The 57,671-nt window shown below is 48.2% G+C and carries 48 protein-coding genes (2 of these 48 only partly in view); 28 read left to right on the top strand and 20 right to left on the bottom strand.

All coding sequences use genetic code 11. The features are described 5' to 3' along the window. A protein-coding gene (alaS, locus tag ACH3Y6_RS00975; RefSeq protein ID WP_490833693.1) for an alanine--tRNA ligase crosses the window boundary here: on the bottom strand, positions 1 to 931 show its beginning. The gene continues 1,688 nt to the left of window position 1, outside the view; the window shows 931 of its 2,619 coding nt (coding positions 1-931); its start codon is at positions 929 to 931; its stop codon lies beyond the left edge, outside the window. 182 nt (positions 932 to 1,113) lie between these two features. Here alaS and ACH3Y6_RS00970 point away from each other — a divergent pair, with 182 nt between their 5' ends. From ACH3Y6_RS00970 to ACH3Y6_RS00960, 3 genes are all read left to right on the top strand, one after another. Beyond that, positions 1,114 to 2,085 carry a M23 family metallopeptidase gene (locus ACH3Y6_RS00970; protein ID WP_490833692.1) on the top strand — a complete coding sequence of 324 codons (972 nt, stop codon included), beginning with the start codon at positions 1,114 to 1,116 and terminating at the stop codon, positions 2,083 to 2,085. Between the two features lie 187 nt (positions 2,086 to 2,272). Beyond that, on the top strand, positions 2,273 to 2,503 hold the full coding sequence (locus ACH3Y6_RS00965; protein WP_490833691.1) for a hypothetical protein: 231 nt from the start codon (positions 2,273 to 2,275) through the stop codon (positions 2,501 to 2,503). An 86-nt stretch (positions 2,504 to 2,589) separates the two neighbouring features. After that, complete coding sequence (locus tag ACH3Y6_RS00960; RefSeq protein WP_490833690.1) at positions 2,590 to 2,991, top strand: hypothetical protein; 402 nt, start codon at positions 2,590 to 2,592, stop codon at positions 2,989 to 2,991. Positions 2,992 to 3,007: 16 nt separating this feature from the next. Here the strand turns inward: ACH3Y6_RS00960 and ACH3Y6_RS00955 are convergent, their stop codons facing one another. Then, positions 3,008 to 3,457 (bottom strand): YybH family protein, encoded by a 450-nt coding sequence (locus tag ACH3Y6_RS00955; protein ID WP_490833689.1) that lies wholly within the window; start codon positions 3,455 to 3,457, stop codon positions 3,008 to 3,010. Between the two features lie 117 nt (positions 3,458 to 3,574). Beyond that, complete coding sequence (mnmC2, locus tag ACH3Y6_RS00950; protein WP_490833688.1) at positions 3,575 to 4,240, bottom strand: tRNA (5-methylaminomethyl-2-thiouridine)(34)-methyltransferase MnmC2; 666 nt, start codon at positions 4,238 to 4,240, stop codon at positions 3,575 to 3,577. Positions 4,241 to 4,268: 28 nt separating this feature from the next. On the opposite strand from mnmC2, the gene ACH3Y6_RS00945 reads away from it, so the two are divergent. Next, positions 4,269 to 4,880 (top strand): DNA-3-methyladenine glycosylase family protein, encoded by a 612-nt coding sequence (locus ACH3Y6_RS00945; RefSeq protein WP_490833687.1) that lies wholly within the window; start codon positions 4,269 to 4,271, stop codon positions 4,878 to 4,880. A 16-nt stretch (positions 4,881 to 4,896) separates the two neighbouring features. Here ACH3Y6_RS00945 and ACH3Y6_RS00940 read toward each other — a convergent pair whose 3' ends face one another. After that, positions 4,897 to 7,482: a phosphoenolpyruvate carboxylase gene (locus tag ACH3Y6_RS00940; protein WP_490833686.1), complete on the bottom strand. Its 2,586-nt coding sequence runs from the start codon at positions 7,480 to 7,482 to the stop codon at positions 4,897 to 4,899. A gap of 182 nt (positions 7,483 to 7,664) precedes the next feature. Here ACH3Y6_RS00940 and ACH3Y6_RS00935 point away from each other — a divergent pair, with 182 nt between their 5' ends. The 3 genes from ACH3Y6_RS00935 to ACH3Y6_RS00925 are packed head-to-tail and all read left to right on the top strand — an operon-like array spanning position 7,665 to position 9,396. After that, positions 7,665 to 8,210, top strand: coding sequence for an RNA polymerase sigma factor (locus ACH3Y6_RS00935; RefSeq protein ID WP_490833685.1), 546 nt, complete (start codon positions 7,665 to 7,667; stop codon positions 8,208 to 8,210). A gap of 35 nt (positions 8,211 to 8,245) precedes the next feature. After that, complete coding sequence (locus ACH3Y6_RS00930) at positions 8,246 to 8,989, top strand: hypothetical protein (protein WP_490833684.1); 744 nt, start codon at positions 8,246 to 8,248, stop codon at positions 8,987 to 8,989. Further along, positions 8,986 to 9,396, top strand: coding sequence for a hypothetical protein (locus tag ACH3Y6_RS00925; protein WP_490833683.1), 411 nt, complete (start codon positions 8,986 to 8,988; stop codon positions 9,394 to 9,396). The genes ACH3Y6_RS00930 and ACH3Y6_RS00925 overlap by 4 nt, the downstream gene beginning before the upstream one ends. Positions 9,397 to 9,412: 16 nt before the next feature. Here the strand turns inward: ACH3Y6_RS00925 and ACH3Y6_RS00920 are convergent, their stop codons facing one another. The 8 genes from ACH3Y6_RS00920 to ACH3Y6_RS00885 all read right to left on the bottom strand — a co-directional run bounded on the left by ACH3Y6_RS00920 (position 9,413) and on the right by ACH3Y6_RS00885 (position 19,577). Further along, a complete protein-coding gene (locus tag ACH3Y6_RS00920; protein WP_490833682.1) occupies positions 9,413 to 10,168 on the bottom strand; it encodes an MBL fold metallo-hydrolase in 756 nt (251 codons plus the stop codon). A 95-nt stretch (positions 10,169 to 10,263) separates the two neighbouring features. Then, a complete protein-coding gene (gene rodA / locus ACH3Y6_RS00915; protein WP_490833681.1) occupies positions 10,264 to 11,604 on the bottom strand; it encodes a rod shape-determining protein RodA in 1,341 nt (446 codons plus the stop codon). Then, positions 11,604 to 13,733, bottom strand: a complete 2,130-nt coding sequence (gene mrdA, locus ACH3Y6_RS00910) for a penicillin-binding protein 2 (protein WP_490833680.1) — start codon at positions 13,731 to 13,733, stop codon at positions 11,604 to 11,606. The genes rodA and mrdA overlap by 1 nt, the downstream gene beginning before the upstream one ends. 138 nt (positions 13,734 to 13,871) lie before the next feature. After that, positions 13,872 to 14,402 (bottom strand): rod shape-determining protein MreD, encoded by a 531-nt coding sequence (locus ACH3Y6_RS00905; protein ID WP_490833679.1) that lies wholly within the window; start codon positions 14,400 to 14,402, stop codon positions 13,872 to 13,874. Beyond that, positions 14,399 to 15,250, bottom strand: a complete 852-nt coding sequence (gene mreC / locus ACH3Y6_RS00900; protein ID WP_490833678.1) for a rod shape-determining protein MreC — start codon at positions 15,248 to 15,250, stop codon at positions 14,399 to 14,401. Before mreC ends, ACH3Y6_RS00905 begins: the two co-directional genes overlap by 4 nt. Positions 15,251 to 15,421: 171 nt before the next feature. Continuing rightward, positions 15,422 to 16,447, bottom strand: a complete 1,026-nt coding sequence (locus ACH3Y6_RS00895; RefSeq protein WP_161816967.1) for a rod shape-determining protein — start codon at positions 16,445 to 16,447, stop codon at positions 15,422 to 15,424. Positions 16,448 to 16,684: 237 nt separating this feature from the next. Continuing rightward, positions 16,685 to 17,965 (bottom strand): phosphoribosylamine--glycine ligase, encoded by a 1,281-nt coding sequence (gene purD, locus ACH3Y6_RS00890; protein ID WP_490833677.1) that lies wholly within the window; start codon positions 17,963 to 17,965, stop codon positions 16,685 to 16,687. 166 nt (positions 17,966 to 18,131) lie between these two features. Further along, entirely contained in the window at positions 18,132 to 19,577 is a 1,446-nt protein-coding gene (locus tag ACH3Y6_RS00885; RefSeq protein ID WP_490833676.1) for a POT-type proton-dependent oligopeptide transporter, read from the bottom strand. A gap of 256 nt (positions 19,578 to 19,833) precedes the next feature. Here ACH3Y6_RS00885 and ACH3Y6_RS00880 point away from each other — a divergent pair, with 256 nt between their 5' ends. The 3 genes from ACH3Y6_RS00880 to ACH3Y6_RS00870 all read left to right on the top strand — a co-directional run bounded on the left by ACH3Y6_RS00880 (position 19,834) and on the right by ACH3Y6_RS00870 (position 25,378). Beyond that, positions 19,834 to 21,885: an OPT family oligopeptide transporter gene (locus ACH3Y6_RS00880; RefSeq protein ID WP_490833675.1), complete on the top strand. Its 2,052-nt coding sequence runs from the start codon at positions 19,834 to 19,836 to the stop codon at positions 21,883 to 21,885. 178 nt (positions 21,886 to 22,063) lie between these two features. Continuing rightward, on the top strand, positions 22,064 to 24,052 hold the full coding sequence (locus ACH3Y6_RS00875) for a DUF1800 domain-containing protein (RefSeq protein ID WP_490833674.1): 1,989 nt from the start codon (positions 22,064 to 22,066) through the stop codon (positions 24,050 to 24,052). A 66-nt stretch (positions 24,053 to 24,118) separates the two neighbouring features. Next, positions 24,119 to 25,378 carry a DUF1501 domain-containing protein gene (locus ACH3Y6_RS00870; protein ID WP_490833673.1) on the top strand — a complete coding sequence of 420 codons (1,260 nt, stop codon included), beginning with the start codon at positions 24,119 to 24,121 and terminating at the stop codon, positions 25,376 to 25,378. A 41-nt stretch (positions 25,379 to 25,419) separates the two neighbouring features. On the opposite strand, the gene ACH3Y6_RS00865 is transcribed toward ACH3Y6_RS00870, so the two are convergent. Beyond that, the gene (locus ACH3Y6_RS00865) at positions 25,420 to 25,683 is read right to left on the bottom strand and encodes a hypothetical protein (RefSeq protein ID WP_490833672.1); all 264 of its coding nucleotides are present in this window, start codon (positions 25,681 to 25,683) and stop codon (positions 25,420 to 25,422) included. 205 nt (positions 25,684 to 25,888) lie between these two features. Between ACH3Y6_RS00865 and ACH3Y6_RS00860 the strand changes: the two genes are divergently transcribed. The 3 genes from ACH3Y6_RS00860 to ACH3Y6_RS00850 all read left to right on the top strand — a co-directional run bounded on the left by ACH3Y6_RS00860 (position 25,889) and on the right by ACH3Y6_RS00850 (position 30,716). Next, positions 25,889 to 28,090: a TonB-dependent receptor family protein gene (locus ACH3Y6_RS00860; RefSeq protein ID WP_490833671.1), complete on the top strand. Its 2,202-nt coding sequence runs from the start codon at positions 25,889 to 25,891 to the stop codon at positions 28,088 to 28,090. A 14-nt stretch (positions 28,091 to 28,104) separates the two neighbouring features. Next, positions 28,105 to 29,205 carry a cytochrome-c peroxidase gene (locus tag ACH3Y6_RS00855; protein ID WP_490833670.1) on the top strand — a complete coding sequence of 367 codons (1,101 nt, stop codon included), beginning with the start codon at positions 28,105 to 28,107 and terminating at the stop codon, positions 29,203 to 29,205. A gap of 479 nt (positions 29,206 to 29,684) precedes the next feature. Beyond that, on the top strand, positions 29,685 to 30,716 hold the full coding sequence (locus ACH3Y6_RS00850; protein ID WP_490833669.1) for an FUSC family protein: 1,032 nt from the start codon (positions 29,685 to 29,687) through the stop codon (positions 30,714 to 30,716). A 427-nt stretch (positions 30,717 to 31,143) separates the two neighbouring features. On the opposite strand, the gene acs is transcribed toward ACH3Y6_RS00850, so the two are convergent. Next, a complete protein-coding gene (acs, locus tag ACH3Y6_RS00845) occupies positions 31,144 to 33,081 on the bottom strand; it encodes an acetate--CoA ligase (protein WP_490833668.1) in 1,938 nt (645 codons plus the stop codon). A 178-nt stretch (positions 33,082 to 33,259) separates the two neighbouring features. On the opposite strand from acs, the gene ACH3Y6_RS00840 reads away from it, so the two are divergent. From ACH3Y6_RS00840 to nth, 9 genes are all read left to right on the top strand, one after another. Then, a complete protein-coding gene (locus ACH3Y6_RS00840) occupies positions 33,260 to 34,798 on the top strand; it encodes an MFS transporter (protein ID WP_490833667.1) in 1,539 nt (512 codons plus the stop codon). Positions 34,799 to 34,835: 37 nt separating this feature from the next. Beyond that, positions 34,836 to 35,081, top strand: a complete 246-nt coding sequence (locus ACH3Y6_RS00835; protein WP_490833666.1) for a DUF6814 family protein — start codon at positions 34,836 to 34,838, stop codon at positions 35,079 to 35,081. 214 nt (positions 35,082 to 35,295) lie between these two features. After that, a complete protein-coding gene (gene gldA, locus ACH3Y6_RS00830; protein WP_490833665.1) occupies positions 35,296 to 36,207 on the top strand; it encodes a gliding motility-associated ABC transporter ATP-binding subunit GldA in 912 nt (303 codons plus the stop codon). Positions 36,208 to 36,212: 5 nt separating this feature from the next. Beyond that, a complete protein-coding gene (locus tag ACH3Y6_RS00825) occupies positions 36,213 to 36,767 on the top strand; it encodes a GNAT family N-acetyltransferase (protein ID WP_490834582.1) in 555 nt (184 codons plus the stop codon). 18 nt (positions 36,768 to 36,785) lie between these two features. After that, positions 36,786 to 38,078, top strand: a complete 1,293-nt coding sequence (gene eno / locus ACH3Y6_RS00820; RefSeq protein WP_490833664.1) for a phosphopyruvate hydratase — start codon at positions 36,786 to 36,788, stop codon at positions 38,076 to 38,078. A gap of 164 nt (positions 38,079 to 38,242) precedes the next feature. Next, a complete protein-coding gene (locus tag ACH3Y6_RS00815) occupies positions 38,243 to 38,545 on the top strand; it encodes an FtsB family cell division protein (protein ID WP_490833663.1) in 303 nt (100 codons plus the stop codon). A 104-nt stretch (positions 38,546 to 38,649) separates the two neighbouring features. Then, positions 38,650 to 38,868, top strand: a complete 219-nt coding sequence (locus ACH3Y6_RS00810) for a hypothetical protein (RefSeq protein ID WP_490833662.1) — start codon at positions 38,650 to 38,652, stop codon at positions 38,866 to 38,868. Positions 38,869 to 38,993: 125 nt separating this feature from the next. After that, a complete protein-coding gene (locus ACH3Y6_RS00805) occupies positions 38,994 to 39,884 on the top strand; it encodes an alpha/beta hydrolase (protein ID WP_490833661.1) in 891 nt (296 codons plus the stop codon). Positions 39,885 to 39,965: 81 nt separating this feature from the next. Then, the gene (gene nth, locus ACH3Y6_RS00800) at positions 39,966 to 40,610 is read left to right on the top strand and encodes an endonuclease III (RefSeq protein WP_490833660.1); all 645 of its coding nucleotides are present in this window, start codon (positions 39,966 to 39,968) and stop codon (positions 40,608 to 40,610) included. Positions 40,611 to 40,773: 163 nt separating this feature from the next. On the opposite strand, the gene ACH3Y6_RS00795 is transcribed toward nth, so the two are convergent. Together ACH3Y6_RS00795 and ACH3Y6_RS00790 are read right to left on the bottom strand one after the other, a co-directional pair. Further along, positions 40,774 to 41,100: an MmcQ/YjbR family DNA-binding protein gene (locus ACH3Y6_RS00795; RefSeq protein ID WP_490833659.1), complete on the bottom strand. Its 327-nt coding sequence runs from the start codon at positions 41,098 to 41,100 to the stop codon at positions 40,774 to 40,776. 65 nt (positions 41,101 to 41,165) lie between these two features. Beyond that, entirely contained in the window at positions 41,166 to 43,013 is a 1,848-nt protein-coding gene (locus ACH3Y6_RS00790) for a 2-oxoacid:acceptor oxidoreductase subunit alpha (RefSeq protein WP_490833658.1), read from the bottom strand. Between the two features lie 143 nt (positions 43,014 to 43,156). On the opposite strand from ACH3Y6_RS00790, the gene ACH3Y6_RS00785 reads away from it, so the two are divergent. Then, positions 43,157 to 44,017: a polysaccharide deacetylase family protein gene (locus tag ACH3Y6_RS00785; RefSeq protein WP_490833657.1), complete on the top strand. Its 861-nt coding sequence runs from the start codon at positions 43,157 to 43,159 to the stop codon at positions 44,015 to 44,017. Between the two features lie 347 nt (positions 44,018 to 44,364). Further along, positions 44,365 to 45,132 (top strand): Bax inhibitor-1/YccA family protein, encoded by a 768-nt coding sequence (locus ACH3Y6_RS00780; protein ID WP_490833656.1) that lies wholly within the window; start codon positions 44,365 to 44,367, stop codon positions 45,130 to 45,132. Between the two features lie 750 nt (positions 45,133 to 45,882). On the opposite strand, the gene ACH3Y6_RS00775 is transcribed toward ACH3Y6_RS00780, so the two are convergent. After that, positions 45,883 to 47,100: an ATP-binding protein gene (locus ACH3Y6_RS00775; RefSeq protein ID WP_490833655.1), complete on the bottom strand. Its 1,218-nt coding sequence runs from the start codon at positions 47,098 to 47,100 to the stop codon at positions 45,883 to 45,885. A 666-nt stretch (positions 47,101 to 47,766) separates the two neighbouring features. Here ACH3Y6_RS00775 and ACH3Y6_RS00770 point away from each other — a divergent pair. After that, the gene (locus ACH3Y6_RS00770; RefSeq protein ID WP_490833654.1) at positions 47,767 to 49,794 is read left to right on the top strand and encodes an alpha-ketoacid dehydrogenase subunit alpha/beta; all 2,028 of its coding nucleotides are present in this window, start codon (positions 47,767 to 47,769) and stop codon (positions 49,792 to 49,794) included. Positions 49,795 to 49,917: 123 nt separating this feature from the next. On the opposite strand, the gene ACH3Y6_RS00765 is transcribed toward ACH3Y6_RS00770, so the two are convergent. After that, positions 49,918 to 53,190 carry a S41 family peptidase gene (locus tag ACH3Y6_RS00765; RefSeq protein ID WP_490833653.1) on the bottom strand — a complete coding sequence of 1,091 codons (3,273 nt, stop codon included), beginning with the start codon at positions 53,188 to 53,190 and terminating at the stop codon, positions 49,918 to 49,920. A gap of 329 nt (positions 53,191 to 53,519) precedes the next feature. Here ACH3Y6_RS00765 and ACH3Y6_RS00760 point away from each other — a divergent pair, with 329 nt between their 5' ends. The 3 genes from ACH3Y6_RS00760 (at position 53,520) to ACH3Y6_RS00750 (ending at position 56,468) form a co-directional block, all read left to right on the top strand. Continuing rightward, on the top strand, positions 53,520 to 55,091 hold the full coding sequence (locus ACH3Y6_RS00760) for a serine hydrolase domain-containing protein (protein WP_490833652.1): 1,572 nt from the start codon (positions 53,520 to 53,522) through the stop codon (positions 55,089 to 55,091). A gap of 9 nt (positions 55,092 to 55,100) precedes the next feature. Beyond that, entirely contained in the window at positions 55,101 to 55,658 is a 558-nt protein-coding gene (locus tag ACH3Y6_RS00755) for a helix-turn-helix domain-containing protein (RefSeq protein ID WP_490833651.1), read from the top strand. A gap of 81 nt (positions 55,659 to 55,739) precedes the next feature. Continuing rightward, positions 55,740 to 56,468, top strand: coding sequence for a heavy-metal-associated domain-containing protein (locus ACH3Y6_RS00750; protein ID WP_490833650.1), 729 nt, complete (start codon positions 55,740 to 55,742; stop codon positions 56,466 to 56,468). A gap of 26 nt (positions 56,469 to 56,494) precedes the next feature. Here ACH3Y6_RS00750 and ACH3Y6_RS00745 read toward each other — a convergent pair whose 3' ends face one another. Continuing rightward, positions 56,495 to 57,025 carry a hypothetical protein gene (locus ACH3Y6_RS00745; protein ID WP_490833649.1) on the bottom strand — a complete coding sequence of 177 codons (531 nt, stop codon included), beginning with the start codon at positions 57,023 to 57,025 and terminating at the stop codon, positions 56,495 to 56,497. 105 nt (positions 57,026 to 57,130) lie between these two features. Further along, positions 57,131 to 57,671, bottom strand: partial view of a penicillin acylase family protein gene (locus ACH3Y6_RS00740; protein WP_490833648.1) — the final stretch only. 1,634 nt of this gene lie beyond the right edge of the window; the window shows 541 of its 2,175 coding nt (coding positions 1,635-2,175); its start codon lies off the right edge, out of view — the gene reads right to left on this strand; its stop codon occupies positions 57,131 to 57,133.

Genomic DNA, 57,671 nt, shown 5'->3' with positions numbered 1-57,671 from the left:
CTGCGCCGTTATTGGAGGGCAATTGCCCGTCTGCAATGGCAAAGGCAATGGCACGGATATGATCGGCCAGTACCCGGAAGGCGATGGCTTCTTTGCTGTCGCCGTAATCGTATTTTTTCCCCGTGATCTTTTCTGTGGCTTCTATGGTACCGGTGAACACATCGGTATCGTAATTGCTTTGTTTGCCCTGGATCACGCGCACCAACCGTTCAAAACCCATACCGGTATCCACGTGTTGGGCGGGTAAGGGCTGCAGACTGCCGTCTTTCAGGCGGTTGAACTGCATAAATACGTTGTTCCAGATCTCGATCACCTGCGGATGATCATTGTTTACGAGTGTCTTGCCATCCACTTTTTTCCGTTCCTCATCACTGCGGCAATCCACGTGTATCTCGGTACAGGGACCGCAGGGGCCCGTATCGCCCATTTCCCAGAAATTGTCTTTTTTGTTACCCGGTAAGATCCGGTCTTCCGCGATCACTTTTTTCCATTCGGTAAAAGCCTCTTCATCTTTGGGCAGGTTCTCTTTTTCATCGCCCTGGAAAATGGTCACATATAAACGGTCTTTATCCAGTTTGTATACTTCGGTCAGCAGTTCCCAGCTCCAGGCTATGGCTTCGGCTTTGAAATAATCGCCAAAACTCCAGTTACCCAGCATTTCGAACATGGTATGGTGGTAGGTATCCACACCCACTTCTTCCAGGTCGTTGTGTTTTCCGCTTACGCGCAAACATTTCTGCGTGTCGGCGATACGGGGGCTGGAAGCTTTTTTGTTACCCAGGAAATAGTCTTTAAACTGGTTCATGCCTGCATTGGTGAAGAGCAGGGTAGGGTCATTTTTCACCACGATGGGTGCTGAGGGCACGATCTGGTGGCCTTTGGAGGCAAAAAAATCCAGGAATTTCTGACGTATTTCGGCACTGGTCATCATCTATCTGAAAATTTTAAACAAATTGTTAGGGCGTTAGAAACTATATTTGGAAGCTTTTTAAGGGCATCAAAGGTAAGGAATCGGGGCGTGAAACGGTGAATCGTGAGGCTTGAATCATAGGGCAGAACGGCATTTATCCGTGATCCACGACCCATCCATACATCCCCCAAGCAGGATCGCTAATGAAAAAGGTCAAATACTACTATAATACCCATACCCTCCGGTACGAGAAACTGGAAGTTCCCCTGCGGGTGCGGTTATTACAGTTGATCGGATTCATTGCCGCTTCCATTGTTACCGGTGCTATTATTTTTGCCATTGCTTTCCGCTATATCGACTCTCCAAAAGAAAAATACCTGCGCCAGCAGAATGAGGACCTGAGCAATAATTACAGCGTTTTCATGGAACGGCTGAAACAGCTGGAACTGAAAATGAATGAGATCGAGAACCGCGACAATGGGGTTTACCGGTCCATCTTCGGGGCCGAGCCAATTCCTGACAGTGCACGTATCAAGGATATTGAACTGAAAAAAGAGGTGAAACTGGTACAAAGCATGGGTGAGTCCGAACTGGTTGAAAGCATCGCAGCACAGCTGAATAACCTGTCTATGCGAACCGCCTACCAGGTGAAATCTTTCGATGAGATCGGTAACCTGGTGAAGAACAAAGAAAAACTACTGGCGGCCACGCCTTCCATACAGCCCATCAGTAACAAGAACCTGAACCGGATAGCTTCTGGCTTCGGATATCGTATTGACCCTGTATATAAAGACCGGCGGGCACACCTGGGATTGGATTTTAGTGCGCCGATGGGTACGCCTATTTATGCCACGGCCGATGGTCGTGTGAAAGATGCGGGCTATAATACGGGCGGTTATGGAAACCGGGTAGTGATCTCGCATGGTTTTGGATATGAGACCCTGTATGGGCACATGGTTCGGATCAAAGCAAGGGTGGGTGAAACTGTTAAACGTGGTGAAGTGATCGGTTATGTAGGCAATTCCGGAAAAAGTACGGCACCGCACTGTCATTATGAAGTGCACAGGGGTGGTATACCGGTTGATCCGATCTATTATTTCTATAATGATCTTACGCCTGCACAGTTCGACCGCATCCTGAAACTGGCAGCTGCCAGCAACCAGAGTTTTGACTAATCTTTCTATGCTTTGGGGGGGACGGGTATTGCAGCTTTTTGACTTTTAGGCTGGAAGCCCGGGGATAGGCGTCACTCGGCGGAGCCGAGCGACTGCTTCAAAAATTTAGATGCGTTTGCCCTGCCGGCAGACACTTCTTTGACAACAATAATCGGTCTGACTTGTAATTAATTGTCAACCTTATTTTATGGAACCAGGTATCAGGGAATATATGCTACGGATTGTGAATACGATGTCACTGGGATTGCTATGGATGGCCATCAATTCTACGGCAGGCATCATGTACGACCTGGCATTTGTACATGATCACCTGCGTTTGGGCAATATTATTTTCTATCTCTGGTTTATAGCCAGCCTTGCCGTTTATCTCTGGTGGGTGATCCGTTTATGGCGTAAACCGCTTCATTTTGAAGATTAGTCCCTTCGGGCCGCCTGTAAAATAATCTACAGCAGTAAATCAAGTGCGTAGGGTTTTCGTTACTTTCAGGTGAGAAACCATTTCGCATGTACCTGAAGCATATTTCCAGGCGGGTGGTGATCCTGGGTACTTTGCTTATCTGGACCATCAAATTCATCATCAGGCCGCTGGTACCTATTCCTCCTGCGCTGAAACCATTGGTGGGATTTGCGCCTAACCTGATAGGATCCTTCCTGTTACCTTTCGGGGCTTGTTGGTTTTTTCAGCGTTATTTTCGCTTGCAGACGACCCGCGATCTGAGCTTTACCTGTTCATTCGGTCTTTTGCTGGTCATCATCAATGAATACCTGCAACTGATCCCGGTATTTGGAAGGACGTTTGATTACCTAGATATCTTTTCATCCGTAGTAGGTGTGTTCTGCGGACACTTTGTTTTTGCCGGGCTGATGGGATCGCAAATGGCGAGAGCGGAACAGTTACCTGTCTGAATATTCCCCTGCTTTGCTAACTGCTGTGGTCGGATACGATCACCCACTCACCACGGATCTTGCGGAAGATCAGTGTATAATGACCACCCACATCACCAATGGACCTGGTCAGTTGCCATTTGCCTAATACAAAGTAGCAGTCGGGAGAAAGAGCTTCCACTTTCAGGACAGTAAATTGAAGCTTGCCCATTACCGTGGTATCCGGATAACTTTTTCGGTAATTTTCGAGTGTGGTCCGGTAACCATATTTGGGACCGCTCTTTCCCACAAACAAAAGACTGTCGCTGTTCCAATACCCTTTCATAAATCCTTCGATATTGCCTTTGTTCCATTCGGTGGTTTGCCTGTTGAGTATGGCGCGGATGGTCTGTTCGTTGGTATGCTGTGCAGAGGCGGTGGTGAAGGTTAGAAGGGTTAAAGTGGTTAAAAAGGTTAAAAGGGTTACACTGGTTAGATGGCGTTGCATGGTGTATGGCGATTATTTAGGTAAGCTACAAAATATAAAGATTGGCAGATAATGAATTAGCGATTTTTCGGATTGTTTCAACCCGTTAATCCATCATTCGCGAATTTGTTAATTGGTTCATTTCCTGCCTGCTCTTACCATTTCGCGTTTGCCCCAGGGACCGGGGATCTTTTCAACGGTGAGACCTGCTGCCATCATGGCTTTTCGAACAACCGATTTGCTGCAATAGGTGACCAGTATACCTCCTGGCGAGAGCATTTGATACAGTTTTGAAAAAACAGCTTCTGTCCAGAGTTCCGGTTGGTGGGTGGGGGAGAAAGCATCAAAATAGATACAGTCAAACCGGTCTTTTTTTTCCAGTGTCAGCAGGGATGTTTTGAATTTGCGGATAGTGAAAAAAGGATGCAGCCTGATTGCTGTTTCCCATTCAGCTTTGTGGATGGATATAAAATCTTCCTGGCATTGCAGCAGCGTTCCGTAATTGATTTGCGAGATCTCATCTGTAGTCAATGGGTATAACTCCACAGTCGTGTACCGGATAGGGTATTGCTGCATGCGGGCTTCCTGCAAGGTAAGTAAGGCGTTCAAACCGGTTCCCATGCCCATTTCAAAAACATGCAGGGGTTGATGGGGTCTTGCTGCCAGCAATGGACGGAGACCCGCTTCTATGAATACATGCCTGCTTTCGCCAATAGCTCCGTGGTGACTATGATAGGTCACATCCATCCCGGGTATGGCAATGGTATGCGAGCCGTCTGCCGTTGGTCTAATTTCTCTTTGCATGGCTTTGCAAAATACTTAACTTACCCGCATGGAGTACCTGACACATCTGCAGAAAGATAAAAAGCTGGCGAAGATCCTTGGTGAGGAAGTACATGAGCTGAAGCTGCATCCCAATATTCCTGTCCGCATCATGGCCAGCATCATCAGCCAGCAGCTGAGTACCAAAGTGGCCAAAGTGATCTTTAAACGTTTCCTGGAACTGTATAAGGGCAAGGAACCCAAACCACAGCAGGTGCTGGATACTCCCGCCGAAACACTCCGCTCCATCGGATTGAGTAATGCCAAAGTGAGTTATGTGCATAATGTGGCCGCTTTCTGCATCGAACATAAGATCACCGATAAAAAACTACTGGCCATGAGCAACGAGGATATTATTGATCTCTTGGTTCAGATCAAAGGTATTGGTCAATGGTCGGTTGAAATGCTGCTGATGTTTACCCTGGGGCGTGAAGATGTATTTGCAGTGGATGACCTGGGCATACAACAGGCCATGTGCAAACTTTACCGCATCGACCCCTCCGATAAAAAGGAAATGAAAGCCAAAATGCTGAAACTGTCTGCCAAATGGAGCCCCTACAGAACCTATGCCTGCCTGCACTTATGGGGGTGGAAGGATAACAAACCGGATACCCAGTCATAAATCACCACAGCATTCCTTATGCCGAGTTCCGCGCAGCATTGATGATACCGAACATGCTGCGTGTGATCAGTTTCTCATAAATTTCCTTTGTGGTCGCATCTGCTTCTGTTTTGTGCAGTTGGTGTAATGCATATTGCTGGATGGTCAACAGCGGCAATACGATCTTATCGCGCATCTGAATGGAAGCCCGGCCGGTCTTATCGTCCTGCATCAGCTGTGTGCTGTCTGATAACTCCAGTACCAGTGTTGCTGTAAGATCGAACTCTTTTTTGATAAGCTTCCAGATCTCTCCGTATTCCGGATCCTCCTGTATGTACTGGGTCAGCGCAAAAGATGATTTGAGCATACTCATCATACTGTTATCGATCAGTGTCCGGAAAAACAATACGTTTCGGAACATGGCTTTTACATCCTCCCACAATCCTGTATCCTTCATGTGTTGCAGGGCGGTGCCTACACCAAAATAGCCGGGTACATTCTGTTTCAACTGGCTCCAGCTACCAACAAAAGGAACCGCGCGCAGGTCCTCAAAGCGGAGCCCGCCGCCACTGCCGCGTTTGGAAGGGCGACTGGCAATATTGCTTTTACTGTAATAATTCAGCGGACTGAACTGCTGCAGGTAAGCCAAAAAGAGCGGGTGTGTTTTGAAATCGCGGTAAGCTTCGTAACTCAGTTTGCCCAATTCATCCAGTAAGAACCGGTCGTGTTGCGATAACAGCATACGGTTGTCGGAGAACAGCTCGTTGCTGATCCCCGCACTGAGTAATTGTTCCAGGTTGTATTGTGATGACTGGATGGTTCCAAAATTGGATGTGATCGTTTGTCCCTGAACGGTCAGCTGTATCTCTTCGTTCTCGATATTGGTACCGAGTGAGGCATAGAATTTATTGGTTTTGCCTCCCCCGCGCGAAGGTGGTCCGCCACGGCCATCGAAAAACTTGGCTTTTATATTGTATTTACGGGAAATGGCTGTCAGGTTCTCTTTGGCGGTGTAGATGCTCCAGTTGGCCTGCAGGTAGCCGCCATCTTTGGTTCCGTCGCTGAAGCCCAGCATGATGGTCTGTTGCTGGTGACGCTGTTTCAGGTGTTGTTTGTAAACAGGATGGGTGTACAGGAACTCCATGATGCTTTCTGCTTCCTGCAGGTCATCGATGGTTTCGAACAGGGGGATGATGTCGATGCTGAGCTGCTCTGCTTTCCAGCCACAGAGACGGAACAGGGCAAACACTTCCATCACATTCACGGCACTCTGGCAGTTGCTGATGATGTATCGGTGGCAACCGGCTTCCCCGTTCATCTGCTGGATCGACTGTATGGCATACATACTTTCCAGCGTATCCCTTGTGATGCCTTTCGGGAAGAGCTGAACATCCAGTTTCATATCCAGTGAAGACAATACTTTGATCTTCTCTTCCTGCGAGAGGCCGGCATATTTGGCCGGCAGTATGCCGCGTTGTCCCTGGCTTTGCAGGGTGGTGTTGATATCCACCAGTACCTGGGTGTGTATGCGGCTGTCCTGCCTTACATCAAGCCCCGCAAAATGGGTTCCGAATATCTTTACTTTATGGATCAGGCTGTCTATCCGTTGCAGGAATAGACCATGGTGTTTCTCCTGCACCAGTTTGCGCATAGCCATAAGTTGCTGCAGCAATTCCTGTTTGCTGATATGATTGCTTTCGTTAGGGCGGAAGACATTCTCGTACAGCTGCTGTTCCAGGCTGTGGATCATCGTGTCTACACCGCTGAAAGTAAGCCGGCGCGCCAGTTTCCGGACGTCGCGGTAATAACACACGATAATGGCACTGCGTAATGCGGAAGCTACCCGTAAGGTGGTGGCTGCATTGACATAGGGGTTACCGTCGCGGTCGCCACCGGGCCAGAAGCCCAGTTCAATAAAAGGGTTGTCGCTGTCGTATTCACTCTCAAAGATCTCGCTGGCGATATGATTGTAAATATTCCCGATAGACTGATACAGTACATTCTCGAGATACCACATCAGGTTTACCGCCTCATCGTAAGGGGTAGGCTGTTTTTTATTAAAGAAGGGGGTGATACCCAGTTGCTGGATATATTGGTTAATGGTATGAAAATCGTTCTTGCCGATGGCTTCACTCATATCATGAATAATACCCAGTACGCTGCCCGGATAAAACTGGGTAGGGTGAGCGGTCAGTACTACACGAACCTTGAATTTGCGGAGTTTGTTTTTTAAAGCCTGTGTTTTACCCGCAAAAGCAGCTTCGTTGTACAGGGCTTTCAGACTTCCGGCACCATCCATATCGTTCACGGTAGTGAACGCAGCGTCTTCAATGGCATCAAACAATACCACCTGGCGCTCTATGTACTGTACGAATTTGAAGAGCCGGTCGATCTTTTCAGCATCTTTCTTAACGTGGGTATGCTTTTCAAAGAACTGGTCGATGATTTGCATCGGGCTCTTTCCCTCTGCATAACCTTCCATACAGGCTTGCAGTAAAATAGGCAGTAATGCACCAACGTTGGCGATACCGGAAAAGGGCAGGGCGGAAAACAGACTGTTGTAAATGGTATACTTGTCTGTTACATTCCTTTTGAAATTGTTGATATATAAAGAAGAGGGCATAATTTGCTTGCGAAGCCCAAGTTACTTCTTTTACAGAAAATGGTACTAACAAAAAAACGTCTTTAAGCCAATAGCAGCAATGTTTTCAGCTAATGATCGTTAGTTAACAGGCTCGTATCGATTAAACTTCACTTGTTTCTGGAAGTCCAACAGGCGTTTGTTATATTTATAAAAATACCTGCATGCACGCTGACGATAAGGAGCTATTGTTTCAGTTTCACCAGACGGCAACCAAGGAAAGGGCATTTACGGCGATCATTAAAAAGTACCAGGAGAAATTGTACTGGCATGTGCGCAGGCTGGTGGTGGATCATGATGATGCCAATGATGTTTTGCAGAATGTCTTTATTAAAGTCTGGAAGGGGCTGGAAAATTTTCGGGAAGACAGTCAACTGTACACCTGGTTATACCGTATTGCCACCAACGAAGGGTTGACATTCCTGGAGCAACAGAAAAAGAGGGGCACCATCAGTTTGGATACCGAAGAAGCGGGGTTAAGTAATAAAGTGCGGTCTGACAGTAATTTTGATGCCAATAAACTGGAGTGGCGTTTGCAGGTGGCGATACAGCAATTGCCTGAAAAACAAAGGGTGGTATTCAATCTCCGGTATTATGATGAAATGCCTTACCAGGAGATGAGCCGTATCTTGGATACCAGTGAAGGTGCTTTGAAGGCCAGCTACCATCACGCGGCCCGTAAAATAGAGGAGTTCATCAGGAATTATTAAACTTTGCAGATAAGAGGCTGTCAAAACAGCAATACATGGATAACAGAGCACATATCACAGAGGAATTAAGCCCTATTGCACCGCTGGTGGCGGGAATTGGCCTTAAGGAGCTGTATACCGTTCCCCAAGGGTATTTTGCTTCTTTTGCTGATGCAATGGCGGAAAGGATCCGTATAGAATCCTTGCTGAACCAGGCTTCCGTTCCTGTGTATGAAGTGCCGGATGGTTATTTTGAGCAGTTGCCAGGCAGTATTCTTACAACCATTCAAAGTGCTACCGAGATAAAGTCTGAACTGGAAGAGATAGCGCCTTTACTCAGCACCATCGGCAAAGAGAATGTGTACGGGATCCCGGCAGATTATTTTGTTCAGGCCGATCTGGCACGGCATGCACGTCGTGGGCAGCCTGCTGCCAAACGGGTCAGTTTACGCATTGCCCGCAGGTGGATGCAGTATGCAGCGGCAGCAGTGTTTGCCGGCGTATTGATCACCGGCGCCTTTCTGTTTACCGATAATCCAGCCAATATTGAAGAGGGCAAATACCAGTCTATTGACCTGTCATCCGAACTGGATAAAGTGAGTGAGGCCGACCTGCTGAAATACCTGGATAATCCAGAACATGTTGCCGCTGCGCCAGCTACCGTGCAACTGGCCAGCGAAGCAGATATGGCCGAAGTGAAAAATCATCTTCAGAACGTAAGTGATGAGGAACTGAAACAATATGTTACCGAAAATGCCGAAGTTTACGAAACTGTAACTTCAGAGAAAGAGGAAAGATGATGAAACAAATCTTTAACAGCCTGTTGTTGATCTGCTGCCTGGTATTCACCACGCAGGCGCAGCCGGCTGATGCTCCGTCTGCAACGGCCTCCCAGAATATCATCGGATTAAAAATGGCTTTTGTTACCAAACAACTGGCCCTGACCAATGAGGAGGCACAGAAGTTCTGGCCGGTATATTATGGCTATACAGCTGAACTGCGAAAACTGCGGCAGAACAAAAAAGAAGATGTACTGGCGATGGAAGAAGATATGCTGAACCTTCGTAAGAAATACCGGTCCGAATTCAAAAAGATACTCAATACGGATGAGCGGGTAAACAAGGCTCTTACGGTCGACAGGGATTTTATGATCGCCGTTCGGAAAGAATTACAGCAGCGCAGAAACAAAGTGCCACGCAAGCAATAACAGTTTACATTTATCTTTACCCTCTTTGTTCGGGCCAGACAGGACTTTTGATATCGTGGTAAAATAAGAAGGTCCAGTTTCCGGCCTGTCCTTCTTCCCACCATTGCCGGCGCAGTTCCATACTTTTTTTTCCGTCGAAATCGTATTTGGCCACAAAACGGCTCTTCATCTGTTGCAGCTGTGGTGCTACGTCGCCTCCAAAAAAAATCGTTTGTCCATTCTCTTCTATCCAGAATACCTGGTGGAACTTGCTGTGCGCTCCCGTGACCTGGTAACGGATATATCCATCGATCATGCCTTCATCTTCTCTGAGCCAGACCACTTTACTGAACTCGCCCAGTATGGAAAAGTCTTCGGTGAGGTACGATGCAGAACCTGCTTCCATGGCGTAGGCAAACTCTCTTTCCTGAACGTACCAGGTGGCATAAGGGAAACTCAGGAACCGGTCGTGACCGTTCTCCTGTTTGATGGTGACACCACCTGCATGATCCTTGTGTAAATGACTCATCAGCACTTTGGTTACCTGAGAGGGTTGTATACCTGCTTTTGACAGGTTCTGGTGTAATTGAAAAGTGCCGTTGCGGTCATTGTATCCCAATCCGGTATCCAGCAGGATCACATCTTTTTCGGTGATGACCAGAAAAGGCTGTATTTCCACGAGTAAACTGCCCACAGGGCGATTGTTGAGTTCTTCGGATGAAGTATCAAAAGGGACAAACACTTTGGTTTTGTCGATGGTGAAACTGCCTTCTGAAAGCGGAATGATTTTCATGAATTGCCCGATAGGGTAATTAGTACGGTTTGAAAAGAGATGCGAAGGTAATTACACAGCTACAATACAGTCGCGGAAGCTCATAAATTCTCTGCTTATCGTAATACCATCTGCCTGTCTGCATCCAGTCTTAACAAGACAAAAATCAGTATCGTGAACGTAAGCAGCGAGGAACCTCCATAACTGATCAGCGGCAAAGGAATACCCACGATGGGGAACAGGCCGATGGTCATACTTACATTCACGGCGATGTGGAAGAACAGGATACTTGCCACGCTGTAGGCATATACCCGGCTAAAAGTACTTCGTTGCCGTTCGGCGATCTTCACGATCCGGAACAGCAGGAACAGATAGATGCACAGGAACACAAAACATCCTACAAAACCAAAAGCTTCTCCCAGCGAGGTGAAAATAAAGTCGGTATGTTGCTCCGGCACATATTTACCTCGGGTTTGGGTACCTTTTAAGAATCCTCTTCCCGTTAAGCCGCCGGAGCCAATGGCTATTTTACTCTGGCGTACATTGTAATCATCCGGTTTGCGGGCTGCTTTTTCGCCGGCTTTCCTTTCTGATTTTTTGTTCTGGCTGCAATCGTATTCCTTACCGACCATGCTGTAGATACGGGTACTCTGATAACACTCCAGCACATTGTTGAAAATATAGGGAACCACAAATCTTTGTGTGCCCACGCACAATAACCAGATACCCAGCACCAGCACCGTCAGCCGTTTGCTTTTTTTGGCTTGTTTACGCAGCAACAGCAGAATCAGGGCGGCGATCACTGTGAGCGAGATAGCCAGTACATTCGGGTCAAGAATCAGCGTAGCAACAACCAATACAGCAAAGGAAGAACCTACAATCAGGATCTGTGCCGGCAGGCCTTCCCGGTACATTGCTACCAGAAATGCGGAGTAAACGAGGGCCAGGCCCAGTTCATGTTGCAAAATGGAAAGCAGGGCAGGCGCAGCTGCTATTAGTCCGGCGATCAGCTGCGACCGTAATTTGCTGAAATCGGTTTCCTGGCGTGAAATGAATTTGGCCAATGCCAGTGCCGTAAATATTTTACAAAGTTCCGCGGGTTGCAGGTTAAAACCTCCGCCGATCGGGATCCAGCTTTTTGAGCCATTGATATTTTTGCCCAATACAAAAGTGGCCAGCATCAGCAATATGCCCAATGCGTATAACAGGTTGGCAAAAGCAGTGAAGAGTTTACTGTCTGTCAGCAGTATAAATGTGGCCACTATGGCACAAACTCCCGCAAAGATCAGCTGCTTGCTGTAGTTGGTCTTGCCACCCAGGAAACTCTGTAACCAGTTTGAATCTATCCGGTACTCTACCATGAAAATGCAAAGGATGCCGATGCTTACCAGGATGGCGTATAGCCAAATGATGGTCCAGTCAACGCCCTGCGATATTGTATTGTTACGGTTATTCATTACCTGGCAGTTCTTTTATATTTTCTGTCATCATTTGTTAAAGCAGCCGGGGTTGTGTCCGGTTTCTTTTTGGGAAGGGGTTTGGGTTGCGGGTTTTTTTTCACCGGTGCTGCGGGGGTAGCGTTTTGTTCGGTGGGTTCTTCCCCGATACTCTCTTCATCTGTCCCTTCATCGCTTTCTTTTTTATTCAGTTTCTGTTCCAGCAATTGTTGGTTCTCCCTGAGTTTGCGCAATGAATCCTGTTTGGCAATGGCCATACGCATTACGGGTGGCAGGTATACCCTGTTGGTATATTCTTCCACCATGGCCTGGCGTTCTTTGCCTTTGATAGAGTCTCTCAGGTATTTTTCTACGATCAAACTGGCGATAGGGGCCGCTACACGTGCACCCTGGTCAGAGTTCTCGCATATCACCGCAATGGCGATCCGGGGATTGTCACGTGGTGCAAAAGCGCCAAAGAAAGAATGGTCAGGCTGTTTTTTCATGACGCCGTTCACTTTTGCGTAGTTTTCCACGGTACCGGTCTTTCCGCACATAATGATATCCGGTATTTTGGATCGTACGGCGGTACCATATTCTACCACGGCCTGCATGCCATCCTGTACGGAATTGAATACGGATTCAGGGATGCGGTTATCTGTATGTCGCTTTACTTTAAATTCATCCAGCAGGCCTTCGTCATCGCCTCCTTCTATGGAATCCACCAGGTGTGGCGTGTAGTACCAGCCCTTGTTGGCAATGATCGCCATCACGTTAGCCAGTTGTACCAGTGTGGTTTCTACCTTACCCTGCCCGATGGCGTTCGAGATCAGGTTGCAGGGAAATAATTTGCGTCCGAATTCTTTATAGTAATTGGAAGCGGTGGGGATCAGCCCGCTTTTTTCAAAAGGAAGATCCACGCCCAGTTTGTGGCCCAGGCCAAAAGAATTGGCGTACACATTAAATGCCGCAATGGCGCTATCGGTCGTTGGGAATTTGTTCTGCTCCAGGAACCGTTTGTATACGGTTGAGAAATAGCTGTTGTCACTATGCGCCACTGCACCGGTGAACTGGAATACCCCTTTGTCCAGGCACTTGGGTTTACCTGTTCCGCAGCCGGTAAAGTAACCGGGACAAACCACCGAAGTGTTCAGGTCAACCACACCTTCTGTCAGGCCGATAATGCCTACCACGGTCTTAAAGGTAGAGCCCGGCGCGTAGCGGGTGGTCAGTCCCCGGTTGTTCAGTGGCAGGCGGGGATCCAGTAAAAGATCGGCCAGGTGCCGTTTGTTCTGGCTGCCGGTAAGGTAGTTAGGGTTGTAGGTAGGGGCACTGACCATGCAAAGGATACCGCCTGTTTGCGGATCGATGGCCACGATACTGCCTACTTTGTTGGTCATGAGTTTTTCACCCAGCTTTTGCAGTTCCACATCCAGACTGGTATGGATATTCTTTCCGGCAACGGCGGCAGTATCATAAATGCCGTTTTCATAAGGGCCCTGTATCCGGCTTTTGTTATCGCGGATAAAGTTCTTCACGCCTCTCTGCCCCATCAGTACTTTCTCGTAGTAGCGCTCCAGGCCCGTCATACCGGCATAGTCGCCCATCTGGTAGCCTTCGTCTTTATGGATCCGGAGATAAGCCGTATCTACCTCGCGAATATAACCGAGTACATTGCCGGCAGCACTGTAGGGATAAGTGCGTACCGAACGTTCGGTGAGTGAGAAACCGGGGAATTTGTAGATGTTCTCATTCAGCCGGGCAAACATTTCGTTGGTGAGCAGCGGTTCAAATATGCTGGGTTTCACATAACCGTTCTTGAAGATCAGGTCCCGGATCCGTTTCTTGTATTCTGCCGTATCAATGTTGAGCAGGCCGCAGAGTGAAGCTGTGTCAAGACCTTTGGTTTCAGAAGGGATGACCACCAGGTCGTAACTGATGGTATTTTCCAGGATGGCCCTGCCTTCGCGGTCGAAAATGATACCGCGGTCGGGATATACCACTTTGCGAAGGATTGCATTGTTCTCGGCAGCCAGCTTATATTTTACGGAGAACAGCTGCAGGTTGATGAGCTGGCCAATGATGACCAGGAATACAACCGCGAAGATGATCTGTACAATGCGCCCCCTGCTCTGATTGAATACCGGCATAGCTGTTGACTAAGAAAGTGAAATGAGTGGTTGAATACTATTGGTTACAAAGTTGCTGAAATGGGGGTATGCTTGTATCAAGCTTTGTAAAAAAAGTTATTCAATAGATGTTAATGTTTGCGGGGGATATGGCTTTTGTTAATTCGTAGCCCGGTAACGGCTGTTCCGGTTAAATAGCAGTTCTGCCAGGATGATCATCAATAAGCTGATGGCGGTGGTGCCGGCAACTTTTCCCAGGAAATAAACAAAATTCCCAAACTGCAGCCATTCGATCAGTACCAGGTAAAAATGGTGTACAAAACTGAGGATACCCGCATACAGTGCATAGGGTGCCCAGCCCATGCTTTTATGACCGGGTTCTACATAACTCTGTTCCATGGTTTCCTGCGGTAACAGCAGGTTCAGCAGGGAGGGGCGTATATAGGCAATGAGCACACAGGGTGCCGCATGCAGGCCATAGGTTCCGGTGAAATAATCAAGACTGAGTCCAAAAACAAAACTGATCACCAGCAACCAGAAACGATTGATATTGAATGGCAGCCAGAGGATGTACAGGAAATACAGGTAAGGTACCAGGTATTGATGCAGGGGTGGTACCTGGTTCAGGATATACACCTGGAACAGGATGAATACCACAAAACGGATGATATTTTTCAACAGGCTGCTCATGGTGTTTTCGGTGTGTTGTTTTCTAACTGAACCTGTTCTGCATATCGTACATTGGCTACCAGGTATACATATTGCAGGTTAAAGAAATTGGTGGCTGTTTTTATTTTCAGGTTATAGAAATTGCTGGATGATTCTGAACTGATCTCAGCTACTGTACCGATCATCAGTTTGGAAGGGAAATTGGCGGAGTAATTGCTGGTAAGCACCGTATCTCCCTTAGCCACTTTGGCTCCTTTGGTCACATTACGAAGGGTAAGATAGCCCGGATCTGTACCGTCCCATTCAATGCTGCCGGCACTTTCGTCCTTTTTCAGCATGGCGCTCACTTTGCTGTTGCGGTGTATCAGGCTCATGATCTTGCTGAAATTGGCACTGGTCTCCACCACCACACCCACAATACCTGAAGAGCCCACAGCGGCCATTCCTTTGGTCACACCCTGGTTACTGCCTCGTTCTATCGTGATGAAATTGTTTTGCAGGGTATAGGAGTTACCCACTACTTTGGCGGGTAACCAGGTGAATTTGCGGGAACGTCCCAGGGTATCTTTTACCAGCGTATCAACAAATACCTGCCTGGATTGATCCGGAACAGAGAAATTCGACTGCAGCATATTACGCAAACGCACATTCTCCTCTGCCAGTAAACGATTGGTCTCTTTCAGGGAAAAATAATCACGGAACCCGCTATAGTGTTTGTTGATGTTGCCTGTCACTTCATTGGCGGCGGAAGCAAAAAATGACTGATGCGTTTTACTGGAATTGCTCAACATCACAATGGCAGCCACCTGTAACAGCAGAAAGCTGAGAAAGGTGAGGTAGCGGCGTATGAAGAGAAAAATATTTTTCACGAATGTGGGGTTCTGGATGCTGGGCTCTGGATACTGGATACTGGATGCTGGGTACTTCTTGTTTCATCCAGTAAATGATCACTGTAACCCGATATCCGGTATCTAGTATCCAGTATCTAGTATCCAGTATCTAGTATCCAGTATCTAGTATCCAGTATCCAGCAAACTAGATTATCTCATAATAAATGGAAAACGCTGGTAGTTCTTCAGTGCCAATCCGGTACCGCGCACAACGCTTTTCAATGGATCGTCGGCAACATGTACGGGAAGTTTGATTTTGGCGCTGAGCCTTTTGTCCAGACCGCGTAACAACGCGCCACCACCGGTGAGGTATAGACCACGGCGGTAGATATCGGCTGCCAGCTCGGGTGGAGTGGTTTCCAGGGCTTTCAGAATGGCTTCTTCTATTTTGAAAATGCTCTTGTCCAGCGCTTCGGCTATTTCCTGGTAACTGACCATGATCTGTTTGGGGATACCCGTAACCAGGTCGCGGCCATTTACCGGCAGGTCATCCGGCGGATTGTCCAGGTCTTTCATGGCGGCACCCACATTGATCTTGATCTGCTCTGCGGTACGCTCACCGATCAGCAGGCTGTGGTAGCGGCGCAGGGCTTCCATGATGTCGGCAGTGAACTCGTCACCGGCGATACGGATACTCTGGTCGCACACGATGCCCGCCAGGGCGATCACGGTAATACCGGTGGTACCACCCCCAATATCAATGATCATATTACCTACAGGTTCTTCTACGTCGATCCCGATACCCAGGGCGGCTGCCATCGGCTCGTGGATCATGTATACTTCCTTGGCACCTGCCTGCTCGGCGCTATCACGAACGGCACGTTTCTCTACTTCTGTGATGGAGGATGGGATACAGATCACCATACGCCAGCTGGGTGGAAACAGGGGTTTTTTAGGGTAGATCATCTTGATCAACTCCCTGATCATCAACTCGGCGGCGTTAAAGTCGGCAATTACCCCGTCTTTCAGCGGACGCACGGTACGGATGCTCTCATGGGTCTTTTCGTGCATCATCAATGCTTTCTTACCCACGGCCAGCACTTCCTTCATGTTATTGCGGTTCAGCGCAATGATCGAAGGCTCATTTACTACCACTTCATCGTTGTGAATGATCAGGGTGTTGGCTGTACCCAGATCCATGGCAATTTCCTGTGTGAAAAAGTTAAACAATCCCATTGTATATAAAAAGTTCGAATGTGTTGACCAATGCTTGCAAAGGTGACTGAAAATAGTGGATTCTCAAAGCCAAAATACTGAATTTTCGGGGGTTTTGGTAAAATCGTGAATGGTGAATTGTGAATGGGCAATTGGCTGGAGAAAACCTGTTATCACAACTCCATGCAGGAAATCCGAATAAACCGAATTTTCCTCCATGATCATTCACCATTCACCATTGTCAATTCACAAAAGGATTCACGCAAATTCATAGCCGATATCCTTCCGGTAATACATTCCTTCGAAAGAGATCTGCTCCAGTAACTTCTTTGATTTGGCCACAGCTTCCGGAATGCTGTTTCCGTAAGAAGTTACGGTCAAAACCCTTCCTCCATTAGTATATACCTCCCCATTCACCAGTTTGGTTCCCGCATGAAAAACAATGGAATCGTCTGCCTGTGCATGGTTCAGGCCCATGATCGGCAAATCCTTTTTGTAATCGCCCGGGTATCCGCCACTCACAGCCATCACGGTTGCGCAGTGTTGCGGATAGAATGCGATGTTAGCATCAACTAACGTGCCATTATCCATTGCGGCGAATAATCCTACGATATCTGTTTGCAACAAAGGCATCACCACTTCCGTTTCCGGATCGCCCATACGGCAGTTGTATTCGATCACATAGGGTTCACCGTCTACATTCATCAATCCAAAAAATACGAATCCATGATATTGTAAATTTTCCTTAGAAAGCCCATCAATAGTGGGTTTGATGATGCGTTCCTCTACTTTCCGCATGAAGGTATCGTCCATGAACGGCACCGGGCTAACGCAGCCCATGCCGCCTGTATTCAGGCCGGTATCACCTTCGCCGATGCGTTTGTAATCCTTTGCATGACCAATGATCTGGTATACTTCTCCGTCTGTCAAAGCGAACACACTCACTTCAATACCCTTCAAAAATTCTTCGATCACCACTTTGCTGCTGGCTTCTCCGAACTGTTTGTGCAGGATCATTTCTTCAAATACCTGCAAAGCTTCTTCGTGAGAGGAGGCAATGACCACTCCTTTTCCTGCGGCCAGTCCATCAGCTTTCAACACAACAGGTAAACTGTGTTGTGCAATATGTTTTTTTCCTTCTTCAAAATTATCGGCGGTGAATTCTGCGTATCCCGCAGTGGGGATCTGGTGGCGCTGCATGAATTTTTTGCTGAAAGCCTTACTGCCTTCCAGCTGCGCCGCTTCTGCCGATGGACCCACCACGATGATGTGCTGCAGCTGCGGATCGTTCTGAAAAAAATCGTAGATGCCCTTTACCAGCGGCTCTTCGGGCCCTACCACCAGCATATTAATCTTTTGCCCGATACAGGTCTGTTTGATGGCGGGGAAATCCGTTACCGAAAGGTTCAGGTTGGTTCCGTATTCAGCGGTGCCGGCATTTCCGGGGGCAATAAAAAGGTTATCACAGTGGTGACTTTTCACCATTTTCCAGGCCAGTGCATTTTCACGACCGCCGGAGCCGAGTAGTAGTATATTCATGAGGGTTCAATTGCCAAGCGAAAGTAGCACGGAGTGGGCAATTTTGGTATTTTTTGTGAGGGAGCGTGAATCGTGAGTCGTGAATCGTGAGTGGTGAGTGGTCAGTAGGGAGTGCAGGCATTTTGCCCTCTCGCCACTCCCCACTGACCACTCACTACTCACGATGCTAATCTTCTATTTCCGCCACGCCTACATAGCTTTTCTCCGGCAGGCGTTTGGCCACGAACAGGTAGAGCACAAAGAAAGCGGTGATGATACCGATAAAGAGCCAGTAATAACGGGCTCCGGTGAACTGGGCAAAAAAGCCATTGTTAGCAATGCTGTTGTTCACCAGGCTGGTGAAAAGATTACCCACTGAAATGCCCAGCAGGTACAAAGCGCTCATGGTACTCTTCATGGACTTGGGTGAATGCGTATAGGCATATTCCAGGCAGGTGACCGACACCAGTATCTCGGCAATGGCCAGCAGCAGGTAGGCAAGGATCTGCCACCACACACTCGGGCTTCCGCCATGGTCAATGCTTTCCTGGATCAGGGCTATGATCACAAAAGTGAGGGCGGTAAGCAGGAGGCCGGCCCCGATCTTACGCAGTGGGGTCACTTTTAATCCAATTTTTTCCAATAAAGGGAATACACCATAGGTCATTACGGGGATCATGCTCACCAGGAAGATCGGGTTGAAGGTCTGGATCTGTTCGGGGAACAGGGTATAACCAAACAGGTTCAGGTCCAGCTTCTTGGCCTGTAATACCCATTCGGCCAGGTTCTGGTCCCAAAGCGCCCAGAATATGGGTGTAAAGGCAAAGACCATGAGGATGCGGTACACGGCTTGCACCCCGTCGATGGATTTGGCCGAAAAACCGCGCACAGCACGTAAGCCCTCCCAGAAATCCTGCCCGTTCTTCTTCCTGAACAACTGGATGATGGCATAAAAGCTGATCACCATGAAATTCTCCTTTTTAATGCCCGATGGTTTTACCCGCACATATTTCTTTCTGCCCATCCAGAAAATAAGGGTGGCCAGGCACATCAGTACACCCGGAATACCAAATGCCAGTTCCGGGCCGTATTTATTGTAAATGATGGGGATCACCAGTGTGGAAACGATGGAACCTGTATTGATGGTGAAATAGAACCAGCCGTACATTTTAGACAGCAGGTGTTCGTTGGATTTATCGAACTGGTCGCCAACATTCGCCGACACACATGATTTGATACCACCTGCCGCTGCGGCAATGACCACCAGTCCGATGGTAAAGAAAGTCAGGTTATGCGTACTCAATGCCAGTAACAGGTTACCGATGGCATAGATGATGGATACATACAGGATCACCTTATACTTGCCAAAGAACCAGTCGGCCATGATGCCACCTACCAAAGGCATAAAATAGGCAAGTGTTACAAACAGGTGCACCATTTCGTTAGACCTGGCTTCTGCCACACCCTGTAACATGGGATTCATGGTGGGATTAAAAAACTGCGCCACCAGGAAAGTGCTCATGATAGAGCGGATGCCATAAAAACTGAATCTTTCTGCCGCCTCGTTACCAATGATATAAGGAACGGATCTGGGCATCCCGGTTTTCTGCACGCCGCTTTGTAATTCACTCATAAGTTGTATTTTGGATTTTTAAAGATATTGGAAACTGGTTAAACTTGGTTAAGGGGTTAAACTGGTTAAACTTGGTTAAAATAGTTAAAGAGGTTACACTGGTCTTTGGGGGTGAAGGATCTATGATAGTAACCCGATGGGCAATTCTGTACTCTCTTTGTAACTCCTTTAACTATTTTAACCCTTTTAACCTCTTTAACCAATTTAACTACCTTGCCTCCCTTTCCAACACCTTACGCTAACTAAAACTGCTATTATGTCTGAAGAAAAAAAATCCTTCAAACCATTTGTTGCTCCCGAAACGAATATGAAGGAACTTACTGTGAAATCCATCCTGGTGGGTAGTTTGTTCGGGGTCATTTTTGGAGCAGCTACTGTATACCTGGCGCTCAAAGCCGGATTAACGGTTTCCGCCTCCATTCCGATTGCGGTGATCGCGATCACGTTGGGAAGAAAATTCCTGAAGACAACCATACTTGAGAACAATATCATCCAGACCACCGGTTCTGCAGGTGAAAGTATTGCTGCGGGTGTGGCGTTCACTTTACCCGGTTTCCTGTTCCTTTCTTCACCCACCAGTGCCGAATATTTTAATTACCTCACCATCCTGATCCTCGCGATCGTGGGTGGTTTGCTGGGTACTTTACTGATGGTGCCCCTGCGCAAGGCACTGATCGTAAACGAGCATGAGAATCTTCCTTATCCCGAAGGAACAGCCTGTGGTGATGTATTGAAAGCCGGGGAGAAAGGCGGCGATTTTGCCAAGACAGCTTTCTGGGGGCTCGGTGTGGCTTTTGCCTATGCCATCCTGCAGAAGATACTGCACGTGATCGCTGAAACACCGTATTATACCACTAAGCAGATCAATAAATTTTTTCCTTCGGCCAAAGTATCGGGTGAGATCACTCCGGAATATATGGGTGTGGGCTATATTATCGGTCCCAAGATCGCCGGTGTACTGGTGGCGGGTAGTGTGTTGAGCTGGATGGTCTTTATCCCATTGCTGTCAACACTGGTGCCCGGTGAGGTTATTGCAATGCAGCTGGCTAAACTGGGTTACCTGGCCGATATCACCAAACCCGGTGGTAAAGGCGGATGGGATCCTGTAACACATAGTTTTTCTGATTATTCAGCTGCCATCTATTATGCCTATATCCGCCAGGTAGGTGCCGGTGCGGTAACCGCAGGTGGCGTGATCACTTTGCTGAAGACCATTCCTACCATTGTCAAATCCATCAAAGGAAGTGTGGCGTCCCTGAAAGCCAATAACCAGCCGGGTGCTGCCAGCGTTCTGCGTACCGAAAAAGACCTGAGCCTGAAAGTGGTGGGTGTCGGAAGCCTGGCATTGATTGTGCTTATCGCTGTATTGCCGCAGGTTCCGGGCGATAGTTTTATCCAGAAATTATTGATCGGTGTACTCGTGATCCTGTTTGGTGCTTTGTTTGTGACCGTATCATCCCGCATTGTGGGCCTGATCGGCTCTTCCAATAACCCCATCAGCGGTATGACCATTGCCACAGTAATGGGTACCAGCCTGATCTTCTTGAGCGTGGGCTGGACAGGGAAAGCTTTTGAACCCCTGGTACTGGTGGTAGGCGGTATGATCTGTATTGCGGCTGCCAATGCCGGTGCTACTTCACAGGACCTGAAGAGCGGTTTCATTGTAGGTGCCACACCACGTAACCAGCAGATCGCTTTGTTCGTGGGTGCTATTGTTTCTTCAATTGTGATCGGTCTTACCGTAAAATTCCTCGACAGGCCCACTACCGAAATGGTACAGCAGGGTGTGCAGCATGCCATCGGTTCTGATAAATATCCTGCACCACAGGCCACACTGATGGCTACGCTGATCAAAGGTATCCTGTCGCAGAACCTCGATTGGCAATATGTGGTGGTGGGAATTTTCCTGGCCGTCACTATGGAGTTATGCGGTATCAAATCGCTCAGCTTCGCCATCGGGGTTTACCTGCCGCTGGCTACCACATTGCCTATCTTCATCGGTGGTGCCATCCGCGGTATTGTAGAAGCCAAACAAAAGAAAGAGAACCTACAACTGAATGCAGAAGAGGAAGAGCTGGGTAAGGGTAACCTGTTCGCCACAGGACTTGTAGCAGGCGGTGCTGTAGCCGGTGTGGTGATCGCTTTCCTGGCCGGCTCAGACAGCGGTGAAAAGTTCCTGAAAGCCGTCAGTATGGAAGAAAGTATTGTTCATAATCTTTCGCAGGGTGGTTACTTCATATTGGGAGCCCTGTTCTTTGCTACCATGGGGTTGATCCTCTACCGTGTGGCCAGTAAAAAAACAGCCTGATAAACCGGCCTTTGTGCCTTGGTGTGGGAGATGTTGCAGACAAAGGCACAAGTGCCGGAATCATATTCACAACCCGCTGTGTTTTACAGCGGGTTTTTCATTACACGTAATGCGAACGGTTAAACCTCTTTGTACCCATTGGGTCATACATAAAATTTACGCTATGCATTTCCGGCGCATGTATCAAATATTCCTGGTAGGGGCTGGTATGACGGTGCTGTCTGCCTTTGTTCAGGGCCATCAGGATACCGCAGATCCCAGGCTGAATATGCCGTATAAAAAAATGGGGCTTACGCAGGAGCAGGCAGCGGCACACCTCTTGAACCGTTTCACTTTTGGCATCAGACCCGGACAGGTGAAAGAAGTCGTGGATATGGGATTGGATAACTGGCTGCTGCAGCAACTGGATGGTAAACTGCCGGATGAGGAAGTGAGCCGCCGGCTTCCTTCCGCCAATTATGAGGCGTTGACGATGAACAATGAGGACATCGTGAACCGTTACCTGAATGCAGGACAGATCATCCGTGTGGCGGCTAAAAATAATTTGCTGAACAAAGATTCTGTCAGGAACCTCGATAAACCGGAATACCGCGAACAGTTAAAAAAGCTGATGGATGCGCAGGGGTATAAACTGCCGCAGGAACTACATCGCCAGCTGGTGAACCAGAAACTGATACGGGCGGCATACGGGCAGAACCAGTTGCAGGAACTGCTCACTGATTTCTGGTTCAATCATTTCAATGTATCATTGACCAAGGGACAGTGCCAGCAGTATGTGCTCACGTATGAGCGAGATGCCATCCGGCCGAATGTGCTGGGCAATTTCAGCACCCTGCTTGAAGCAACAGCCAAACATCCAGCCATGCTTGAATACCTCGATAATGCTTCCAGCGTAAGCATGGATAATGAACTGGTCCGCAGGCAGGAAAAGAATGCAATGGCCAGGCTGGCCAAACAAAGGTTACAGCAGGTAGCAGAGGATACCACAAAACCCGGTACCAAAATGCTGCAGCAAACCCTTGCTGCACGGAAAACGCAGGGACTGAATGAAAACTATGCCCGCGAGATCATGGAGCTGCATACATTGGGTGTGGATGGCGGGTATACACAAAAGGATGTGACCGCTGTAGCAAGGGCTTTGACCGGCTGGGGTCTCAGGCCGATGTATAAGGATGGACCAGGAATGCGCCTGATGCAGGCAGCCAATCCAACCGTACTGGCACAAAGAGGTTTTGTAACGGAAGGTGATTTTATGTTCCGGGCAGATAAACATGATGAGCGTGCCAAAACCATCCTGGGACACAGCTTTCCGGCCAATGGCGGGTATGCGGAAGGGAAAGAAGTGTTGCAGATGCTCGCTACGCATCCATCCACAGCCAAATTCATCAGCACCAAACTGGCTACCCGTTTTGTGAGTGATACCCCTTCTGCTGCCCTGGTGAACAGAATGGCGGACGCATTCCTGAAAAGCAATGGCAATATCCGCACCGTACTGATCACCATGGTGAACAGCAAAGAGTTCTGGGATAAAAAAGCGCTGCGCGAAAAAGTGAAGTCGCCCTTTGAATTTGCGATCAGTGCCATACGCGCCACCCATGCGGATGTGCAGCAACCCTTCCAGATCTTTAACTGGTGCACACGGATGGGACAACGTTTTTATTATTACCAGGCGCCAACAGGATTTCCCGACAGGGCCAGCTACTGGATCAACACGGGCTCATTGCTGAACCGGATGAATTTTGGACTGGCATTCGCTACCGGAAAGATTCCCGGCGTTAAACTGAACCTGGCCGCACTGAATGATAACCATGAACCGGAAAGTGCAGAAGCGGCACTGATTACCTACAGTAAGATCTTACTGCCTGAACGCGACCAGGATGATAATATCCGCCGCCTCACAGCCATGGTGCGCGATACCAACCTGGAACAGAAGATCAGTGAAGCCGCCGATAAGAATACAGTTAAGGCTGCCGACGGCGCCATGGTGCAGAAAGAGATGATGGATGTGCAACCTGGTAAAAAGACTCGCGCAGAAAGAAACAATGAAAAGAAAGCACTGGGTAAAAAGAACCTGCCGGTGACCACTGTGTATGTGGCAGGCAACACCAACACGGTATCGCAGGTGACCGGTATCATCATCGGTTCCCCCGAATTCCAAAGAAAATAACCCGCGGCCTTTGCGCCTTTGCGAGAAAACCTTTCGCAAAAGCGTCAGGACGTACAAAAGAATCGTATGGTCAATCGCAGAGCATTTATGAAATCAGGCGCCATGGCGCTGTTTGCGGCAGGTTTCGGTGGTGTGCCCGCTTTTATAGCCAGGGCTGCCGATAGCGGTAAGATCCTGTTGCCGTATAAAAAGAATAAGATCCTGGTCTGTATTTTTCAACGTGGCGCCATGGACGGATTGATGGCAGTAAGCCCTTATGCAGATGCACACCTGAAAACATTGCGCCCCACTTTATATATGAGTCCGGCAGAAACCGAAGGCAGGATGTTCGACCTTGATGGCCGTTTTGCCCTGCACCCTTCGTTGGCAGCTTTCCAGCCTTTTTTTACGGAGGGCCGTATGGCCATTGTACATGGTGTGGGAAGTCCGAACAATACCCGCAGCCATTTTGATGCGCAGGACTATATGGAAAGCGGCACCCCATTCAGTAAAAGCACCAGCAGCGGCTGGTTAAACCGTGCCGTGGGTTTGCTGGGGCATGAAGGCACGCCTTTCCGTGCCGTAAGTCTTACCAGCTCGCTGCCAAGAAGCCTGTATGGCGATCAGGAATCGCTTGCTATCAATAACCTGCAGGAGTTTGCCATTCAAATGCGGGGCAATCCGCTGGCTACCAGCCTGGCATCCCAGTCTTTCGAGCAGTTGTACGATCAGACTTCCAGCCAGATCCTGAACAGAACGGGCAAAGAAAGTTTTGATGCGATCAGGATGCTGAATGTGAACAATAGTAAAAACTATCAGCCTGCCAATGGCGTAGTATATCCTAATTCACCGCTTGGCAATTCACTGAAGCAGATCGCCATACTGATCAAGATGGATGTGGGTATGGAAGTGGCTTTTGCAGAGAGTGGCGGATGGGATACCCATTTTGGGCAGGGTACAGTGAATGGTGCACTGGCACGTAACCTGAAAGATTTCAGCGATAGCATCGCCGCTTTCTGGAAAGATATGGAGGCTTATCAGGACGATGTTACCGTGATGACCATGACCGAGTTCGGCCGCACCGCACACCAGAACGGAACCGGAGGCACCGATCATGGAAGGGCCAGCTGCCTGTTTGTATTGGGCAATGATGTACAGGGCGGAAAAGTATACAACAACATGAAGTCTTTGGCCAAAGAAGAACTGGAAGATGGCAGGGATCTGCCGGTGAGTACGGATTTCCGTTCCGTATTCAGTTCGGTGGCGAATGGGCATCTGAAGATACATGATGACAGTAAACTGTTTCCGGGCTGGGAGGGAAAAGGGTTTGGGTTGATGAAGGGGTAGATGAACAGAAGACTGCGAAAACAAGCAGGTTGCCTGATCCTTCAAAGTCCTGTCTTTTTTGTATGATTAAGGTGAGGCGTTTTAGCTTCTTTAGAACTCATTTTCCCGAAAAATATTTTTATGAGTTGATCACCTGCACCACCCATAACAATCGTCATCAGGATCAGATAAAAGAATTCGGATTTTTCCTGCTTTGGAAACAATAAATAGGTACCAGCCAGTAGGATGAACACCAAACCTGCTATGATGAATGTGGGGGTATTATAGTTAGGTTGTAACGGACAGGTCACAGCCGTTTTGTGCATATATCGCAGAGGAAATTTCTGTTAAGGCAGGCCCGTGTATGGGAATGAAAATATTCTAGCCCATAAAATTTTTACATAAACCCGCTCATCTATTTTAGAAAGTAGTAGTTGGTTACCCTGATTTTCCCGATCTCGATGTTGATTATTCCCGATTTCAACAAACGATTCTGAATTCTGCGGACAGTTTTGCACATAAATTCCGCATATGCGTTTGAGAGCCTCCTGCTGTATCCTTTTTTCCTTTTCCACTTTACCCTGTTCTTTTTTGGCTGCGCAATCCTTACGGGGAAGAAACAGAATGGATACGGTTCATATACTCGATAAGGTAACGGTAACCGGTTACCGAACCGTAAATGGTGTGGGCCATTTTGCCGAAACAAAGGAAGGGGTGATTTATGCCGGCAAAAAAAATGAAGTGATCATCACCGATAGTCTTGATGCCAATAAAGCCATCAATAATACCCGCCAGATACTGGGCCGTATACCCGGACTGAACATTGTGGAGACCGAAAGCAGTGGTTTTACTGCCAATGGCATTGCCACGCGTGGTCTCAATCCCATTCAGAGTATTGAAATGAATACCCGCCAGAATGGCTATAATATCAGTGGCGACTCCTATGGCTATAATGAGGCTTATTACCTGCCACCCATGGAAGGGGTGAACCGGATCGAGATGGTAAGAGGTGCAGCATCACTGCAGTTTGGCTCCCAGTTTGGAGGATTGGTGAATTATGTAACCAAAGATGCACCCACTGATAAACCGTTTGAATCACTGACTTCCATTACACAGGGAAGTTTCGGACTTTTTAATACCTTCCAGTCGGTAGGGGGTACGCAAGGCCGTTTTTCTTATTACGGCATTGTACAGTACCGTAACCTTGATGGCTATAGGCCCAGCAGCCAGCAATGGCAGTTATCGGGTTTTGGTAAACTACAGTATCGTTTTTCCGGCAAGCTAAAAGCAGGCCTGGAATATTCGCTTTTGCGTAACAGGATACAGATGCCCGGTGGGTTAACCGATAGCCTTTTTGCTGCCAGTCCGCGTATCTCCACGCGCAACCGTAACTGGCTGAAATCTCCCTGGAATATCGTTGCGGCCCATGTACAGTTCAATCCTACGGAAAGAACCAGTATCAGCCTGAAAGCCACTTATTTATTTTCTAACCGTTCCTTAGTATGGCGTAATGAAGATGGTGGGCCGGAGGCAAAAGATGAGATCGATCCGACCACCAATGCCTATGTGCCGCGGGAAGTAGGCATTGAGCGAATGCACAATATTACTGCCGAGTTGCGTATAGCGCATACCTACCGGTTATATGGAAACGCATCGGTTTTATCGGGCGGACTTCGTTACAGTTATGCGTGGTTCAAAAGACTGGGCGGAGGGGAAGGAACAACGAATAGCGATTTTGACCTTTCAATCACCGGCAACTGGGGTTATGATTTTGATTTTAAGACCACCAATATTGCCCCTTTTGTAGAAAATCTTTTTAAACTCTCTGATCGCTTCAGCATTACACCCGGATTCCGGTTCGAATACCTGAACAGCAAAGCCAGAGGGTATAAAACCGACGGTCCCGATAAAATGGTTGCCAACCAGAACCGGAACAGGTATATTCCCCTGTTCGGACTGGGAATGGAATGGCGTACGGGTAAGGGCAATACCAATCTGTATGCTAATATCAGCCAGGCATACAGGCCCATTGATTACAGCCAGCTTGAACCTTTTGGCGTAACATCCAAAATTGATCCTTCACTGAAAGATGCTTCGGGCTATAATGCAGACCTCGGTTACAGGGGTACGATCCGCAATTATTTCAATTTTGATCTCAGCCTGTTTTATATGGCCTATAATAACCGGATCGGTTTAGTGGAAAAAACAGATGCTGTTACAGGTGCTGTATATACCCTGCGTACGAATATTGCAAATAGTGTGCACAAAGGGGTAGAAGCCTATGCCGAATGGAACCTGCTCAAATATTTCAGGCCCGTCTCCAAATATGGTATCAGTGTGTTCAATTCTTTTGCATGGATCGATGCGCAGTATACCAGTGGTGAGTTCAAAGGTAAAAGAGTGGAAGCGGCTGCAAAACTCATTAACAGGGCCGGTCTCATTCTCAGCTCACCCAGGATTTCAGGTACGATCCAGTGGAGCCACACGGGCGATGCATTTGGCGATGCAAGCAACGCATACAGCAGCAGCGATCCCGTGGCGGGCTATATTCCTTCTTATAATGTACTGGACATCAGCGGTACTTTTAAGCTGAACCAGATATGGATCAAAGCGGGGGTCAACAACCTGACGGATAGATCCTATTTTACCCGCAGGACCGATGAATACCCCGGCCCGGGCATCATTCCCGCAGTTGGCAGAAGCTATTATATTGGTTTCAGTATTAAAATGTAAATGTGATGCAGAAAATGCAGGCGATTATAACGCTGGCTATTGCGGCCACTGTGGCCATACTGGTTTCCTGTGGCAAAGAGATCAACGAAATCAGCATAAGTCCCTCAGATAAAGCGGTGCTGGGTAAAATGATCTTTTTTGATAAAGGGCTTTCTTATCCGGCCGGGCAATCCTGCGCCAGCTGCCATAGTCCCGAAACGGGTTTCAGCGACCCACTGCACAGGGTGGTATCTGAGGGGGCAAGGCATGGATTGTTTACTGCACGCAATGCGCCATCCATCGGGTATAGTATGTTTTCCTTCCCCCTGGAAATGGATATTTCAGATGCTTCTTACAGCGGTGGTTTTTTTCTCGATGGGAGGGCGAATAGTTTGCAGGAACAGGCCAGGCTTCCTTTCTTTAATCCGCTGGAGATGAACAATGCCGATGCTGCTTCGCTGATTGAAAAAGTAAAAAAAGCAGCCTGGTTCCCGCTTTTACAAAAAACGTATGGCTACCGGGAGGATGCAAATACCCTCCTTAATAGCATGACCGACGCCCTTGCAATATTTGAACAATCAGCAGAAATGAATCCCTTCAGTTCAAAATTTGATGGTTACCTGAAAGGACAGGCTTCCTTCACCGCAGAGGAAAAACTGGGCATGCAGTTATTTATGGATACGGCTCGAGGCAATTGTGCCGCCTGCCATATTGCGGAGCCGGATGCAATGAGTGGTAAAATAGTATTCACTGATTTTACGTATGATAATATCGGGGTGCCCAGAAATCCTGCCAACCCGTTTTATACCATTCCTTCGTTGTATAACCCCGATGGACCTTCGTTTAGCGATTTGGGCCTGGGTAAAACAACAGGGCAGAACAGACATAACGGGCAGTTCAAAGTGCCCTCGCTACGGAATGTGGAAGTGTCAGCGCCCTATTTTCACAATGGTTTTTTTACTACACTGGAAGAAGTGGTTCATTTTTATAACAGGCGGGATGTGGAAAATTTTCCGGTACCGGAGATAACTGCAACCGTGAACCACAGGGAAATGGGTAACCTGAAACTCACCGCGCAGGAAGAAAAAGCGATCGTTGCCTTCCTGAAAACACTGACAGACGGGTATCATCAATAATTTTTTTTGGATCCCCATACCGTTCGTTGGGCAATGAAGAGAATAATTGATTACTGCCAGACAATGTATTGTAACCTGTGGCGCCATTGGGCAAGGCAGATTTCCTGTTGATGGAAAAACCCAAACCGCCAATTCAGGGTGTTCGATGAAAAATTTCTAATCAGCCCCTGTGTATACCTCGCTATGCCGGATCTTTGTTCGGTGCCAAGCGTAGGTGATGACAGACAAAATAATGCATAGTATTCCGCTAAAAGCCTGTTGTATAGACCTATTCCTATATAGTTTCCGTCCCTGAAAAAAGGATCAACAGAAAGCAGCTCGGTAACAGAACGTAGCCTGGCGGACGGGAGCAACAAAAGCTCCCGGCTATCGGGCTGATTTTAATATCCTGATACGTGTATGTTTAGTATCGTATTTTTGATTCGCTGAACAGACGCACCCGTTATATCATCCGCCGCGAGTTACGCTCATTGCTCGAGTTGAAAAAAACAGAGCGGCTCTGGCATATCCCCTTGCTGGCAGGTCTTTGTGTGGGTTTACCCTTATTGGTGGGCCTGTTCTTTGGCCGGCTGAACGATGCCCTGCTGGCCTGTACGGGTGGCCTGGTGATCCTGTATATCCCGTCTACCCATGTTGCTGCCAGGATGCGTACCATGGTATTGTGCTCGCTGGGTTTTATGGTTGCGTTTTCGGTGGGACTGGCATTCAGTTTCAATCCCTGGTTATCCTCTTTTATGCTGGGCGTTCTTTCCTTTGCGGTGCACTGGATCATCCGTCGTTTTTACAGAAGGCCTCCGGGTAATTTCTTTTTCATTATGCTGCTGTCCATGGCAAGCTGTATGCCCTATCAACCCGAAACGATTGTTTTTAAAACAGCCATGGTAGGCCTGGGCGCTTTACTGGCCTGTGTACTGGCTTTGTTGTATACATTACTGGCCATCAGGAAATATCCTCCGAAACAGGTGGGGGCTTCTCATGCAGTAAGACAGCAACCTTTTGCCGGGGTCGTCACTTCTTCTGTGATCGGCCTGGTAATGGGATCTTCCCTGCTGATAGCTTACCTGTTGAAACTGGACAATCCTTACTGGATCCCTATTTCCTGTATCGCCGTTATGCAGGGCGCTGATCAGCGCCACGTTTTTCAGAGAAGCCTCCAAAGGATATTGGGAACATTTATCGGGCTGGGTTTTGCCTGGCTGATCCTCTCTTTTCATCCGGGTACATTGGCGGTTTGCCTGAGTATCCTGTTGCTGCAATTTATTGTGGAGATGCTGGTCGTAAGGCATTATGGCCTTGCGGTGATCTTTATCACCCCGCTCACCTTACTGCTGGCCGAAGCAGGAAAAGCCATGACAGCCAACCCGGCCGTATTGATCTCTGCCAGGTTCACCGATATTGTACTGGGGAGCCTGATCGGCGCAGCAGGCGGATGGATATTGTATCACCGTGAACTGCATTTAAGGGCCACAAGAGAACTTCGTAAAGCAAGGATAGCGGTACTGCGCAGATAACCCCAGGTGCTGCTGCAGAAGCGGTTATGTGGTAGTAAGTGAGGGACGGGTACAGACTGCTTACCCATTGGGTATGGCCAGGATGGCAGCAGGATAGGAACCGGGCCACCATCGGATAGTACCCGGATAGCAGTTGGATAGTCTACGCTATAACTTAGCTATAAGTTCGCTATAACTTAACTATAACTTAGCTATAAGTTCTCCACTGAAGTAGGATACCCTTATTTGTACCAGTACGAAATCAGTTTGCAACAAGCAGTACAGTGATTGACTGATCATTCACAGTTAATGCGTTATCCTATTAAACATCTACTTAGATGTTCCGTATCTCGTATCGCTATAAAGTTTAACGTGAATGAGTTTTCCTTTCCCATTCACTCATCCACTCATCCACTCATCCACTCATTCTCTCATTCTCTCATTGCCCCTACAGCTTCCCGTGTTTGATCTCATCCACCACTGCCGGATCCAGCAGGGTAGAGGTATCTCCCAGGTTCTGGGTTTCGCCTTCGGCTACTTTACGGAGGATACGACGCATGATCTTACCGCTTCTTGTTTTAGGCAGACCGCTGACAAACTGGATCTTATCAGGTTTGGCAATGGGGCCGATGATACGGGTTACGGTCTGGGTAATGTCTTTCCGGATCATTTCTGCGGTGCCGTGTGTATCCTGCCCGTGTGAGCCCTGGTAAATCACGTAAGCGTAAATACCCTGTCCTTTCACATCGTGCGGGTAACCCACTACGGCGCTTTCCACCACGCCGGCGTGCATATTGATCGCGTTCTCCACTTCTGCGGTACCGATACGGTGACCGCTCACATTCAATACATCGTCTACGCGGCCAGTGATGCGGTAGAACCCGTTCTTATCGCGCATGGCACCGTCGCCGGTGAAATACATGTTCTCATAAGTGGCAAAATAATTGGTGCGGCATCTTTCATGATCGCCGTACGTGGTGCGCAGGATACCGGGCCAGGGCGCTTTGATGCAGAGGTTTCCTGAAACGATCTCATCGCCTTCTGCCACCACTTCCTTCCCGTTCTCATCCACCAGTACCATCTGTAATCCGGGCATAGGTAAGGTTGCCCAGCTGGGAACAGCGGGTGTGATTCCGGCCAGGTTACTGATGAGACAGGCGCCGGTTTCGGTTTGCCACCAGGTGTCAACAATCGGGCACTTGCCTTTACCCACGTTCTCATCATACCAATGCCAGGCTTCCTCATTGATGGGTTCGCCTACCGTGCCAAGTACTTTCAGTGAGGAAAGATCTTTGCCATATAAAGGACCGGTGCCAAAGCCCATCAGGCTGCGGATAGCTGTGGGTGCGGTATATAAAATATTGACTTTGAATTTCTCAACAATGCACCAGAAACGACCGGCATCTGGGAAGGTGGGTACGCCCTCGAACATCAGGGTGGTGGCAGCGGCGCTCAATGGACCGTAAATAATGTAGGTGTGGCCGGTGATCCATCCGATATCTGCCGTGCAGAAATGGAGTTGTTCATTTTTGTATTGAAATACGTTTACAAACGTGTAATTGGCCCAGATCATATAACCGCCGCAGGTATGCACCACACCTTTGGGTTTACCGGTAGAACCGGATGTGTATAAGATGAACAGCGGATCTTCCGCATCCATTTCTTCTGCTTCAATAAAGGTGAGACCCTGCTCTTCCACATGTTTCATTTCTTCTTCCCACCATACGTCCCTGCCCTTGATCATGGATACGGGTGTGCGGGTACGGGTACAAACGATCACGCGTTTTACAGTACGGTTACCAATCAGCGCATCATCGATCACGCTTTTTAAGGGAATGTCTTTGGCGCCACGGAAAGCGCCATCGCAGGTAACAATGAATTCTGCCTGCGCATCATATAACCTGTCGGCAATGCTTTGTGCAGAGAACCCGCCGAACACCACGCTGTGAATGGCGCCAATACGCGCACAGGCCAATACGGCAATAGCCAGTTCGGGTATCATGCCCATGTAAATGCAGACACGGTCGCCTTTCTTGACGCCGTTGTTCTTCAGCACATATGCAAACTGGCAAACTTTTTCCAACAGCTTTTTATACGAAAGGGTCCGGTGCTGTTCATCGGGGGCATTGGGTTCCCAGATCAACGCGGGCTGGTTACCTTTTGTGGCGATATGCCGGTCCAGGCAGTTCTCTGTGATATTGAGTTTGCCGCCTTTGAACCATTCTACTTTGGGTTCTTTGAAATTCCACTCCAGCACAGTGTCCCATTTTTTGCGCCAGGTAAAATGTTCGGCAATGGATGCCCAGAAAGTGGAGGGGTCTTCGATACTTTTTTGGTAGACTTCTTTGTACTCTTCAAAGGATTTAATCTGATAGGGGTATGACATACGATCGGATGATTTTGGGGTATTAAAGATACGGGAAGTTAAAAGTGAAAAGTAAAAAGTCAAAAGTAAAAAGTGATTGCTCACTCACCGCTCACCATTCACGCCTCACGATTCACGCCTGCCCCATTTCTTGGATAAATCGGTTGAATAGCGTAAGTTGAAACGATTTATCTGCTATATGAGAAAAAACAACGGCATCTGGAAAGTGATCGGCGCTTCTTCGCTGGGCACTTTGATCGAATGGTATGATTTTTACATATTTGGAAGCCTGGCTACGGTGCTGGCCAACCAGTTCTTCCCCAAGACCAATCCCACAGCGGCCCTGTTATCTACACTGGCCACTTTTGCGGCGGGTTTTATTGTGCGTCCCTTCGGAGCATTGGTATTTGGTCGCCTGGGCGATCTGATCGGTCGTAAACATACTTTCCTGCTTACACTGGTGATCATGGGTGGTTCAACCTTTGCCATCGGCCTGATACCCTCTTACGAGACCATTGGGTTTGCTGCTCCCATACTGGTACTGGTCCTGCGTTTGTTGCAGGGACTGGCACTTGGCGGCGAATATGGCGGTGCGGCCACTTATGTGGCAGAACATGCTCCCCATGATAGACGCGGTTATTTCACTTCGTGGATACAGACCACGGCCACATTGGGTCTATTCGTATCACTCGGGGTAATACTGTTAACCCGCCACAGCCTGGATATTGACCAGGCCAGGTCCATTGCCAAGTTCAACGACTGGGGCTGGCGTATTCCTTTTCTGGTTTCCATCATACTGGTGGGGGTTTCCATCTATATCCGTTTAAAAATGAAGGAGTCGCCGCTGTTCGAGCAGCTGAAAACTTCCGGCACCCGTTCGGTCAATCCACTGAAGGAAAGCTTCGGACATAAGTCCAATCTGAAAATGGTGTTGCTGGCTTTATTCGGTGCTGCCATGGGGCAGGGCGTGGTTTGGTATACCGGACAGTTTTATGCGCAGTCTTTTATTGAAAATGTCTGTAAGATCGATTTTGACCAGTCGCGCACCATCCTCATCTGGGCCATCCTCTTTGCCACGCCTTTTTTTGTGGTGTTCGGAAGCTGGAGCGACAAAGTAGGCCGTAAATGGATCATGCTGGGTGGTATGTTCCTGGCCATTATTACCTATAAACCACTGTTCAGGCAGTTGCTGGTGCTGTCTGATCCTGCCGGTAAAACGGAGCTTGCCGATCTGAAACAGATCAAGACCACCCGTTTGCCACTTGCCGGAACTTCTGATACGTTACGCACCGTGACCCGACTGTCTTATTATGAGGATGGCATGGTACTTACACAAAACACCAAAGACACTGTATATGCCGCTGCCGGTAAACAGACGCTGAAGCCCGAAGTGAAGATCTCCAAAACCCTGGGTACGGGCGGGTACTGGCAAATGGTATTACTGGTGTTCATCATGATCCTGTACGTAACGATGGTGTATGGACCCATTGCGGCTTTCCTGGTGGAATTGTTCCCTACCAAGATCCGGTATACATCGATGTCATTGCCCTACCATATCGGTAACGGCGTATTTGGCGGATTAACGCCTTTCATCGCCACACTGCTGACCACCATCTATACAAATGATGCATTGGTGGGATTGATGTATCCCATTATCATAGCGGCGGTATGTCTGGTGATAGGTACCTTGTACATTAACAACCGCATCGATCCGCCGATAGAAGTGCCCAATGATTAACCTATTTTCTAAATGAAGACGTCTTAAACTGTTTTGTATGAATCAACTGAAAAGATTGGCCGGTATCATCTGGCTGTTGCTGGGGCCAGTGGCCGTATATTATCTGGTTAAGACCGCTGCTTCCGAGATCGCCAAAAAACCGGTGATGGATACCCGGATACAATGGGGTGTGTTCGTGGTCATCTTCATCCCCATCGCCATTGGTATGGTGATCTTTGGCTGGTATGCACTGAAGGGCGAGTACGATCATCTTCCGGAACGGTCGGAGGAACTGATCGATTAAGGGGCAGGTAGTTGTCAGTCGTGAGTCGTGAATGGGCAATGGTGAATAGAGAAAGGGGGCTATTGCTAACACACTTCCTACTCCCTACTCACCACTCACGAAGCTTACCATCAATCAGATGTGACAGCAATAAAACCGGCATCCCGGTTTCTTATCAATCCGTTAACCCCCTTTGTCGTCCTATTCAATTAATTTTGGCCGAAACCCGTCGGGCATGTCGATAGAAGTTACACAGTTACTGAAACAGTATGGCGAACAGAAAGCGGTGAATGGCGTTTCGTTCACTGTGAACAAAGGTGAGATCGTGGGTTTTCTCGGTCCCAATGGCGCCGGTAAAAGCACCACCCTAAAAATGATCACCGGTTACCTGCAGGCCGATGCCGGTACAGCCAGGGTTTGCGGATTGGATGTAGCTACCCAACCCATAGCAGTGAAAAAAAAGATCGGGTATCTGCCGGAAGCCAATCCATTGTACCCTGATATGTATGTGCGCGAATACCTGGCATTTGTGGCGGGGATCCACCAGCTCAAAGACAGTAAAGCCGCCATAGAAAACGTGATCGGACTCACCGGTCTCACGGTAGAATCCCGGAAAAAGATTGGGCAGTTGTCCAAAGGTTACAAACAGCGCGTTGGCCTGGCAGCCGCACTCATACATACACCAGAGGTATTGATCCTGGATGAGCCCACCAGCGGACTGGATCCGAACCAGATCATCGAGATCAGGAATGTGATCAAACAGCAGGGGCAGGACAAGACCGTTCTTTTCTCCTCGCATATCCTCCAGGAAGTGGAAGCCATCTGCGACCGGGTGATCATCATCAACAAGGGAAATATTGTGGCAGATGACCGCCTGGCCAACCTGCAGAAGGGTGGGGGCGATAAACATATTGTATCGGTACAGTTCAGTGAACCGGTATCACAGATGCTGCTGCAACAACTCCCAAAAGTTATCCGTGTGTCAGAGCCGGTGTCCGGAAACTGGCAACTGGAGACCACCGACCCCGATGCAGTGCGAAAGCAATTACTCACACTGGCGGTGGAGAATAACCTGAATATCGTTTCCCTGCAAACAGAGGGGCAAAGTCTGGAGCAGGTATTCCGAACCTTAACTACCCGTGTTTGAATCTGATGGATCATCTGCCCGGCATAGAACCCCTTGTTACGGTACAGCGAACCAGCCAACCTGCCGATCTGGAATGGTGCGCAAGGCTGATGGCTGCCAATGAGCCCTGGATCACGTTGCAGCGTAGTTACGAAGATTCTGTTGAACTGTTGTCCGATCCCCTGAGTGAGGTCTTTTTGTTCAGCCGGGATGGGGAGCGCCTGGGTTTTGTGATGCTGAAACTGAAAGGCAGTTTTACCGGATACATACAAACGATCGTTATTTCCGAAGCGGCCCGTGGACAGGGTATCGGTGAAGCAGCGATCCGCTTTGCGGAAGAAGTGATCTTCGCGATCAGTCCCAACGCCTTTATCTGCGTGAGTTCCTTTAATCACCGGGCCCGCGAGCTCTACCTTAGACTGGGTTATGAGCAGGTGGGCATTCTGAAAGACTATGTCAGCAAGGGTTACAATGAACTATTTCTACGTAAAACCCGTGGTTCGTGGAATGATTTCAAAAAACAAAAGCAGGTAAATACGTACATTGCGTCACCGAAACGCACAGACAAACCCAAATTATAAACCAACAAGCAATCCAACATGAGTTACATTATTGAAGTACACGCCCGCCAGATCTTAGACAGCCGCGGTAATCCCACCGTAGAAGTAGATGTAGTGACCGATGACGGTGTCATTGGCCGTGCGGCAGTACCCAGTGGTGCCAGTACCGGTATTCACGAAGCAGCGGAACTGCGTGATAACGACAAGAAGAAATATGCAGGAAAAGGCGTTCTGAAAGCAGTAAAGAACGTGAACGATATCATTTCTGAAGGCATTGTAGGTTTTGATGTGGCCCAGCAGGCTGCTATTGATGAAGCGATGATCGCACTGGATGGCACACCCAACAAGACCAAGCTGGGCGCCAACGCCATCCTGGCCGTAAGTATGGCCGTGGCCAAAGCCGCAGCGGAAGAAGCCGGTCTGCCCCTGTTCCGCTACATCGGCGGTACCAACGCAAAAACCCTGCCCATCCCGATGATGAACATCCTCAACGGTGGTGCGCACGCTGATAATAAGATCGATTTCCAGGAATTCATGATCATGCCGGTAGGCGCCCCTTCATTCAGTGAAGGACTGCGCTGGGGTGTGGAGATCTTCCACGTGCTGAAAAGCGTACTGAAGAAAAAAGGATTCAGCACCAACGTAGGTGATGAGGGTGGATTTGCACCGAATATCCAGAGCAACGAGGAAGCCATCGAAACCGTACTGGAAGCCATTACCCAGGCTGGTTACAAAACCGGCTCACAGGTAGTGATCGCGATGGATGCGGCCAACAGCGAATTATGGGATGCCAAGAAGAAAAAATACGTGTTCCATAAGAGCAGCGGCAAAGCCCTGAGCAGCGATGAACTGGTGAAATTCTGGGAGAAATGGGTGAAACAATACCCGATCGTTTCTATCGAGGACGGTATGGCCGAAGACGACTGGAATGGCTGGAAAGCCCTGACACAGGCCGTAGGCAGCAAGTGCCAGCTGGTGGGTGATGACCTGTTCGTGACCAATGTGAACCGTTTACAGACCGGTATCGATAAAGGTATCGCCAACGGACTGCTGGTGAAAGTGAACCAGATCGGAACCCTTACCGAAACCATCAACGCGGTAAGCCTGGCGCAGCATAATGGCTACAACACCATCATGAGTCACCGCAGCGGTGAAACGGAAGATACCACTATCGCTGACCTGGCCGTGGCATTGAATTGCGGACAGATCAAGACCGGTTCTGCATCACGTACCGACCGTATCGCCAAATACAATCAACTGATCCGTATCGAAGAGATGCTGGGTAACACCGGCCTTTATCCCAAAGGAAAGATCAAGTTTGGTTCTAAATAAGCTAAGAGCTTTTGGCTGTGAGCTGTGAGCAGAATGTTTTTTGGCTCACAGCTCATAGCTGGTTGCTCACAGCCAGTTCTTCACACCTGTTGATTAGTTGTTTGCTTGTCCGGAATACTAATTTTCTATTTTCACTGCTGTAGCCACTAATACTTTCACCCATCATGAAAAAAACGGCCGCCATACTTACCAACAAATACCTGGTTGCCTCTGTGTTTTTTGTAGTATGGATGCTGTTTTTTGACCAGCGCGATTATTTTCAGCAACGCGAAAGGCAGGCCGAGCTCGATAAACTGGAGGCCAAAAAGCGTTATTATGTGCAGGAGATAGAAAAGACCAAAAAACAGCTGCAGGACCTGCAGAATAACCCCGCAGCCCTCGAAAAATTTGCCCGCGAGCGTTACCTGATGAAGCGCGATGGGGAGGATATCTACATTATTGAAGATTCTGCCGACCTGAAAAAATAATTTTCCCGTAAAAACGTTGGCCCGCCAGTCAACAATATTCTGTTCCCTTCTCCGTTTTATATACACGCCGTATCCTCTTATTTTAAGATGTGTTATCCCGTGCTATGAAAAAAATTAAGGAAGAGGATCTGATCCTGTATTTGTACAAGGATTGTTCACCCAAAATGAGTGCCACCATAGAAGCGGCGCTGGAAGAAGACCTGGAACTGTACGACCGTTTACAGGTACTGCGCCGGACCATACGCCAGCTGGATAAGCTCAAACTCAAATCGCCCTCAAAGCTGTCTGTCAAAACCATTCTGCAGCACGCCAACCGGAAATAGGAAGTTCCTGCCTGTTATTTGTTCCTGTGCTCTTGCCTGCTTGTGAAAATTCATATCAATTATTGCGCCGCGACGTTTGTATCACCCTGTTTTGAAGTACATTTATCTTCACTAAAAAAGGAGATATGAAAACTGTTTTTTGCAAGATCCCTTTGCTGTTACTGGCTTTGTTCCTGAGCGTGTCATCCATGGCACAACCGCAGGGTAAAGTATATGAGACCAGAACGGTCAAGAGCGCCATCATGGGCAAAGAGGTTCATTATACCGTGTACCTGCCTGCTGATTACGAAAGTTCCAGCCGCACCTATCCCGTAGTGTACCTGTTACATGGGTATACAGATGATAACACGGGTTGGCTGCAGTTCGGGGAGGTCAACCGGTATGCTGATAAAGCCATTGCAGAAGGAACGATTCCGCCGATGATCATTGTTATGCCCGATGCAGATTCTACCTGGTATATCAATGCTTATGATGGCAAGGAACGATACGAAGATTTTTTTGTGAAAGAATTCATGCCTTCGATCGAAAAAACTTACCGCATCAAGGCTGAAAAGAAATACCGTGGTGTTGCGGGATTGTCGATGGGCGGTTATGGTACACTGATCCTGTCGCTCAAACATCCCGAGTTGTTTGCTGCTGCCGCACCGCTGAGCGCTGCCGTGTTAGATGATGATGCGATAGTCAGTACGGCTGAAGCCAGCTGGGCTCGCACTTTCGGACAGTTATACGGTCGCGACCTGAAAGACAAAGACCGTTTGACCAAAGCCTGGTATGATAATTCCATCCTCAAGATCGTTGAAACCAAATCGGTGGATGACCTGAAAAAGGTCCGCTACTGGATCGATTGCGGCGATGATGATTTTCTTACCAAGGGCAATTGCCTGTTGCATATTGCGCTCACTGAAAAACGCGTGCCGCATGAATACCGCGTTCGCGATGGTGCCCATACCTGGACCTACTGGCGTACCGGTATTACCGATGCACTGAAATTCATCGGTGAAAGTTTTAATCAATAAAAAAACTGTGCCTTGGTGCCTTTGTGTGAAGATCGATTCTCATACCAAGGAACCAAGGCGCCGTATAGGTTATTTGTATAGATGACAAAAAAAGAACGTTACCGGTTAATACTGGACTATTTCCAGAAGAACTCACCTGATGCGGAAACGGAACTTATCTACGACAATCCGTTTCAACTGTTGGTGGCTGTGATATTGTCGGCACAGTGTACGGACAAACGCGTGAACCTTACCACGCCCGCCATATTCGAGCGGTATCCCGGTCCGGAACAAATGGCCAAAGCCACATTTGATGAATTGTTCCCGCTGATCCGGAGTATTTCCTACCCAAATAACAAGACCAAACACCTGATCGGCATGGCGAATATGCTGCTGGAACAATTCGGCGGCAATGTACCCATGACGGTGGATGAACTGGTAAAACTCCCCGGCGTAGGCAGAAAAACGGCCAATGTGATCACCAGTGTGATCGATGAACAGCCGAATATGGCTGTGGACACACATGTGTTCCGGGTAAGTAAACGATTGGGATTGGTATCTCAAAAAGCTTCTACGCCGCTGGCCGTAGAAAAAGAACTGATCAAACATATACCCAAAGAAATGGTGCACAAAGCGCATCACTGGCTGATCCTGCACGGACGTTATGTTTGCCTTGCCCGAAATCCTAAATGTGGCGAATGTATGTTTACGGAGGTCTGCACGTATTACCGGAAGAACCGTGAGTAGTGAGTAGGAAGTTGTCAATGGTCAATTGTCAATCGTGAGCTAACCCATTCACCATTCACAATTGACAATTGACCATTGACACAAGTAGGAATAGCCGTATACGAAATTTCTCACTCCCTACTGACCACTCACTACTCCCTACTAACGATTCACGACCGCCGCTTCACTTCTTCCCCCTTACGAGTTCATACGAGTGATCGATAAAAGCTTTCAGTTCTTTTCCGGGGATGACGCCATCCACCACAACGGTGTTCCAGTGTTTTTTATTCATGTGGAAGCCGGGTAATACATGATCAGGGTATTCTTCCCGTAACTCAATGGCCCGGTCGGGATGGCATTTTACATTGAACCGGAGGGGATGGTTATCCAGCCCGGCCAGCAGGAAAATTTTGCCATTCACTTTGAACACGAGTGTGTTGGGCCCGAAAGGCAGGTCCTCTTCCACGCGTGGTTTCTGCAGACAGTATTCCCTGAGTTGTTCAATATCCATGCGGTTAAAATAAAAAGCCCTGCGGGTAAAACAAATCCGCAGGGCTTATATTTTTTGAAAAGATCTTACAACATCTTTTTAATGGTGCTGATCAGCTCTCCTTTGGTGATAGGGATACCCATCACTTTATTGTAAGCTTTGGCATCCACCAGGAACTGGTCGCGGATGATCTTGACCAGCTGGCCATTGTTAATCTCAGGGATCAGCACTTTTTCGAAGTTACCGATGATCTCTCCGAGATTTTTCGGGAACGGGCGCATATAGCGGATATGTGCATGGCTTACGCTATGACCTTGGGCCTGCAGTTCCAGTACGGCACTCTTGATGGAACCATAGGTAGATCCCCATCCCAGTACCAGTACTTTTCCTTTTTCGGCGCCGCTGTCTATCTTCTGTAAAGGAATATAGTCTGCGATCTTATCAACTTTTGCCTGGCGGGTGTTCACCATGTGCTGGTGGTTCTCAGGTTCGTAGTTAATATTACCGGTAATATCCTGTTTTTCCAGACCACCGATCCTGTGTTCCAGTCCGGGTGTTCCGGGAATGGCCCATGGACGTGCCAGTTTCTCATCCCTTCTGTAAGGCTGGAACTTGGGTTCGTCGTCAGCCAGTCCTTTTTTGAAACTAACCTTGATCTCGGGCAGTTCTGCAGCGGTCGGGAATTTCCAGGGTTCTGCACCGTTGGCAATATATCCGTCGCTCAGGATGATCACGGGTGTCATATGTTGCACCGCAATACGTACGGCTTCATAAGCTACTTCAAAACAGTCGCTGGGGGTAGAGGAAGCCACGATCGGCATCGGGCACTCACCATTACGTCCGTAGTAGGCCTGTAACAGGTCGCTCTGCTCGGTCTTGGTGGGCAAACCGGTAGAAGGTCCGCCTCTCTGGATGTTCACGATCACCAGCGGAATTTCCAGCATGACGGCCAGTCCCATGGCTTCTGTTTTCAGTGCCATACCTGGTCCGGAAGTGGAAGTGATACCCAGTGATCCGCCATAACTGGCTCCGATGGCCGATGCAATACCGGCGATCTCATCTTCTGCCTGGAAAGTACGGATACCGAAGTTCTTATACTTGCTCAGTTCATGCAGGATATCGGAAGCAGGGGTGATGGGGTAGGTACCCAGGAAAATGGGTAATCCGCTTTTTTCTCCTGCGGCGATCAGTCCCATAGCCAGTGATTCATTACCCATGATGCTGCGGTACAGACCGGGTTCCATTTTGGCTTTTTCCACCTTGTAACGGGTAGTGAAAGTTTCAGTGGTATCACCATAGTTATAACCCGCCTGTAATACTTTGATATTACTGTTGAGGATAACTGGTTTCTTGCCGAATTTTTCTTTCAGGAACGCGATGGTGGTATCCAGGCTGCGGTTGTACATCCAGTAGATGAAACCGAGAACGAACATGTTCTTGGCGCGGTCCCTTTCCTTGTTACCCAGCTCCGGAAAATCTTTCAGGGCTTCGCGGGTAAGTTTGGTCACATCTATTTTAATGACGTCATAACTGCTGAGGCTATCGTCTTCCAGTGGATTCACTCCATCCGGATAATTGGCCAGGCGCAGGTTCTTTACGTCAAAACCTTCTGTGTTTACGATGATCTTACCTCCCGGTTTGATCGCTTTCAGGTTTACTTTCAGGGCGGCTGCATTCATGGCAACCAGTACATCGGCGATATCGCCCGGTGTAAATACCTTGTTGGAGGAAAAGTGCAACTGAAAACCACTCACACCCGGTAATGTGCCGATCGGGGCACGGATCTCCGCCGGAAAGTCCGGAAAAGTAGCCAGGTCTATCCCCAGCATCGCGGTATTGTTGGTAAATTGTTGTCCGGTAAGCTGCATACCGTCTCCACTGTCGCCTGCAAATTTGATCACAACATCTTGCAGTAGTTCTTCTTGATTAGCCATCGAGGAATAAATTGTGCCCGCAAAGTTACTGGATAACCGGGCATGAAAAACATGATTTTTAAAGGCTTGTAAGGTCGTTATTTTTTCGCACATAACAAGCCGGTTTCTTGCAGAATCATTACAATAATTACCTTCGCCGCCAAATGAAAGATCAGGTTTTTTTACGCGTATCAAAAAATACCCTCATGGGAGGGGTATTCCTGGTGGTACTGGGAATTGCCGGGCTGCTGTATGTTACCAACAGCCTGGCCCGCTTCCATGCGGCCCCACAGGTTCCCGCCCCATCCCCTCGAACTGCGGCCAGCGGGGTTTTTACCTACGACAGCACTAAAAAATACATCTATCTTACGTTTGATGACGGCCCGCAACTCGGTACCGTCACCTGTTTCAATCTCTGCCGTACAGAAGCGGTGAAAGCCAGCTTTTTTATGGTAGGACTGCATGCCAACCTGAAATCGGACGGGCGCGAGATCGTGAATATGATCCGTTCGGCGTATCCCCGGGTAACGCTGGCCAACCACAGTTTTTCCCATGCCAATAACCAATACCTGAATTTTTATCATCATCCAGAGCAGGCAGCGGCCGATATGTTCCGGGCACAGCAGTCTTTGCAGGTACCTTACCTGATCGCTCGTTTTCCCGGTAACCGCTCCTGGGTAAGGCAAGATGAGGTAAAAGCAACCTCCCTTGCCCGACCCCTGGCCAGGCTGCTGGACAGCGCCGGGTATAATGTGATCGGTTGGGACCTGGAATGGGATTTTAACCGGAAATCGGCCCGCCCGGTACAATCACCGGTTACCCTTGCCCGTGAGGTTGACAGTGCATTTATTAAGAAAAACACCCATGTTCCCAACCACCTGGTCATTCTGACCCACGACCGGATGTTCCGCCGTCCCGGCGATTCGGATTCACTGGCCAGGTTCATCCGCATCCTGAAACAGCACCCCGATTATGTGTTCGAAACCGTGGATCATTACCCGGGACTGAAGAAACTGAAGCCGTGAGACGTGAATCGTGAGTGGTGAGTAGGGAGTGATCAGTTTACCATCACCCAATCACTGACGATTCACCACTCACCACTCACGATTGACGTGTCAATTGGCAATTGTGAATCGGCAATCCGCTCGATCGGGGGGCTGAAGAAACTGGGGCCGTAAGACGTGAATCGTAAGTAGTGAGTGGGTGGTGGACCCCCTTTCACCCTTCACCATTGACAATTCACCCTCCCTACTGACCACTCACCACTCACGACTGCCGGTTCAGGACCTCCGAATTTTAGAGTTTCCTTAAAGAATCGGCCTTCAGAAGGCTGTGCTAATTCCGTATATTTGTACTTACTAAAATTCAAACTATGGCAATTTTTAAATCAGGTAATCCTACGCTGACGGAGAAAATGTTCGACAGGAGTCTGCATATTGAATCCAATATGCAGGGCACTATGAGTGTGCGTGGTACCCTTAATAAATTCGGTTTCCTCTTACTGATGATCATCGCGGGAGCGGCGTACAGCTGGCACCTGTTCGACCAGGCACAGAATGGCCTCATGAACACGCTGATGATGGTAGGTATTTTTGGCGGATTGATCACGGCTGTGGCCATCTCTTTCAAACCCAACTGGGCGCCTTACCTGGCCCCCCTGTACGGTTTGCTGGAAGGTCTGTTCGTAGGTGGGATCTCTGCTATCCTGAATGCGGCTTTTGCTGAAAAATACCCCGGCCTGGTCATGCAGGCGGTTGGTCTCACTTTCGGTGTGGCCATGGCGGTATTCCTGCTGTATAATTTCCGCGTGATCCGCGCTACGGAAAAATTCAAATCGGTGATCTTCGCCGCTACCCTGGGTATTGCCCTGTTCTACCTGCTCACCATGATCCTCCGTTTATTCGGGGTGAATGTGAGTTTCATGTACGATAGTAGTATGCTGAGCATTGGTATCAGTCTGTTCGTGGTGGCCATCGCTGCTCTGAACCTGATCCTGGACTTTGATATGATTGAACAAGGTGCCGAAAGAGGTGCGCCCAAGTTCATGGAATGGTTCGGTGCTTTCGGTTTGATGGTGACCCTGGTATGGTTATACATTGAAATGCTGAAACTGCTGAGCAAACTGGGCAGCCGCGACTAAACAATATTGATCTGCTTACAAAAGCCATCCTTTCCGGGTGGCTTTTTTTATGCGCAGGCGAAATGCAGTAACTTGGGGGCGATCGGGAGGCGTGAATCGTCAGGCGTGAGTTGTGAGTTGTGAGTAGGGAGTGGGTTGGGAACAGCCCATTCACCATTCACGCCTCACGCTTGAAGATGCCTTCTTCGAAGGGTCTCCCCAGCGGGGGACCCTTCGCTTAGTATTACAAAACACTCAGTACAGGTCTCCTTTTTTAGAAATGCAAATTCCCTGGGTACAAACCCCAATCAACCGCTGCAGGCGGACTGCCGGAAGACTACCTGCACAGTTCAGCCCGCTATTATTATACAGGTGAACAAGGTGTATATCCTGTTATTACCTATATGGAGTTGCAGGATATTGACCTTACTTGGTTTTCTGTGCTATGATGAGTGAAACAGTGACAGAGCAGTGATTCTAAGCGTAGGGTCCCCCGCCGGGGAGACCCTTCGCAGAAGGGAAAGCGTATATCCTGTTATTGGTGATCTGATGTCAAAATGTTTTCTGTAGGCATATTTTACTTGTGATATTTGCCTGTTTGTTCTTGTTTTAGCGTCGCCTTACAATGGCCACCAACGGTTTTCGGCTTTGCGAGGGAGCGGATTTTTAGCACTAACTTTCAACCGAAGCTCGGACTTTAAAGATGGCAAAAAAGTTTCAAGCGAAGTACTTCGTCCGCTCTCTTGCAAAACCGATGTTGACGTTTCGCCCTTATTTTTCAGGTATTGTCAGCCAGTCTAATGCATTTATCTTTTTTACTCCGTTGTACGTTCCCGTGTCGTAGTCCATTGTAATTAAAAGTTTGTCGTGATGGTCGGCAATAGTGTCAAATGGTGCTAATTCACGTTCTAATGTCGTTGCGTTTTGTACAGTCTGCGAAACCTGTATGTACTGCGTAAAACCTTCGTTGTTGCGAACAACAAAATCAACTTCTAAGTTGTTTGTTTTTCCAATCCACACTTGATTGTTTCTTCGTTTCAGTTCAAGGTAAATGATGTTCTCAAGTAAATGTCCTGCATCGCTTACCAATTCTTTTCCAAGCAGTGCGTTGCGGAAACCCAGGTCCACCAAATAGTATTTTTCTTGCGTTGCCAAATGTTGTTTGCCTTTGATGTCGTAGCGATTTACCTTGTAAAACAAATATGCTTCAACTAATGTGTCAATGTATTTTGAAACGGTTTTATTGTCAATTTTCTTTTTGTTAGCAGTTAAAACTTTTGCAATGTTTCCTGCCGAAACGCTTGAACCAACTGAATCTATTAGAAAGTTTACGACTTCTTGATACGATTCTTTTCCATAAATAGTGTGTCGTTTTGAAATGTCGTTTTCGTAAATGTTTTTGAAAACGGTTTGCAAATACTCATTCGCAAAATTGTTTCCGTCTGCCGAAAGTCGCACCGCTTCGGGAAAACCGCCTATACGAATATAGTCCGCAAAAGCACGGTCAGGATTTACAGTTTTGCCTGTAAACTCTAAAAATTCGGCAAATGAAAACGGTAACACATTTATTTCATAGGCTCTGCCTGTTAACAAGGTCGCAAGTTCGCTACTCAACAAAAATGCGTTAGAACCTGTAACGTACAAATCAATGTTCGGGTGGACATACAAACCTTCCAAAAGTTTTTCAAATTCTGCAACGTTTTGCACCTCGTCAATAAACACATAATTGGTTACGTTCTTTTTTAGGTTCTTTACGATATAATCGTAAATTTCTTTCCAATGTTTTTCAGCCAAAAACCGAAATTCAGGCATATCCATATTGATTGCCAAAATGGAAACTTTCGGGTTTTCTTTACGCAACAAATCCTGAAACTGTGTCATTAAAGTTGATTTCCCACAACGCCTAACGCCTGTGGCAACTTTAATTAGATTCTTGTCTTTTAGAACACGAAGTGTATCCAAATATCGTTTTCGGGTTATTGTTTGCATAAGACAAAGATAAGTAAAATTCCTAAAACTTATCGTAAAATAGAACTTTTAGGATTTTTGCTTAGAAAACGAAATACTGAAAAAGGGGACTTTTTTGCCATTTTTTCTAATTTTCCTTCTTCGAAGGGTCTCCCCGGCGGGGGACCCTTCGCTTAGTATTACAAAGTACTCAATATAAGCCTCCGTTTTTTAGAAACACGAATTCCCCCAGCGTACAACCCGCAATCAACCGCTGCAGGCGGACTGCCGGAAGATTACCTGCACAGCTCAGCCCGCTATTATTATATGGGTGAACAAAGCGTATATCCTGTTATTACATATTGGGAGTTGCAGGATATTGACCTCACTTGGTTTTCTGTGCTATGATGTGTGGAACAATGACAGAGCGGTGATTCTAAGCGTAGGGTCCCCCGCTGGGGAGACCCTACGTAGAAGGGAAGATTGATCTGCTTACAAAAGCCATCCTTTCCGGGTGGCTTTTTTTATGCGCAAGCGAAATGCAGTAACTTGGGGGATCGATCGGTAAGCGTGAATCGGCAGTTGTGAGTGGTGACTAGGGAGTGGGAGTGAATTGACAAAAAACATTCACAATTGACTATTCACAACTGCCGACTCACCACTCACAACTCACGCCTGCCGATCGGACATTGCATAAAAATTCCCGACATGGATTTCAACAGACAAGCTTACACGAACGAAGAACTGATCAGCATTTACCGTAACCTGTTATTGCCGCGTATGATAGAGGAAAAAATGCTGGTGCTGTTGCGGCAGGGAAAGATCAGTAAGTGGTTCAGTGGTATTGGGCAGGAAGCGATCTCGGTAGGCGCCACCATGGCTTTGCAGCAGGATGAGTGGATCATGCCCCTGCACCGTAACCTGGGGGTCTTTACCTCACGCGGAATGCCGCTGCATAAACTGTTCATGCAGTGGCAGGGTAATAAGGAAGGCTACAGTAAGGGGAGGGAAAGAAGTTTTCATTTCGGGACCAGGGAACATCATATCTGTGGTATGATCTCACACCTGGGACCGCAGCTGGCCATTGCAGATGGTGTGGCATTGGCCCACCAGCTTCGCGGGGAGAAAAAAGTTTCACTTGCTTTCAGTGGCGATGGCGGCACCAGTGAGGGCGACTTTCATGAGGCACTGAATGTGGCAGCCGTGTGGAACCTGCCGGTGATCTTCATCATAGAGAACAATGGTTATGGTCTCAGTACACCTGTGAATGAACAATACCGCTGCGAAAGCCTGGTAGACAAAGCCCGTGGCTATGGCATGGAAGGAGTACGGATAGACGGTAACAACATATTATCGGTGTACGACACCATCAAAGGTGTGCGTGAATATTGCATCCGTGAACAGAAACCTTACCTGGTGGAGTGTATGACCTTCCGCATGCGCGGACACGAAGAAGCCAGCGGCACCAAATATGTTCCGAAAGAATTGTTTGAAGAGTGGGGCCGGAAAGATCCGATCAGTAACTATGAACAGTTCCTGGTAGAACAGCAGATACTTTCTGAAAGGCAGGTGGCCGATATCAGGAACGAATGCAAACACCAGATAGAAACAGAATTGCAGCTGGCGGCCCAGGTATCGGCGATAGTACCCGATACGAAAGAAGAACTGCAGGATGTGTATGCTGACAGGTCAGTCGTGAATCCTGAGTCGTCAGTGGCACCCGTCATCAACCATCACTCTCCACTCACGATTGACGACTCACGATTGACGACTCACGATTCACGATTCGTTGACGCCATCCAGTCCGCCCTCCGTCAAAGTATGGAGAAACATGCCAACCTGGTTCTGATGGGACAGGATATTGCCGAATACGGCGGCGCATTCAAGATCACCGAAGGTTTTGTGGATGTGTTTGGAAAAGCGAGGGTACGCAATACGCCTCTCTGCGAAAGCGCGATTGTCGGCAGTGCGCTGGGATTGAGCTTGGAAGGATTCAAGTCGGTGATGGAAATGCAGTTTGCTGATTTTGTGACGGTGGGTTTTAACCAGATCGTGAACAACCTTGCCAAGATCCATTACCGCTGGGGACAACATGCGGATGTGGTCATCCGTATGCCAACAGGTGCTGGCGTAGGTGCCGGTCCTTTTCATTCGCAGAGCAACGAAGCCTGGTTCACGCATGTGCCGGGTTTAAAAGTGGTATATCCTTCCACGCCGCATGATGCCAAGGGTTTGCTGATCGCAGCCATCAATGATCCTAACCCCGTGATGTTCTTTGAGCACAAGGCTTTGTACCGGAGTGTCAGTGGTCCCGTACCCGAAACCTATTATGAAGTGGAGATCGGTAAAGCAAGACTGGTTCGGGAGGGAAAGGATATTACTGTGATCACGTATGGATCTGGGGTACACTGGGCCATGGAATACCAGGAGCAGCACCCGGAGATCTCCCTGCATATACTGGACCTGAGAACTTTATTGCCACTGGACTACGCGGCCATACAGGAAGCGGTTACACAAACAGGTAAAGTGCTGTTGTTGCATGAAGACACACTGACCGGAGGTATCGGCGGAGAGATCAGCGCCTGGATCAGTGAACATTGTTTTGAGCTGCTGGATGCGCCGGTATTACGTTGTGCATCACTCGATACGCCTATTCCGTTTAATATGGAACTGGAGAAGCATTTCCTGGCCAAAAGCAGGCTGGATACTTATGTACAGAAATTGCTGAAGTATTAAGGACCAGCCTGGCTATTGAAAATCGGCAGATCCTTAATAGCATACTCATAATAACCGCGCCCTTGCGTCTTTGCGAGAAATTTTCCCGCCAAGGCGCAAGGGCGCGGTTTGTATTTTGTTATTTTATTTTCCTGTAGGCCGATGGTAGCGGATCGGTGGTGCAGGTTCTTTTTTCAGTTGAATACCTTGTGTGGGTAATAATCTCAATGCTTCCTGTACCGCTTTTTCCAGTTGCGGATCATGGCCTTCGATAATGGCTTTCGGATCCTGTAATACTTCTATGTCAGGTGACACGCCAACAGCTTCTACGGCCCATTGTCCGTCTGTATCAATAAAACCACCTCTTGGTGCTACCATGGTTCCGCCATCAATGAAGGGAGGTGTATCCCAGGTACCTACCAGTCCACCCCAGGTTCGGGTGCCTACCAATGGTCCTATTTTCATTTTATGGAACATATAGGGTAACAGGTCTCCGCCTGATCCTGCATTTTCATTAATGATCATCACTTTGGGTCCCCAGATCCCCGCCATGGGTGTGGTGGAAAGTTTGTGGCCGGCTACCCGGTTGTTAAAATAGCCCTGTAGTTTACGGCTCATGATATCGATCATATAATCGGCAGCAGAACCTCCGCCGTTATTCCTTTCATCAATGATGGCGCCTTTTTTATCCTGCTGCGAAAAATAGTAGCGGTTAAAATACGTGTATCCCGGATTTCCGGTATTGGGTACATATACATAAGCCAGTTTACCGTCTGATAAGGCATCCACTTTTTTCCGGTTATTCTCTACCCAGTTGCGTGAGCGTAAAGCACCTTCATTGGCAATGGGTACCACGGTTACCGTTCTGGCGCCTTCCATTCCGGGTTTGCTGTTTACGCGGATCTTCACCTGCCTGTTGGCAGTTGCTTCAAACAAACTATACAGGTTCATCGAGGCAGTCAGTGTTTTGCCATCCACTTCCACCAGGTAGTCGCCTTCTTTCACATCTATGCCCGGACCACTGAGCGGGGCGCGCAGTTCCGGATTCCAGTTCTCACCGGTATAGATCTTTTTGATTCTGAAGTATCCGTTGTCGATACTGTAATCAGCACCCAGCAAACCGATCGGCACATTGGGCACATCGGGGAAATCGCCGCCACGGGTGAAAGAGTGCCCTACAGATACTTCGCCGCCTAATATGTCGATGATATAATTCAGGTCTGAACGATGTTTTACATGTGCTACCCAGGGTTTGTACCAGTTGTATACCTGGTCCCAAGGTGCGCCATGCACATTGTCCACGTATAAAAAGTCGCGCTGAAAACGCCAGCCTTCCCGGTAGATCTGTTCAGCTTCCTTACCCGGATCCACCAATACTTTCATGCCCTCAACTGCCAGGCGCCCTTCACCTGGTCTGGGAGGCGCCATGGTTCCGGTGATGAACCAGCCGGCATTGTTCCGGAATAACAGGCTTTTCCTGTCGAAGCTGGTAGAGCTGCTGAAAACCGTTCTACCAAATTCAGTTCCTTTTTTGTCTTTCAGGCTGTAACGCGATAATACCACACCCGGCTCATTCTGGATGGCTTCTGAATAGAAAACGGTTCCTTCAGGGCCGGCGATCAATTCAACGTAATTCCTGGCGGGGAGATTGATGGAAAGAATGCGCTGTTCTATTCCATCAAAATCGATCTTCACTTTTACGCCACCACCGGTTGGTCTGGCGGAAGCTTTGGAAGTATCGCCTGGCTTTTTCTCTTCTTTGGCAGGCTCTTCATCACTTTTGGGTTCAAATGGTGAGGGGGCATCTTTACTTAATACCGCTACATATAAAGCGCGGTTAACGGGATAATTGTAGCTGCTCATATCCAGCCATCCGGTACTCAGACCATAATCGGTGCTCGCCAGGAAATAGAGGTATTTGCCACTCTCATCCCATTGCGGATCGATGGCATCGGACAGGCCATCTGTTAAACGGGTGCTTTTGGCTGTTTCCAGACTGTACAGTTTCACCGCTTTGAACTGGTTCTCCTGTATCTGCACATAAGCGATCCATTTGCTGTCGGGCGACCAAACGGGGTTCATGGTACGGTTCGGATGCGCCAGGCGGTCTGTATCAACCAGCTTTACCGAACCGGTGGCCAGGTCTACATACCAGATATTATAATCGGTATCGGTGAACGCGATGTATTTACCATCGGGCGACCAGGCCGGTAAGAAATAAAAAGTATGGTTGGGTATGGGATATGCTTTGGGTGCCTGCAGTCCCGACTGATCGCCTACCATGAGCTGGTATTCGCCACTGGCATCAGAGAACCAGGCGATCTTTTGTCCGTCGGGCGACCAGGCCGGGTAACGGTCGGCAGCGCCGGTGGAACGGGTGATGTTGCGCCAGTCGCCATTCTCTTTGGGTACGGTGAAAATTTCGCCCCTGCTTTCAAACAAAGCGCGTTTGCCGGTGGGTGAGAGACTTGCGTTGATAAAGGAGGCAGCTCCCAGGTTGTTCCACCTGGGCCTGCCCCAGTTCAGATCGCCCGCTGCCTGTATGGCGAGCTGTTTGCCTTTGTTGGTGGTCAGGTCGAAACTATGCAGGTAACCACCCTGTTCGTATACCAGTGTCTGGTCATGGGCAGACAGGTTCTTGATGTCAAAGTCCTTATGAAAAGTCAGTTGTTTCTGTTGTTTGCTTTTGGGGTCATACGACCATACGTTATTGATGTAATCCTGTTCCGACAAAAAATACAGGATACCATTTGCCCATACGGGACTGCTGTGTCGTTCCTTATCGCCCTGTTTGGTCTTTGCGGTCTCCTTTGTTTTCATGTCAAAGATCCAGATGGGCTGAGCCTGTCCGCCACGATAGTTGCGCCACTCAACGTCCCAGAGTGGAGAAGGCTGGTATGCCATCTGTTGCCCGTCTTCAGAGAGGCTTCCTGCATAACCGAAAGGCAGTATCATGGGTTGCGCCATTCCGCCTGTTACACTGATGGTATAAAACCGGGTAGTGGCCGTTGGAAAACCTTCCCTGCCGGAAGTGAAATAGATGGATTTGCCATCCGGTGTCCAACCCTGTACCATGTCGGCAGAAGGATGCCAGGTAAGACGTTTGGGTTCACCACCCTGCGAGGGTATCAGGTACACATCCGTATTACCATCGTACTGACCGGTGAAAGCGATCCACTTGCCGTCGGGGCTGAATTTAGGATTGCTTTCCGTGCCCAATGCACTGGTCAGTCTCCGTGCATCTCCACCCTCACGTCCCACGACCCATAGGTCATCGCCATGCACAAACACGATCTGGTCTTTACTGACATCCGGTTGTCGGAGCAGCATGGTGCCTTGTGCTATGACCATATTGGTTGCAAGCAAGAGGGCAAGACAGGAGAGTAATCCTCTGCCAAAGGCTAAACGGTATTTCATAACAGTGAGTTTTAGTCTGTCTAATGTACTCAAAGAATAGCAGAAAGTCTATCTCTGGAAAGGATAACCGGTAAAGGAAGGGGCAGCATGCTTTATTTATTTTAACGTGTTGCGCTCCTATTAACTTCTTACTATAATCGGAGACCCTCTGCGAAACCTCTGCTCCTCCTGTTCTCCGCGGTGAAAAAAACCTTACAAAAAGGCCGTTTGCAATTGTTCGGAAGGTTATTCACCGTAGAGAATAGGAGAACAGGGAGTTTTAGCAGAGGCTTCAATAGAGCAAAACACGTTATTTTTAGCTAACTTGAATGTTTGATAAAACAAAACTTATGTACCCATACCGTTTTCTCAGATCTGCATTTTCGCTGCTACTGCTGCTGTCGTCTTTTGTTGTTCTGGCCCAGAACAAAATGGTTGTTAGCAATCCCAATGCATCCTACCGTCCGCCGGTATTTACAGATGCAGACAGGCTGGAGAAGCTCTCAGCTTATTTTCCGCTGGTTGAAAAGCTGTACAAGGACTATGCGGAGAAGAATCATTTCCCAGGTTATGCATTCGGTATCATGCTCGATGGTAAACTGGTTTTCTCGGGTGGCGGAGGGTATACCGACATTGAAAAGAAGACACCGGCCACTACCCGGTCCATGTTCCGGATCGCTTCTATGAGCAAGAGCTTTACTTCCATGGCCATACTGAAGCTTCGCGATGAGGGCAAGCTGAAACTGGATGACCCCGTATATCTCTATATCCCTGAAATGAAAGGACAGAAGATAACAAAAGATGCGCCTGAGATCACCATCCGTCATTTGCTGACACATTCGGCCGGTTTTCCGGAAGACAATCCCTGGGGCGACCGCCAGCTGGCAGATACGGATGCGGAACTGATAGCCATGATCAAAAAAGGGATCTCGTTCTCCAATGCACCCGGTATTGCCTATGAATACAGCAATATGGGGTTTGCCATGCAGGGTTACATCATCAAAAAAGTAACGGGCATGCCTTACAGCGAGTATATTGAGAAAAGTATCTGGAAACCATTGGGCATGAACCAGGCGCAATGGGAATATACCAAAGTACCTGCGAACGAACTGGCACATGGGTATCGTTGGATCAATGACAACTGGAGAGAAGAAGCTTTATTACATGATGGTATTTACGGAGCCATGGGAGGTATGATCACTTCCATCGAATCGTTCAGTAAATATGTGGCTCTGCACCAGCAGGCATGGCCCGTAAGGAATGATGCAGATGCCGGACCCATAAAGAGAAGCTCACTTCGCGAAATGCACCAGCCCTGGCGTTTTGCCTCGCTGAATGCAGGATACAGGTATCCCAGCGGACGCGCCTGTGCACAGGCTGGTGCTTATGCTTATGGATTACGCTGGGCAGCGGACTGCGAGGGACGTGAAACCGTGGGGCATACCGGCGGTCTGCCCGGTTTTGGCAGTAACTGGTCCTTTGCGCCACAATATGGTTTGGGGGTTATCTTCTTTGCCAATGTGACCTATGCGCCTACAGCCTTTGCCAATGTGATGGTGATGGATACCTTGCTGCGTCTGTCCAAAATACAAGCCCGCCAATTGCCTCCTTCGGACATATTAACCAAACGGAGAGACCAGTTGGTGAAGTTATTGCCTGACTTTTCTGATGCGGAAAGCTCGGGCATCTTTGCTGAGAATTTCTTCGCTGATTATTTTACGGATGCTCTGAAGAAAGAAGCCAATGCGGTATTTGCCAAAGCCGGCAAAATACTGTCCGTGCAGGAACTGGTTCCCGAAAACCAGTTGCGCGGTTATTTCATTATGGAGGGAGAAAAGGCGAATGTTTGGGTGAGTTTTACCCTTACACCTGAAAACCCCGGATTGATACAGGAATACCATATCCGATCCTTAGAAAAATAGACACCAGGTTTGAAATTGTATATTAAGAATATGGTCTGTGCCCGCTGCATAACTGCGGTGAGCGAAATATTGCAGCAAATGCAGTTACCGGTACAGCATGTACAACTGGGTGAAGTGGTGTTGCAGGAAGAACCTACAACAGCCCAGCGCTACCAACTATCTGAACGCCTGCAGGAAATAGGCTTTGAATTACTGGATGATGCCAGGAAACAGCTGATTGACAGGGTGAAAACCATCGTAATAGAACAGATACATCACAAAGGAGATGAGAAGTTCCCTTTTCCTGAAATCCTGGCTAAATCTTTGAATAAGGAATATTCGGTGATCAGTAAACTGTTTTCAGAAACGGAAGGGGTTACCATAGAACAATATGTGATACTGCAGAAAATAGAAAAGGCCAAGGAGTTGCTTGCTTATAACGAGATGACGCTGAATGATATCTCTTTTCAATTAGGGTATAGCAGTTCCGCGCATTTGTCGGCTCAGTTTAAAAAAGTTACCGGGCTAACGCCCTCTCAATTCAAAGCGTTGGGGATTCATCTGCGTAAACCGATTGATGGTATCTGACAACAGAATATAAATCTTACCCAGTATTGTATAACGGCAAGGCCGATGGCCGAAGTTAGTTTTGTGGTAAATACCATTACTATGAAACATAACTACCATGTAACCGGAATGACCTGTGCCAGCTGTGAAAAAAAAGTGAAGACGGCATTAGCTATTGTTCCCGGTGTAAAGAACATTGAAATCGACCGAAATAGTCAAACGGTTACCGTGTCAATGAACGCCCATATTGCCACCACCACTTTGCAACAGGCTTTATACGAATACCCCAAATACCAGTTGACAGATAATATTGTCCCGCCTGTTACAGGGATTGCTGAAGAAGAGCCAAGGTCATGGTTGGCCATCTATCGTCCTTTATTACTGGTTTTTGGATATATTATCCTGGTGACCCTGATGACAGCTATCTCTTATGGTTCTTGGGACCTGATGCATTTGATGCGGGTATTTATGGCCGGTTTCTTCCTGGTTTTTTCCTTTTTCAAGATGCTGAACCTGCAAGGTTTTGCCGATAGTTATTCGATGTATGATATTGTTGCCAAAAGATTTCGTGTATGGGGTTATATATATCCTTTTGTTGAATTGGCATTGGGTATCGCCTATTCTGTAAACTTCTATGCGGTGGTCACCAACAGCCTAACATTGCTGGTAATGCTGGTAAGTATTGTGGGTGTTTTACAAAGTGTATTTAACAAAAGAAAAATCAAGTGTGCCTGTTTGGGAGCGGTCTTTAACCTTCCCATGAGTACCGTTACCATCATAGAAGATCTGCTGATGATTGGTATGAGTGCTGCAATGCTGTATCAGATATAATATTGAGCGTGTTGTAAAACGCTTTTTTATTGTTTCAGCGGTTTACCTACTTCCACGCTGCAATCATGTCCCGGCTGGCCATGTGGCGGGTTCAATTTTACGCCGGCAGCATTGGGTGCCACTGGTTGCGGGGCGCTAACAGGTGCAGCTGGTGCAGCAGTCAGAGGCGCACCCACGGCAATATCGCAGCGATGACCAGGTTGTCCATGTGCCGGGTTCAGCCTGGCGGTGGTTTTTACAGAGGGGGCTGCCGGTTTTACCGGTTTGGCGGGTACTGTTTTTTGAGCAGGAGCTGCTGGCGCCTGTGTATTGACAACGGCTGTGCCGGCAGGATTGTTTTTGGGAGGATTGATCATCATTCCAGGGTAAGGCTGTCCGGGTTTCATGGGAGCGGCAGCGGGTTTGGGTGCAGCCGGTGCTGAATTCAGCGGTGCGCCAACAGCGATATCGCAACGATGACCCGGTAAACCATGCGCCGGATTCACAGCATTTGTTTGTGCCGATGCTTGAACGGTTACCAGTAGAACAACGAGGGACAGCAGCTTACTCTTTCTCATACTTAAAGATAGGGACAATTCTCAAAACGCAGTAGTGACCGATCGGGTATAAAAAAGGCTGCAGTATTTTCACTGCAGCCTTTTTGTGTGACCGGTATGGGTCATCTATTCGCCGGGGTGATAGGTCCTTTCTGCATGTTTTACCACATCTTCCTTGTAAAACAATACGTCTTTGAATTGTCCCTTGGTGTACATGACCGCCTGGTCGCCAAAATGTTTTGACTGCATATCGCCGCTGTTACCACCTGCCAGCAAGGATTTGGCCGTTACCTTTTTGCCAAACTCTACGGCACAGATAAAACTGTTGCCATTGTATCCATACCGGAGCTTGGTTCCGGGATAGGTCCTGCTGACAAAGGAGGGCAGTGCTCCCCAGGTGGATGCCGCAAAACCGCAGGGAATGCTGGGTAACCTGTCATCGTGTTTATCTGCAATATCGGCTGTGATGCGTTGGTATCGATTGATCTCTCCCCAGGGTTTTTGCCAGGTGCCGAATTTCTGGGTAAGCTCATTCAGGGTGGCTGCCAGCGGTGCCAGTAATGCTTCGGCAGGTGCGGTTGCTGCAAATCGATGTGTTTTTTCTACCTGGTCTGCTTTATCGTCGGGCCCGTTGGGTTTCTGTATGATTGGCCAGATCTTCTGGGCC

The sequence above is a fragment of the Sediminibacterium sp. FW305-C-269 genome, from assembly GCF_058231045.1.
Note: the sequence above shows the minus strand (reverse complement) of the source record. Positions and strands in the feature narration are given on the sequence as shown.

Excerpts from the sequence above, each read along its gene's own strand:
- ACH3Y6_RS00970 (WP_490833692.1), top strand. The coding sequence starts at position 1,114 with ATGAAAAAGGTCAAATACTACTATAATACCCATACCCTCCGGTACGAG.
- ACH3Y6_RS00965 (WP_490833691.1), top strand. The coding sequence starts at position 2,273 with ATGGAACCAGGTATCAGGGAATATATGCTACGGATTGTGAATACGATG.
- ACH3Y6_RS00960 (WP_490833690.1), top strand. The coding sequence starts at position 2,590 with ATGTACCTGAAGCATATTTCCAGGCGGGTGGTGATCCTGGGTACTTTG.
- ACH3Y6_RS00955 (WP_490833689.1), bottom strand. The coding sequence starts at position 3,457 with ATGCAACGCCATCTAACCAGTGTAACCCTTTTAACCTTTTTAACCACT.
- mnmC2 (WP_490833688.1), bottom strand. The coding sequence starts at position 4,240 with ATGCAAAGAGAAATTAGACCAACGGCAGACGGCTCGCATACCATTGCC.
- ACH3Y6_RS00945 (WP_490833687.1), top strand. The coding sequence starts at position 4,269 with ATGGAGTACCTGACACATCTGCAGAAAGATAAAAAGCTGGCGAAGATC.
- ACH3Y6_RS00940 (WP_490833686.1), bottom strand. The coding sequence starts at position 7,482 with ATGCCCTCTTCTTTATATATCAACAATTTCAAAAGGAATGTAACAGAC.
- ACH3Y6_RS00935 (WP_490833685.1), top strand. The coding sequence starts at position 7,665 with ATGCACGCTGACGATAAGGAGCTATTGTTTCAGTTTCACCAGACGGCA.
- ACH3Y6_RS00930 (WP_490833684.1), top strand. The coding sequence starts at position 8,246 with ATGGATAACAGAGCACATATCACAGAGGAATTAAGCCCTATTGCACCG.
- ACH3Y6_RS00925 (WP_490833683.1), top strand. The coding sequence starts at position 8,986 with ATGATGAAACAAATCTTTAACAGCCTGTTGTTGATCTGCTGCCTGGTA.
- ACH3Y6_RS00920 (WP_490833682.1), bottom strand. The coding sequence starts at position 10,168 with ATGAAAATCATTCCGCTTTCAGAAGGCAGTTTCACCATCGACAAAACC.
- rodA (WP_490833681.1), bottom strand. The coding sequence starts at position 11,604 with ATGAATAACCGTAACAATACAATATCGCAGGGCGTTGACTGGACCATC.
- mrdA (WP_490833680.1), bottom strand. The coding sequence starts at position 13,733 with ATGCCGGTATTCAATCAGAGCAGGGGGCGCATTGTACAGATCATCTTC.
- ACH3Y6_RS00905 (WP_490833679.1), bottom strand. The coding sequence starts at position 14,402 with ATGAGCAGCCTGTTGAAAAATATCATCCGTTTTGTGGTATTCATCCTG.
- ACH3Y6_RS00895 (WP_161816967.1), bottom strand. The coding sequence starts at position 16,447 with ATGGGATTGTTTAACTTTTTCACACAGGAAATTGCCATGGATCTGGGT.
- purD (WP_490833677.1), bottom strand. The coding sequence starts at position 17,965 with ATGAATATACTACTACTCGGCTCCGGCGGTCGTGAAAATGCACTGGCC.
- ACH3Y6_RS00885 (WP_490833676.1), bottom strand. The coding sequence starts at position 19,577 with ATGAGTGAATTACAAAGCGGCGTGCAGAAAACCGGGATGCCCAGATCC.
- ACH3Y6_RS00880 (WP_490833675.1), top strand. The coding sequence starts at position 19,834 with ATGTCTGAAGAAAAAAAATCCTTCAAACCATTTGTTGCTCCCGAAACG.
- ACH3Y6_RS00875 (WP_490833674.1), top strand. The coding sequence starts at position 22,064 with ATGTATCAAATATTCCTGGTAGGGGCTGGTATGACGGTGCTGTCTGCC.
- ACH3Y6_RS00870 (WP_490833673.1), top strand. The coding sequence starts at position 24,119 with ATGGTCAATCGCAGAGCATTTATGAAATCAGGCGCCATGGCGCTGTTT.
- ACH3Y6_RS00865 (WP_490833672.1), bottom strand. The coding sequence starts at position 25,683 with ATGCACAAAACGGCTGTGACCTGTCCGTTACAACCTAACTATAATACC.
- ACH3Y6_RS00860 (WP_490833671.1), top strand. The coding sequence starts at position 25,889 with ATGCGTTTGAGAGCCTCCTGCTGTATCCTTTTTTCCTTTTCCACTTTA.
- ACH3Y6_RS00855 (WP_490833670.1), top strand. The coding sequence starts at position 28,105 with ATGCAGGCGATTATAACGCTGGCTATTGCGGCCACTGTGGCCATACTG.
- acs (WP_490833668.1), bottom strand. The coding sequence starts at position 33,081 with ATGTCATACCCCTATCAGATTAAATCCTTTGAAGAGTACAAAGAAGTC.
- ACH3Y6_RS00840 (WP_490833667.1), top strand. The coding sequence starts at position 33,260 with ATGAGAAAAAACAACGGCATCTGGAAAGTGATCGGCGCTTCTTCGCTG.
- ACH3Y6_RS00835 (WP_490833666.1), top strand. The coding sequence starts at position 34,836 with ATGAATCAACTGAAAAGATTGGCCGGTATCATCTGGCTGTTGCTGGGG.
- gldA (WP_490833665.1), top strand. The coding sequence starts at position 35,296 with ATGTCGATAGAAGTTACACAGTTACTGAAACAGTATGGCGAACAGAAA.
- ACH3Y6_RS00825 (WP_490834582.1), top strand. The coding sequence starts at position 36,213 with ATGGATCATCTGCCCGGCATAGAACCCCTTGTTACGGTACAGCGAACC.
- eno (WP_490833664.1), top strand. The coding sequence starts at position 36,786 with ATGAGTTACATTATTGAAGTACACGCCCGCCAGATCTTAGACAGCCGC.
- ACH3Y6_RS00815 (WP_490833663.1), top strand. The coding sequence starts at position 38,243 with ATGAAAAAAACGGCCGCCATACTTACCAACAAATACCTGGTTGCCTCT.
- ACH3Y6_RS00810 (WP_490833662.1), top strand. The coding sequence starts at position 38,650 with ATGAAAAAAATTAAGGAAGAGGATCTGATCCTGTATTTGTACAAGGAT.
- ACH3Y6_RS00805 (WP_490833661.1), top strand. The coding sequence starts at position 38,994 with ATGAAAACTGTTTTTTGCAAGATCCCTTTGCTGTTACTGGCTTTGTTC.
- nth (WP_490833660.1), top strand. The coding sequence starts at position 39,966 with ATGACAAAAAAAGAACGTTACCGGTTAATACTGGACTATTTCCAGAAG.
- ACH3Y6_RS00795 (WP_490833659.1), bottom strand. The coding sequence starts at position 41,100 with ATGGATATTGAACAACTCAGGGAATACTGTCTGCAGAAACCACGCGTG.
- ACH3Y6_RS00790 (WP_490833658.1), bottom strand. The coding sequence starts at position 43,013 with ATGGCTAATCAAGAAGAACTACTGCAAGATGTTGTGATCAAATTTGCA.
- ACH3Y6_RS00785 (WP_490833657.1), top strand. The coding sequence starts at position 43,157 with ATGAAAGATCAGGTTTTTTTACGCGTATCAAAAAATACCCTCATGGGA.
- ACH3Y6_RS00780 (WP_490833656.1), top strand. The coding sequence starts at position 44,365 with ATGGCAATTTTTAAATCAGGTAATCCTACGCTGACGGAGAAAATGTTC.
- ACH3Y6_RS00775 (WP_490833655.1), bottom strand. The coding sequence starts at position 47,100 with ATGCAAACAATAACCCGAAAACGATATTTGGATACACTTCGTGTTCTA.
- ACH3Y6_RS00770 (WP_490833654.1), top strand. The coding sequence starts at position 47,767 with ATGGATTTCAACAGACAAGCTTACACGAACGAAGAACTGATCAGCATT.
- ACH3Y6_RS00765 (WP_490833653.1), bottom strand. The coding sequence starts at position 53,190 with ATGAAATACCGTTTAGCCTTTGGCAGAGGATTACTCTCCTGTCTTGCC.
- ACH3Y6_RS00760 (WP_490833652.1), top strand. The coding sequence starts at position 53,520 with ATGTACCCATACCGTTTTCTCAGATCTGCATTTTCGCTGCTACTGCTG.
- ACH3Y6_RS00750 (WP_490833650.1), top strand. The coding sequence starts at position 55,740 with ATGAAACATAACTACCATGTAACCGGAATGACCTGTGCCAGCTGTGAA.
- ACH3Y6_RS00745 (WP_490833649.1), bottom strand. The coding sequence starts at position 57,025 with ATGAGAAAGAGTAAGCTGCTGTCCCTCGTTGTTCTACTGGTAACCGTT.